Here is a 53,958-nt window from a genome sequence, read left to right on the forward strand (position 1 = left end):
TCCGACGTCGCCACCCCGGTGGCGAAGGCCGAGATCCTCGAGCAGCACGAGGAGCGCGCGCTCAAGGTCCAGCAGCAGTACGACCGCGGTCTGATCACGGACGACGAGCGCCGTCAGGAGCTCATCGAGATCTGGACCCAGGCGACGGACAAGGTCGCGTCGGTCATGCGCGAGAACCTCGAGGCGAACGACCGCAACACCGTGTACCGGATGGTCGGCTCGGGTGCCCGTGGTAACTGGATGCAGGTCCGTCAGATCGCCGGTATGCGCGGTCTCGTGGCGAACCCGAAGGGCGAGATCATCCCGCGCCCGATCAAGTCCAACTACCGCGAGGGCCTGTCCGTCCTCGAGTACTTCATCGCGACGCACGGCGCCCGCAAGGGTCTGGCGGACACCGCTCTGCGGACCGCCGACTCGGGCTACCTCACGCGTCGTCTCGTGGACGTGTCCCAGGACGTCATCGTCCGCGAGGAGGACTGCGGCACCGAGCGCGGCCTGACCCTGCCGATCGCCGAGGAGCTCGCGGGCAAGCTCGTGCGTCACCCGAAGGTGGAGACGAGCGTCTACTCGCGTACCCTCGCGGCCGACCTGGTCGACCCCGACGGCAACGTCGTGGGCAAGGCGGGCGACGACGCGGGCGACGTCCTCATCGACGCCGCGGTGGCCGCCGGCGTGCGCGAGGCCAAGGTGCGCTCGGTCCTCACGTGCGAGTCGCGCGTCGGCACGTGCGCCAAGTGCTACGGGCGCTCGCTCGCCACGGGCAAGCTCGTCGACATCGGCGAGGCGGTCGGCATCATCGCCGCCCAGTCGATCGGCGAGCCGGGCACGCAGCTGACGATGCGTACCTTCCACACCGGTGGTGTGGCGTCCGCGGACGACATCACGCAGGGTCTGCCGCGTGTCACGGAGCTCTTCGAGGCCCGCACCCCCAAGGGTGAGGCGCCCATCGCGGAGTTCTCCGGCCGCATCACGATCGACGACGCGGAGCGCTCGCGCCGTCTGGTCCTCACGCCGGACGACGGCTCGGAGGAGATCGCGTACCCCGTGACCAAGCGCGCCCGCCTGCTCGTGCAGGACGGCGACCACGTCACGGTCGGCACGCAGCTCGTCCAGGGTGCGGTGGACCCGAAGAAGGTCCTGCGCATCCTCGGCCCGCGCGCCACGCAGAAGCACCTGGTGGACGAGGTCCAGGAGGTCTACCGCTCGCAGGGCGTGGACATCCACGACAAGCACATCGAGGTCATCGTGCGCCAGATGCTGCGCCGCGTGACCGTGCTCGACTCGGGCGACTCGCACCTCCTGCCGGGCGAGCTCGCCGAGCGCGGCCGCTTCGAGGACGCGAACCGTCGCGCGGTGGCGGAGGGTGGCCAGCCGGCCTCCGGCCGTCCCGAGCTGATGGGCATCACGAAGGCGTCGCTCGCGACGGACTCGTGGCTGTCGGCCGCCTCCTTCCAGGAGACGACGCGCGTGCTCACCGAGGCCTCGATGAGCGGTCGTCGCGACCCGCTCCTCGGCCTCAAGGAGAACGTCATCATCGGTAAGCTCATCCCGGCCGGTACCGGTCTTCCCCGGTACACCAAGGTCCAGGTCGAGCCGACCGAGCAGGCCAAGACGGAGCTCTACCCGAGCTTCGGCTACGACGAGATCGACTTCCCGGCGCTCGGCATGGGCTCCGGCGAGGCGATCCCGCTGGAGGACCTGGACTTCGGCGACTACCGCTGACGTCTCGCGACGGGTGCCCGCCGCCGTCCGCACCTCGTGTGCGGGGGCCGGCGGGCACCCGTCGTCGTCCCTCCTGCGGGACGACGACGGACCGCCTGCGGGACGACGACGCGGGCCTGGGGGAGCGGCCGGCGTCGCGACCTGCTCCTTTGACTCCTTGCCGGGTGGCAGGTAACCTGGTAAACCGTGCCCGCGCCGTCGGGCCCTCCGTGATGTCCCTGGCGGGGCGGTGTCAGCGAGCGATCGCTCCCACCTCCGCGTGGCGGTCTCCGGACGGGCCGATGTGAGTGCCCGGGCATTCCGGATCCCGGTTCAGACGGCGCCCCGCGCCCGCGGCCGGGCGACGGACCATCGAGCCGGTGGTAGGTGGCTGCTGCAGCGTGTCTCGCGCTGCGGGTGCCTCGTGCGATCGGCTCCAGCAGCCAGCACGACCACCATCGGGGATAGCCCCGGTAGCTCGAGAAGACACGGAGACGTAGTGCCTACGATCCAGCAGCTCGTCCGCAAGGGGCGGACCTCGAAGGTGGGGAAGTCCAAGACTCCCGCCCTCAAGGGCTCCCCGCAGCGGCGCGGTGTGTGCACGCGCGTGTACACCACCACCCCGAAGAAGCCGAACTCCGCGCTGCGCAAGGTCGCTCGCGTGAAGCTCTCCTCCCAGGTCGAGGTCACGGCCTACATCCCCGGCGTCGGCCACAACCTCCAGGAGCACTCCATCGTGCTCGTGCGCGGCGGTCGTGTGAAGGACCTCCCGGGTGTGCGCTACAAGATCGTGCGCGGCGCGCTCGACACGCAGGGCGTGAAGAACCGCAAGCAGGCCCGCAGCCGCTACGGCGCCAAGAAGGAGAAGAGCTGATGCCTCGCAAGGGCCCGGCCCCGAAGCGGCCGCTCATCGTCGACCCCGTCTACGGGTCGCCCGTCGTCACGCAGCTCATCAACAAGGTGCTGCTCGACGGCAAGAAGTCCACCGCTGAGTCGATCGTCTACGGCGCCCTCGAGGGCGTCCGTGCGAAGACCGACGGCGACCCGGTCGTCGTCCTCAAGCGCGCGCTCGAGAACGTGCGCCCCGCGCTCGAGGTCCGCTCGCGCCGCGTCGGCGGTGCGACCTACCAGGTCCCCGTCGAGGTGCGTCCCGCGCGTGCCACGACCCTCGCGCTGCGCTGGCTCACGGACTACTCGCGCGCCCGTCGCGAGAAGACCATGACCGAGCGCCTCATGAACGAGATCCTCGACGCCAGCAACGGCCTCGGTGCCGCGGTGAAGCGTCGCGAGGACATGCACAAGATGGCGGAGTCCAACAAGGCCTTCGCCCACTACCGCTGGTAGTCCGCCCGACCGGCCTCGGGGACCTCCTGGTCCCCGGGGCCGTCGGCGGGTCTCCGGCCGGCCACCCCGGTCCGAGCAGCGCCCCCGACTCAACCCACCTAGCGAGGGAAACAGACCGTGGCACTTGACGTGCTGACCGACCTGAACAAGGTCCGCAACATCGGCATCATGGCCCACATCGATGCCGGGAAGACCACGACCACCGAGCGCATCCTGTTCTACACGGGTGTGAACTACAAGATCGGTGAGACGCACGACGGCGCGTCGACGATGGACTGGATGGAGCAGGAGCAGGAGCGCGGCATCACGATCACGTCGGCCGCGACGACCTGCTACTGGAAGAACAACCAGATCAACATCATCGACACGCCCGGCCACGTCGACTTCACGGTCGAGGTCGAGCGCTCCCTGCGCGTGCTCGACGGCGCCGTCGCCGTCTTCGACGGCAAGGAGGGCGTGGAGCCGCAGTCGGAGACGGTGTGGCGCCAGGCGGACAAGTACAACGTCCCGCGCATCTGCTTCGTCAACAAGATGGACAAGCTCGGCGCGGACTTCTACTTCACCGTCGACACCATCATCAACCGCCTCAAGGCGAAGCCGCTGGTCATCCAGCTGCCGATCGGTGCCGAGAACGACTTCATCGGCGTCGTCGACCTCATCGAGCAGAAGGCTCTGGTGTGGCACGGCGAGACCAAGCTCGGCGAGGCGTACGACACCGAGGAGATCCCGGCCGACCTCGTCGAGAAGGCCGAGCAGTACCGCAACGAGCTCATCGAGGCCGTCGCGGAGGCTGACGAGGAGCTGCTCGAGAAGTACCTCGGGGGCGAGGAGCTGACGGTCGCGGAGATCAAGTCCGGGATCCGCAAGCTCGTCATCGCGGGCGAGGCGTTCCCGGTCCTGTGTGGCTCCGCGTTCAAGAACAAGGGCGTCCAGCCCATGCTCGACGCGGTCATCGACTACCTGCCGTCGCCGCTCGACGTGCCGGCCATCGAGGGCCACGACCCGAAGGACGAGGAGAAGACGGTCGAGCGTCACCCCGACGCCACCGAGCCGTTCTCCGCGCTCGCCTTCAAGGTCGCCGCGCACCCGTTCTTCGGCAAGCTCACCTACGTCCGCGTGTACTCCGGCCGTGTCGAGCAGGGCGCCCAGGTGCTCAACTCGACCAAGGGCAAGAAGGAGCGCATCGGGAAGCTCTTCCAGATGCACTCCAACAAGGAGAACCCGGTCCAGGAGGCGTCGGCCGGTCACATCTACGCGTTCATCGGGCTCAAGGACGTCACCACGGGTGACACCCTGACCGCGATCGACGCGCCGGTGATCCTCGAGTCGATGACCTTCCCGGAGCCCGTCATCGACGTGGCGATCGAGCCGAAGACGAAGGCCGACCAGGAGAAGCTCTCGACGGCGATCCAGAAGCTCGCCGAGGAGGACCCGACCTTCCGCGTCAAGCTGGACGAGGAGACCGGCCAGACCGTCATCGGCGGCATGGGCGAGCTCCACCTCGACATCCTCGTCGACCGCATGCGTCGCGAGTTCAAGGTCGAGGCGAACGTCGGCAAGCCGCAGGTCGCGTACCGCGAGACGATCCGCCGCAAGGCCGAGAAGATCGAGTACACGCACAAGAAGCAGACCGGTGGCTCCGGGCAGTTCGCGAAGGTCCAGGTGACCTTCGAGCCGCTCGACACGGCCGAGGGCGAGCTCTACGAGTTCGACAACGCCGTGACCGGTGGTCGCATCCCGCGCGAGTACATCCCCAGCGTCGACGCCGGTATCCAGTCCGCGATGGAGCTCGGCGTGCTCGCCGGCTTCCCGCTGGTCGGGGTCAAGGCGACCCTGCTCGACGGCGCCTACCACGAGGTCGACTCCTCGGAGATGGCGTTCAAGATCGCCGGCTCGATGGTCCTCAAGGAGGGCGTCAAGCGGGCGGACCCGGTTCTGCTGGAGCCGGTGATGGCGGTCGAGGTGCGTACGCCCGAGGAGTACATGGGCGACGTCATCGGTGACCTGAACTCACGTCGTGGAATGATCCAGTCCATGGAGGACGCGACGGGTGTGAAGGTCGTCCGGGCCCACGTACCGTTGTCAGAGATGTTCGGGTACATCGGTGACCTCCGGTCCAAGACCCAGGGTCGCGCCGTGTACTCGATGCAGTTCGACAGCTACGCCGAGGTTCCTCGGAACGTTGCCGAAGAGATCATCAAGAAGACCCGGGGCGAGTGAGTCCCCACAGGTCGAAGACCCGCACAACCATCAACCTGTAGGAAACCGCAACGCCCCGCGGATGTAGGATCTCTCGGTCGACATTCGCAACGTTCGGCACATCTACCCAAGTCCCAGGAGGACCCCAGTGGCTAAGGCCAAGTTCGAGCGGACCAAGCCGCACGTCAACATCGGCACCATCGGTCACGTCGACCACGGTAAGACGACGCTGACGGCGGCGATCTCGAAGACGCTCGCGGACACGTACCCGGACCTGCCGGCGAACGTCCAGCGCAACTTCGACGAGATCGACGCGGCTCCCGAGGAGAAGCAGCGCGGTATCACGATCAACATCGCGCACATCGAGTACGAGACGCCGAAGCGCCACTACGCGCACGTCGACGCCCCGGGTCACGCCGACTACATCAAGAACATGATCACCGGTGCCGCCCAGATGGACGGCGCGATCCTGGTGGTCGCCGCGACCGACGGTCCGATGGCCCAGACGCGTGAGCACGTCCTGCTCGCCCGCCAGGTCGGCGTGCCGTACCTGCTCGTCGCGCTGAACAAGTCCGACATGGTCGACGACGAGGAGATCCTCGAGCTCGTCGAGATGGAGGTGCGCGAGCTCCTCTCCTCGCAGGAGTTCGACGGCGACAACGCGCCGGTCGTGCGCGTGTCGGGTCTCAAGGCGCTCGAGGGCGACCCCGAGTGGACCGCGAAGATCATCGAGCTCATGGAGGCCGTGGACGAGAACGTCCCGGAGCCCGTCCGCGAGCTGGACAAGCCGTTCCTCATGCCTGTCGAGGACGTCTTCACGATCACCGGTCGTGGCACCGTCGTCACCGGCAAGGTGGAGCGTGGCACGCTCGACCTCAACTCGGACGTCGAGATCGTCGGCATCCGCGCGCCCCAGAAGACCACGGTCACGGGCATCGAGACGTTCCACAAGCAGATGGACCAGGCTCAGGCCGGCGACAACACCGGTCTGCTCCTGCGCGGCATCAAGCGTGAGGACGTCGAGCGCGGCCAGGTCGTCGTGAAGCCGGGTTCGATCACCCCGCACACGCAGTTCGAGGCGCAGGTCTACATCCTGGGCAAGGACGAGGGCGGCCGTCACAACCCGTTCTACTCGAACTACCGTCCGCAGTTCTACTTCCGCACGACGGACGTCACCGGCGTCATCACGCTGCCCGAGGGCACCGAGATGGTCATGCCCGGCGACAACACCGAGATGACGGTCGAGCTCATCCAGCCGATCGCCATGGAGGAGGGCCTCGGCTTCGCCATCCGTGAGGGTGGCCGCACCGTGGGCTCGGGCCGCGTCACCAAGATCCTCAAGTGATCTGACGCTGCTCTCGCAGCACTCGTCGAAGGCCCGGTCCCGTCCGCGGGGCCGGGCCTTCGGCCTGCGGTCACCGTCACAGCCGCCCGTCCCGGTCTCGACTTGGACGGGGCGGGGTTCGTGTGGCAGACTGTTCAGGTTGCCTGTTACGGGTGCGCTCTTTCACGTGTCGAACAGTGTGTTGAACCGGTCCTCCTCCGCGAGGACCAGGACCCCGGGATCCGCTCCCGGGTCTGCGGGTTGAGCTCTCTGTCGTCATGGATCGAGTACCCCGCGGAACACACAGTTCCGACAGGCTCGCACAAACGTTGTGGTCCGGTCGCCGGCCCGTGCGTCAGCACGGGGCGGGCGGAGGATCACATATCCAACGGCCCTGCGCCTCACGGCGTGTGCGCCCAGGTGCGTCGCGACTACGCGACACGCCCGAGCGCGGGGGTCGGACAGCTAGCGGTTCGAGAGAGAGAGTCAGACGACGCCATGGCGGGACAGAAGATCCGCATCCGGCTCAAGTCCTACGACCACGAGGTCATCGACAGCTCGGCGCGCAAGATCGTCGACACGGTGACGCGCGCTGGTGCAACGGTCGTGGGTCCGGTGCCGCTGCCGACGGAGAAGAACGTCTTCTGCGTCATCCGGTCGCCTCACAAGTACAAGGACAGCCGCGAGCACTTCGAGATGCGCACGCACAAGCGGCTGATCGACATCATCGATCCCACGCCGAAGGCCGTCGACTCGCTCATGCGTCTCGACCTGCCTGCCGACGTGAACATCGAGATCAAGCTCTGAGGCTGGAGGACATCATGACTACCCCCCAGCAGAACGCGCGTCCGGTCACCGCGGTGCTCGGCACGAAGCTCGGGATGACGCAGCTCTGGGACGAGGCCGGTCGCCTCGTGCCCGTGACGGTCGTCGCCGTCGGCACGAACGTCGTGACGCAGGTGCGCACGGCGGACGCCGACGGGTACGCGGCCGTGCAGCTCGCCTACGGCCAGATCGACCCGCGCAAGGTCACCAAGCCGCTGAAGGGCCACTTCGAGAAGGCCGGCGTCACGCCGCGCCGCCACGTCGCCGAGGTCCGCACCTCCGACGCCGCCGAGTACGCGCTCGGCCAGGAGATCACCGCGGAGGCCTTCGAGGCCGGCGCCGTGGTCGACGTCGTGGGCACGACCAAGGGCAAGGGCACCGCCGGTGTCATGAAGCGTCACGGCTTCTCCGGCGTCGGCGCCTCGCACGGTGCGCACCGCAACCACCGCAAGCCGGGCTCGATCGGTGGGGCCTCGACCCCGTCGCGCGTGTTCAAGGGCCTGCGCATGGCCGGTCGCATGGGCAACGCCCGCCAGACCACCCAGAACCTGACCGTCCACGCGGTCGACGCCGAGAAGGGTCTGCTGCTCGTCAAGGGCGCGGTTCCCGGCCCCAAGGGCGGCGTCGTCCTCGTGCGCAGCGCCGCGAAGGGAGCGTGAGCACCATGACCGCTCTGACCGTTGACGTGCTGGACCCCAAGGGCAAGAAGGCCGGCACCGCCGAGCTCCCCGCCGAGGTGTTCGACGTCGAGCTCAACGTCCCGCTGATCCACCAGGTCGTCGTCGCCCAGCGTGCTGCCGCGCGCCAGGGCACCCACGACACCAAGACCCGCGGCGAGGTCCGCGGTGGTGGTCGCAAGCCGTACAAGCAGAAGGGCACCGGCCGCGCCCGCCAGGGTTCGACCCGTGCGCCGCAGTTCGCCGGCGGTGGCACCGTCCACGGCCCGACGCCGCGCTCGTACGACCAGCGGACGCCCAAGAAGATGAAGGCCGCCGCGCTCCGCGGTGCCCTCTCGGACCGCGCCCGCAACGGCCGCGTCCACGTCGTGACCGGCTTCGGCGTCGACGGCCTGCCGTCGACCAAGACCGCCCTCGCGACGCTCGCCAAGCTCTCCGAGCGCAAGCACGTCCTCGTCGTCACCGAGCGTGGTGACGAGCTGACGATCAAGTCGCTGCGGAACGTCGAGCAGGTCCACCTCCTGGTGGCCGACCAGCTCAACACCTACGACGTGCTCGTCTCCGACGACGTCGTCTTCACGCAGGGCGCGCTCGACGCGTTCCTGGCGGGCCCGGCCACGGGTCGCTCCGCGAAGGCCGTCGCCACCTCGACCGAGGCGGACGAGACTGCTGCCGAGGAGGCCGCGAAGTGACCACCGTGACCAAGGACCCCCGTGACGTGATCCTCGCGCCGGTCGTCTCCGAGAAGAGCTACGGCCTGCTCGACGAGGGCAAGTACACGTTCGTCGTCGACCCGCAGGCCAACAAGACCGAGATCAAGATCGCCGTCGAGCAGATCTTCTCGGTCAAGGTCGCCTCGGTGAACACGATCAACCGCAAGGGCAAGACGCGTCGCACGCGTTTCGGCCTGGGCAAGCGCAAGGACACCAAGCGTGCGATCGTCACCCTCCGCGAGGGCACGATCGACATCTTCGGCTGAGCCGACGAGAGCAGATTGAGGACAGATCCCCATGGGAATCCGTAAGTACAAGCCGACGACGCCCGGCCGCCGCGGCTCGAGCGTCGCCGACTTCGCCGAGATCACGCGCTCGCAGCCGGAGAAGTCTCTGGTCCGCCCGCTCTCCAAGAGCGGCGGCCGCAACAGCTCCGGCCGGATCACCACCCGTCACAAGGGTGGTGGCCACAAGCGTGCGTACCGCGTGATCGACTTCCGTCGCCACGACAAGGACGGCGTGCCCGCCAAGGTCGCGCACATCGAGTACGACCCGAACCGCACGGCGCGCATCGCGCTCCTGCACTACGCGGACGGCGAGAAGCGCTACATCGTCGCGCCGGCGAAGCTCAAGCAGGGCGACGTCGTCGAGAACGGTGCGGGCGCGGACATCAAGCCCGGCAACAACCTGCCGCTGCGCAACATCCCGACCGGTACGGTCATCCACGCCATCGAGCTCAAGCCCGGTGGCGGCGCGAAGATCGCCCGCTCGGCCGGTGCGTCGGTGCAGCTCGTCGCCAAGGACGGCCCGTACGCGCAGCTGCGCATGCCCTCCGGCGAGATCCGCAACGTCGACCTGCGCTGCCGCGCCACGGTCGGCGAGGTCGGCAACGCCGAGCAGTCGAACATCAACTGGGGCAAGGCCGGCCGCATGCGCTGGAAGGGCAAGCGCCCGACCGTCCGCGGTGTCGCCATGAACCCGATCGACCACCCGCACGGTGGTGGTGAGGGCAAGACCTCCGGTGGTCGCCACCCGGTGAGCCCCTGGGGCCAGCCGGAGGGTCGTACCCGCCGTCCGAACAAGCCGAGCGACAAGCTGATCGTGCGTCGTCGCCGTACCGGCAAGAAGCGCTGATAGGAGCCTGGAGACATGCCTCGTAGCCTGAAGAAGGGCCCCTTCGTCGACGACCACCTGCAGAAGAAGGTGGACGCTCAGAACGAGAAGGGGACCAAGAACGTCATCAAGACCTGGTCCCGTCGGTCGGTCATCACGCCCGACTTCCTCGGTCACACGTTCGCCGTGCACGACGGTCGCAAGCACACGCCGGTGTTCGTCACCGAGTCGATGGTCGGCCACAAGCTCGGCGAGTTCGCTCCCACGCGGACCTTCCGCGGCCACGTGAAGGACGACAAGAAGGGTCGTCGCCGCTGACCCCCGGGTCAGTCTGGTGACGACCTGGACGGTCAAGAGACAAGAAGGCAGGACAGCAATGGAAGCCAAGGCGCAGGCGCGGTTCGTCCGTGTCACGCCCCAGAAGGCCCGGCGCGTCGTGGACCTCATCCGTGGCAAGCAGGCCTCCGAGGCCGTCGCGGTGCTGAAGTTCGCACCGCAGGCGGCGAGCGAGCCCGTCCGCAAGGTCGTGGAGAGCGCCATCGCCAACGCCCGGGTGAAGGCAGACCGCGCGAGCGAGGCGTTCGAGGAGCAGGAGCTCGTCGTGCGTGAGGCGTTCGTCGACGAGGGTCCGACCCTCAAGCGTTTCCGCCCGCGCGCCCAGGGCCGTGCGAACCGCATCCTCAAGCGCACCAGCCACATCACCGTGGTCGTCGCTCCGCGTGAGAACACGAAGGGAAGTGCCCGATAGTGGGACAGAAGGTTCACCCGCACGGGTACCGCCTCGGCATCACCACCGACCACCGGTCGCGCTGGTTCGCCGACAGCACCAAGCCCGGCCAGCGGTACCGCGACTACGTCCGTGAGGACGTCCAGATCCGCAAGCTCATGAGCACCGGTCTCGAGCGCGCGGGCATCTCCAAGGTCGAGATCGAGCGCACCCGCGACCGCGTCCGCGTGGACATCCACACGGCGCGCCCGGGCATCGTCATCGGCCGCCGTGGCGCCGAGGCCGACCGCATCCGCGGCGAGCTCGAGAAGCTCACGGGCAAGCAGGTGCAGCTCAACATCCTCGAGGTGAAGAACGCCGAGACGGACGCGCAGCTCGTCGCGCAGGGCATCGCCGAGCAGCTCGCGAGCCGCGTCTCGTTCCGTCGCGCCATGCGCAAGGGCATCCAGTCCGCGCAGCGCGCCGGTGCCAAGGGCATCCGCGTGCAGGTCTCCGGCCGCCTCGGCGGCGCGGAGATGAGCCGGTCGGAGTTCTACCGCGAGGGTCGTGTGCCGCTGCACACGCTGCGCGCGTACATCGACTACGGCTTCTTCGAGGCCCGCACGACCTTCGGCCGCATCGGCGTGAAGGTGTGGATCTACAAGGGCGACGTCACCGAGAAGGAGTTCGCCGCGCAGCAGGCCACGGCCGCTCCGCGCCAGGGCCGTGGCGGCCCGCGCGGTGAGCGTGGCGGCGACCGTCGCGGTGGCCGTCGTCCCGAGCGTTCGGCCGAGCGGACCCCCGCGTCCGAGTCGCCGGCGGCGCCCGAGCAGGCTGCTCCCGCCGCGGAGGCGAAGGCCCCTGAGACCGGAACGGAGGCCTGAGTCATGCTGATCCCGCGCAGGCTCAAGCACCGCAAGCAGCACCACCCGTCGCGCTCCGGCGCGGCGAAGGGTGGCACGCAGATCGCGTTCGGCGAGTACGGCATCCAGGCTCTCGAGCCGGCGTACGTGACGAACCGCCAGATCGAGGCTGCTCGTATCGCGATGACCCGTCACATCAAGCGTGGCGGAAAGGTCTGGATCAACATCTACCCGGACCGCCCGCTGACCAAGAAGCCCGCCGAGACCCGCATGGGTTCCGGTAAGGGCTCGCCCGAGTGGTGGGTCGCCAATGTCAAGCCCGGCCGCATCGTCTTCGAGCTGGCTGGTGTCCCGGAGCCCCTGGCGCGCGAAGCCATGCGTCGCGCGATCCACAAGCTCCCGATGAAGTGCCGTTTCGTGGTGCGCGAGGGTGGTGGCAACTGATGGCAATCGGAACGAAGGGGCTCGCCCCCGTCGACCTCGACGCCAAGGACGACGAGTCGCTCGTCGCCGAGCTCAAGAAGGCCAAGGAGGAGCTCTTCAACCTCCGTTTCCAGTCGGCCACCGGCCAGCTGGAGAGCCACGGGCGCCTCAAGGCCGTCCGCCGCGACATCGCGCGGATCTACACGATCCTGCGTGAGCGCGAGCTCGGCATCCGTACCGCGCCGAGCGCCGAGTGAGTGAGGCTGGAATGAGCGAGAACGCAACGAACGCGCCCGAGGTCGCCGAGGCGACCGAGCAGCGCGCGTACCGCAAGACGCGCCGCGGCTACGTCGTGAGCGACAAGATGGACAAGACCGTGGTGGTCGAGGTCGAGGACCGGGTCAAGCACCCGCTCTACGGCAAGGTCATCCGCCGCACGAGCAAGGTCAAGGCGCACGACGAGCAGAACTCTGCCGGCGTGGGCGACCTCGTGCTCATCATGGAGACCCGCCCGCTGTCCGCGACCAAGCGGTGGCGCCTGGTGGAGATCCTCGAGAAGGCCAAGTGATCCACCGGTCGTGACGGGCGGGCTTCCCCGCTCGCCCGTCACGACCGCTCTCGTGCCGCACCGCGGTGCGGCAACCAGTGAGGACAGGTCGGGCGGGACCGCCGCCCGGTCCTGGCCGGTTCACCCGCGAGGGACCCGGCACTGACAGCTATCCGTTCGGCAAGGCTCGCGTCCCGCGAGAACCGGCTCGACGACAGGAGTTCATTACATGATCCAGCAGGAGTCGCGACTTCGTGTCGCCGACAACACGGGTGCCAAGGAGATCCTCTGCATCCGTGTTCTCGGTGGCTCGGGCCGTCGCTACGCCGGAATCGGCGACGTCATCGTCGCAACCGTCAAGGACGCGATCCCGGGCGGCAACGTGAAGAAGGGTGACGTGGTCAAGGCCGTCGTCGTCCGCACCGCCAAGGAGCGCCGTCGTCCGGACGGTTCCTACATCAAGTTCGACGAGAACGCCGCCGTCATCCTCAAGAACGACGGCGAGCCGCGCGGTACGCGCATCTTCGGCCCGGTCGGGCGCGAGCTGCGCGACAAGCGGTTCATGAAGATCATCTCGCTGGCTCCGGAGGTGCTCTGACCATGGCCAAGATCAAGAAGGGCGACCTCGTCGTCGTCATCGCCGGCAAGGACAAGGGCAAGCAGGGCCGCGTCCTCGAGGTGCTCACCGACCGTGACCGCGTCATCGTCGAGGGCGTCCAGCGCGTCACCAAGCACACCAAGGTCGGCCAGTCGCAGCGCGGCTCGCGGACCGGTGGGATCGAGACCGTCGAGGCCCCGATCCACATCAGCAACGTGATGGTCGTCGACCCGGAGACCAAGAAGGGCACCCGCGTCGGGTACCGCACCGAAGAGGTCGAGCGTGACGGCCGCAAGCGCACCGTTCGCGTGCGCGTCGCCAAGCGCTCCGGGAAGGACATCTGATGAGCACCGAGATCGTTGCCCCTGAGGTGCCCCGCCTGAAGCAGCGCTACCGCGACGAGATCGTCGCCGGTCTGCGCGAGGAGTTCGGGCACGACAACGTCAACCAGGTCGCCCGCGTCACGAAGATCGTCGTGAACATGGGTGTCGGTGACGCCGCGAAGGACTCGAAGCTCATCGAGGGCGCCATCCGCGACCTGTCCGCGATCACCGGCCAGAAGCCGCAGGTGACCAAGGCCCGCAAGTCCATCGCGCAGTTCAAGCTGCGCGAGGGCATGCCGATCGGCGCGCACGTCACGCTGCGCGGCGACCGCATGTGGGAGTTCCTGGACCGCCTGCTGTCGATCGCCCTGCCGCGCATCCGCGACTTCCGCGGCCTGTCGCCCAAGCAGTTCGACGGGCACGGCAACTACACGTTCGGCCTCACGGAGCAGTCGATGTTCCACGAGATCGACCAGGACAAGATCGACCGTGTCCGCGGTATGGACATCACGATCGTGACCACGGCGACGACCGATGACGAGGGCCGCTCCCTGCTGCGCCGTCTCGGCTTCCCCTTCAAGGAGAACTGACATGGCGAAGAAGGCCCTGATCAACAAGGCGGCCGCCAAGCCGAAGTTCGCGGTCCGCGCCTACACCCGGTGCCAGAAGTGCGGTCGCCCGCACTCGGTGTACCGCAAGTTCGGCCTGTGCCGCATCTGCGTGCGCGAGATGGCCCACCGTGGTGAGCTTCCGGGCGTCACCAAGAGCAGCTGGTAACAACTACGTCGTAGGTCCTGGCGGAGCGCGTCGCACGACGCGCCTCCGCCCGGATACCACGTCGAGGAAGGGCTAGAGCCCGATGACGATGACCGACCCGATCGCAGACATGCTCACGCGTCTGCGGAACGCGAACTCGGCTTACCACGAGACGGTGACCATGCCGTACTCGAAGCTGAAGTCGCACATTGCCGAGATCCTCCAGGCCGAGGGCTACATCTCCGGCTGGAGCGTCGAGGACGCGAAGGTGGGCAAGAACCTCACCATCCAGCTGAAGTTCGGCCCGAACCGCGAGCGCAGCCTCTCCGGCGTGCGCCGCGTGTCGAAGCCCGGCCTGCGCAAGTACGTCAAGTCCACCGAGCTGCCGAAGGTTCTCGGCGGCCTGGGCGTGGCGATCCTGTCCACGTCCTCCGGTCTGCTCACCGACAAGCAGGCCGCCACGAAGGGCGTGGGCGGCGAAGTCCTCGCCTACGTCTGGTAATCCGGAAAGGAGATACGCCATGTCTCGAATCGGCAAGATCCCCGTTCCGGTGCCCGCCGGAGTGGACGTCACCATCAGCGGTGCGCTCGTGACCGTGAAGGGCCCCAAGGGCTCGCTCGAGCACCACGTGCCCGCCCCCATCCAGGTCGCTCAGGAGGACGGCACCCTCGTGGTGACGCGCCCGAACGACGAGCGCGAGTCCCGCGCGCTGCACGGCCTCACGCGCACCCTGCTGGCGAACATCGTCCAGGGCGTGACGCAGGGCTACGAGAAGAAGCTCGAGATCGTCGGCACCGGTTACCGCGTGACCGCCAAGGGCTCGGACCTCGAGTTCGCCCTCGGCTTCAGCCACCCGGTCGTCGTGACGCCGCCCGCGGGCATCACGTTCGCGGTCGAGAGCCCGACGAAGTTCTCGGTCTCCGGCATCGACAAGCAGCAGGTCGGCGAGGTCGCAGCGAACATCCGCAAGATTCGCAAGCCCGAGCCGTACAAGGGCAAGGGTGTGCGTTACGCCGGCGAGGTCGTCCGCCGCAAGGTCGGAAAGGCTGGTAAGTAACGATGGCTCTGAAGGTTCTCGGCAAGGGCAAGGCCGTCGCGCGTCAGCGCCGCCACCTGCGCCTGCGCAAGAAGATCAAGGGGACCGCCGCTCGTCCGCGCCTCGTGGTGACGCGCTCCTCGCGCCACATCACGGCCCAGGTCGTGGACGACACGATCGGCCAGACGCTCGCGTCGGCCTCGTCGCTCGAGGCGGACCTGCGTGCGCTCGACGGCGACAAGAGCGCCAAGGCCCGCAAGGTCGGCGAGCTCGTCGCCGAGCGTGCGAAGGCCAAGGGCGTCGACGCGGTCGTGTTCGACCGTGGCGGCAACAAGTACCACGGTCGGGTCGCTGCGGTCGCCGACGGCGCCCGCGAGGGCGGTCTGTCCCTGTGACGACGACGACCATCCCCACACGGAAGCAAAGGATTCTCTGATGGCTGCAGGGCAGCGCAGCAACACCGGCGCCCCCACGGGTGCCGCCAACGAGTCGAGCGACCAGAACGCGCGCGGGGGGCGCCGCGACGACCGTCGCGGTGACCGTCGCGACGGTCGCCGTGGCGACGCAGCCGAGAAGAACGCCTTCGTCGAGCGCGTCGTCACCATCAACCGCGTCGCCAAGGTCGTCAAGGGCGGCCGCCGCTTCAGCTTCACCGCGCTCGTCGTGGTGGGCGACGGCGACGGCACCGTCGGCGTCGGCTACGGCAAGGCGAAGGAGGTGCCCGCGGCGATCGCCAAGGGTGTCGAGGAGGCCAAGAAGAACTTCTTCAAGGTCCCGCGCATCCAGGGCACCATCCCGCACCCCATCCAGGGTGAGGCCGCCGCCGGCGTCGTGTTCCTCCGTCCGGCCGCTCCCGGTACCGGTGTGATCGCCGGTGGTCCGGTGCGCGCCGTGCTGGAGTGCGCGGGCATCCACGACGTGCTGAGCAAGTCGCTCGGCTCGTCCAACGCGATCAACATCGTGCACGCGACCGTCGAGGCCCTGCGCAACCTGGAGCAGCCCGAGGCTGTCGCCGCGCGCCGTGGTCTCCCGCTCGAGGACGTGGCCCCGGCCGCGCTCCTGCGTGCCCGTGCTGCGGGGGTGAACGCCTGATGGCCAGGCTCAAGGTGACCCAGACGAAGTCCGCCATCGGCGGCAAGCAGAACCAGCGCGACACGCTGCGCACTCTGGGCCTCAAGCGGATCGGCGACACCGCCGTGAAGGAGGACCGCCCGGAGATCCGCGGCATGGTCGCGACGGTGGCGCACCTCGTCACCGTTGAGGAGGTCGAGTGACCATGGCTGAGAAGGCCACCAAGGAGACCGCTGAGGCTCCGAAGAAGAAGGCCGCTGCGAAGGCCCCCGCGAAGGCGGAGACCGCGCAGACCGAGGGTGCCGGCGGCACGCTCAAGGTCCACCACCTGCGTCCGGCTCCCGGCGCCAAGAAGGCCAAGACCCGCGTGGGTCGTGGTGAGGCGTCGAAGGGTAAGACGGCGGGCCGCGGTACCAAGGGTACGAAGGCTCGTTACCAGGTCCCCGAGCGCTTCGAGGGCGGGCAGATGCCTCTGCACATGCGCCTCCCGAAGCTGCGCGGGTTCAAGAACCCGTTCCGCACCGAGTACCAGGTCGTGAACCTGGACAAGCTCGCGGCGCTGTACCCCGAGGGTGGCCAGGTCACCGTCGAGGACCTCGTCGCGAAGGGCGCGGTCCGCAAGGGCCAGCTCGTCAAGGTGCTCGGCACGGGCGAGATCACCGTCAAGCTCGAGGTCGCGGTCGACGCCCTCTCGGGCTCGGCGCGCGAGAAGATCCTCGCGGCCGGCGGCTCGGTCTCCGAGGACTGACAGCTCCGGACAGGGCCGGTGGCGCGCACGCGCCGTCGGCCCTGTCCGCGTCTGCGGACGTCCGCCCGCACGACCCGTGGTCCGTTCGGCAGCGCACCACGGTTAGACTCTCCGACGGTTGTCTCTCCGCGCCGCGGGGTGACCGCCGTCACTCCAGGTCCACGGTCGGTCCGTCCGGTCGTCGGGACCGACTTGCCGTTCGACGCGACGCTACGGCTAGGGTGCCTCTTGGCGCCCGTGCCGTGCGTCACACCTCGCCGGGCCTCCCGGCGACACGACATCCCGCCTCGGCGGGCCAGGAGGATAGGTGCTCAGCGCATTCGCCCGGGCTTTCCGGACGCCCGACCTGCGGCGCAAGCTGCTGTTCACGATCGCGATCATGGCGATCTTCCGGGTGGGGTCGTTCATCCCCACGCCGGGCGTGGACTACCCCAACGTGCAGCAGTGCATCGCGGAGACCGCCGACGGCAACGACCTGCTCGGCCTCGTCAACCTGTTCAGCGGCGGGGCTCTGCTCCAGCTGTCGATCTTCGCGCTCGGCATCATGCCGTACATCACCGCGAGCATCATCGTCCAGCTGCTGCGCGTCGTGATCCCTCGCTTCGAGGCGCTCCACAAGGAGGGCCAGTCGGGCCAGGCGAAGCTGACGCAGTACACGCGCTACCTGACGATCGCGCTCGCCATCCTCCAGTCGACGACCGTCATCACGACGGCGCGCAACGGCCTGCTCTTCCAGGGCTGCTCGGTCGACGTCATCCCCGACGGCAGCTTCCTGACGATGGCGCTCATGGTCATCACCATGACCGCGGGCACGGGCCTCATCATGTGGCTCGGCGAGCTCATCACGGAGCGCGGCGTCGGCAACGGCATGTCGCTGCTCATCTTCACGTCGATCGCCGCGAGCTTCCCGACCGCCCTGTGGTCGATCGCCGGTGGCGCGAACGGCGCGACGAACTTCATCATCATGATCGCGGTCATCGTGGTCGTCATCGGCCTGGTCGTGTTCGTGGAGCAGTCGCAGCGCCGCGTGCCGGTCCAGTACGCCAAGCGCATGGTGGGGCGCCGCATGTACGGCGGCTCGAGCACGTACATCCCGATCAAGATCAACATGGCCGGCGTCATCCCGGTGATCTTCGCGGCCTCGCTGCTCGCGGTCCCGGGCCTCATCGCGCAGTTCGGCGACCAGAGCGCCGACTGGGTCATCTGGATCAGCACCAACCTCGCCGACCCGGCAGCGCCGCTGCACATCGTGCTCTACGTGCTGATGATCCTGTTCTTCTGCTTCTTCTACACGTCGATCACGTTCAACCCGGACGAGGTCGCGGACAACATGAAGAAGTACGGCGGGTTCATCCCGGGCATCCGCGCCGGTCGCCCCACGGCCGAGTACCTCGACTACGTCATCACCCGCATCACGTCCGCGGGCTCCATCTACCTCGCGCTCGTCGCACTGCTGCCGACGCTGGTCCTCATCGGGCTCGGCGTGAGCACCAACATCCCGTTCGGTGGCTCCTCGATCATCATCGTCGTCGGCGTCGGCCTGGAGACGGTCAAGCAGATCAACTCCCAGCTGCAGCAGCGCCACTACGAAGGGTTCCTCCGTTGAGCAACGCCACCGACGGCCAGTCCGCGTCGCGCCCCGCCCGTCTCGTCATCATGGGCCCCCAGGGCGCGGGCAAGGGCACGCAGGCCGCCCGGCTCGCCGAGCAGCTGTCCATCCCCGCGATCTCGACCGGCGACATCTTCCGGGCGAACATCAAGGGCGGCACGGAGCTCGGTCGGCTCGCGCAGGAGTACACCGCGAAGGGCGAGCTCGTCCCGGACTCGGTGACCAACGCGATGGTGCGCGACCGCCTCGCGCAGGACGACGCCGCGCAGGGGTTCATCCTCGACGGCTACCCGCGCAACGCGGCCCAGGTCGTCGAGCTCGACGCGATCCTCGCCGACCTCGGCGTCGCGCTGGACGGCGTCGTCGAGCTCACCGCGGACCGTGACGAGCTCCTCGCGCGCCTCGCGAAGCGTGCCGAGATCGAGGGCCGCGAGGACGACACCGAGGAGGCGATCGCGCGCCGTCTCGACATCTACGCCGAGCAGACGGCGCCGCTCACGTCCGCCTACGACGAGCGCGGGCTGCTGGTCCGCGTCGACGGCATCGGCGACATCGACGAGGTCACCGGGCGCATCGTCTCGGCGCTGACCGCTCTCGTCGGCTGAGCCGGCGACGGTCGTCCCGCACGGTCCTCCGGGGAGCAGCACGATGTTCGGTCGCGAGCGCATCGAGTACAAGACGCACGACCAGGTCCGGTCGATGCGCAGCGCCGGCCTCGTCGTCGCGCGCGCGCTCGAGACCGTCCGGGACGCGGTGCGGCCGGGCATGACGACGGCCGACCTGGACGCGCTGGCCGCGGCGGTCATCGCTGACGCGGGGGCGACGCCCTCGTTCCTCGGTTACGAGGGCTACCCGGCGTCGCTGTGCGTGTCCGTGAACGACGAGGTCGTGCACGGCATCCCGGGCCCCCGCGAGCTGCGCCCGGGCGACGTCGTCTCCGTGGACTGCGGCGCGATCGTCGACGGCTGGCACGGGGACTCCGCCGTGTCGTTCGTGCTCGGCGACGGCGACCCGCGCGACGAGGCCCTCGTCGAGGCCACGCGCCGCGCGATGTGGGCGGGCATCGCCGCGCTCGCGACGAGCGAGCGCCTGTGCGAGGTCGGGATCGCGATCGAGGAGTCCGTCCGTGCGTCGGGCGAGTCCGACGGCGTGACGTACGGGATCGTCGAGGACTACGTGGGCCACGGGATCGGGTCCGCGATGCACCAGCCGCCGGACGTCCCGAACTACCGCACGCGCGAGAAGGGCCCGCGGCTGAAGCCGGGCATGTGCCTCGCGATCGAGCCGATGGTGACGCTGGGGGACCGGTTCACCGAGGTGTGCGAGGACGACTGGACGGTCGTGACGGACGACGGCGCGCGCGCCGCGCACTGGGAGCACAGCGTCGCGATCCTCGAGGACGGCATCTGGGTGCTGACCGCCGCGGACGGCGGCGCGGCGGAGCTCGCCGAGCGCGGCGTCCGGGTCGCGGCCCTCTCGTCCTGACGCGAGCGACCGGGCGCCGGCCTCGGCGTCCGGCCCGGGGGAGTGACGCGTCGCACCCCGCCTGCCGAGCCCCGAGGTTTCGCGTCCCTTGCCTGATGCCGTAGGATAGTCCGTCGGGTGTAGTCCGTGCACGTCGTTCGACCGGCCCCCGTCCCTCGGGACCCGGGCGACCGACCGCCGCACGCGGCTCCACGCACCTCCCACGATCGGACGACCCGCGGGTCGGGCGCGCGCGGGAGTCCTAGCAGTTCAGACGAGAGTTAGCGGAGGACATGGCAAAGAAGGACGGTGTCATCGAGATCGAGGGCAGCGTGGTCGAGGCCCTGCCGAACGCGATGTTCCGCGTGGAGCTGGCCAACGGTCACAAGGTTCTCGCGCACATCTCGGGCAAGATGCGCCAGCACTACATCCGGATCCTCCCCGAGGACCGGGTCGTGGTCGAGCTGAGCCCGTACGACCTGTCCCGCGGCCGGATCGTCTACCGCTACAAGTAGTCGCCACGCGTCCACCCACTCACCCGCCTCGCCACCCGGTCACCGGGGCCGCACGTCGGTCGCGCCCGGAGCGGGGCACCACTGAGGGAACGAAGATGAAGGTCAAGCCCAGCGTCAAGAAGATCTGCGACAAGTGCAAGGTGATCCGCCGGCACGGTCGCGTCATGGTGATCTGCGACAACCTGCGGCACAAGCAGCGCCAGGGCTGAGCCCGCGCGCCTGCGCCACGGGTGAGGGTCCTTCGGGGCCGTGATCACCGGGCCGCCCGTCACCACGACGGCCGGCCACCAGCGCACCACCACGAACCTGCTCGGCACCCCGGACGCGAGTCCGGGCGGAGAACGCCACAGGCAGGGGAACCCCCGGCTCGGAGGCCGGGGCCCGCGGAGCTCCCCGTGGGAGGGCGGTGCGACAGACCTCCGACGAAGAACGAGGAGCCGAAAGGCACATGGCACGTCTCATCGGCGTCGACCTCCCCCGCGACAAGCGGCTCGAGGTCGCGCTCACCTACATCTACGGCGTCGGCCGTACCCGCGCCCAGCAGACGCTGGCCGCGACCGGCATCAGCCCGGACGCGCGCGTGAAGGACCTCGGCGACGCCGAGCTCGTCGCGCTGCGCGACTACCTCGAGGGCAACTACAAGCTCGAGGGTGACCTCCGTCGTGAGGTGGCCGCCGACATCCGCCGCAAGGTCGAGATCGGCACCTACCAGGGCCTGCGTCACCGCCGCGGCCTGCCCGTGCGCGGCCAGCGCACGAAGACCAACGCGCGTACGCGCAAGGGACCGAAGCGCACCGTGGCCGGCAAGAAGAAGGCCCGCTGAGCCAGTCCGCAGGGCGGGCCCTGCTCGCGCGCTGACCCGGACCTCACGGTCCGCGTCGTGCCGGGTGGAGATCCCCGCGGTCAGACCACCTCAGACCAGGAGAGAAGAAGGACATGCCTCCCAAGACTCGCGCCGCCGCTGGGCGCAAGCCTCGCCGCAAGGACAAGAAGAACGTCCCCGCCGGCCAGGCGCACATCAAGAGCACGTTCAACAACACGATCGTGTCGATCACGGACCCGTCGGGCGCCGTGATCGCGTGGGCCTCCGGCGGCGACGTCGGCTTCAAGGGCTCGCGCAAGTCGACCCCCTTCGCCGCCGGCCTCGCGGCCGAGGCCGCTGCGCGCAAGGCGCAGGAGCACGGCATGAAGAAGGTCGACGTCTTCGTGAAGGGCCCGGGCTCGGGTCGCGAGACCGCGATCCGCTCGCTGCAGTCGGCCGGCCTCGAGGTCGGCTCGATCCAGGACGTCACGCCGCAGGCGCACAACGGGTGCCGCCCGCCCAAGCGTCGTCGCGTCTGACCCCTTCGTCGGCGTGCCGTCGACGGGCCGCCCGGTCGTGACCGGCCGAGCCCGTCGACGGCGCCCGTCACGGGGTGACCGCCTCCTGACGGGGCCGACGCCCCTCCCGGTCGGGTGGACAGAGTCCCGACCGGGGCCGCGTGCCGCAGGCGCGCACCTCGCCTTGAACCGTGCAGCGTCATATGGCGGACGCTCACCGAAAGGAAACCACCAGTGCTGATCGCACAGCGCCCCACCTTGACCGAAGAGGTCATCTCGGAGAACCGTTCGCGCTTCTCCATCGAGCCGCTGGAGCCGGGCTTCGGTTACACGCTCGGCAACTCGCTGCGTCGCACGCTGCTGTCGTCCATCCCGGGCGCGGCGGTCACCTCCATCCGCATCGACGGTGTGCTCCACGAGTTCACCACCGTGCCGGGTGTGAAGGAGGACGTCACCGAGATCATCCTCAACATCAAGAACCTCGTCGTCTCCTCGGAGAACGACGAGCCCGTCGTGATGTACCTGCGCAAGCAGGGTGCTGGTGCGGTCACCGCGGCGGACATCGTGCCGCCCGCGGGTGTCGAGGTCCACAACCCCGACCTCCACATCGCCACGCTCAACGACAAGGGCAAGCTCGAGATCGAGCTGACCGTCGAGCGCGGCCGTGGGTACGTCTCGGCGTCGCAGAACAAGTCGTTCGACGCCGAGATCGGCCGGATCCCGGTCGACTCGATCTACTCGCCCGTCCTCAAGGTGACCTACAAGGTCGAGGCGACGCGTGTCGAGCAGCGGACGGACTTCGACAAGCTGGTCGTGGACGTCGAGACGAAGCCGGCGATCTCGCCGCGCGACGCGCTCGCGTCGGCCGGCAAGACGCTCGTCGAGCTCTTCGGGCTGGCCCGTGAGCTCAACGTCGAGGCGGAGGGCATCGAGATCGGCCCGTCGCCGACGGACGCGGCTCTCGCCGCGGACCTGGCGCTGCCGATCGAGGAGCTCAACCTCACGATCCGCTCGTACAACTGCCTCAAGCGCGAGGGCATCCACCAGGTGGGCGAGCTCGTCGCACGCAGCGAGGCGGACCTGCTGGACATCCGCAACTTCGGTGCGAAGTCCATCAACGAGGTGAAGGAGAAGCTCGCCGAGCTCGGCCTGTCCCTCAAGGACTCGCCGCTCGACTTCGACCCGTCGGCCGCCGCGTACTACGAGGGCGACGACGACGAGGCGACGTTCTCGGACACCGAGCAGCAGTACTGAGCCTGCGGCTCTAGACACCTCAGCGCGTCCGGGTCCGCACCTGCGGCGCGACAACTTCCCAAGGAGCACATCCCATGCCTACCCCCGCCAAGGGCCCCCGGCTCGGCAGTGGTCCGGCTCACGAGCGCCTGATGCTCGCGAACCTGTCCACCCAGCTCTTCGAGCACGGCCGGATCACGACCACCGAGACCAAGGCGAAGCGCCTGCGTCCGGTCGCCGAGCGCCTCATCACGTTCGCCAAGCGTGGCGACCTGCACGCCCGTCGTCGCGTCCTGCGCGTCGTGCGCGACAAGTCCGTGGTGCACACGCTGTTCACCGAGATCGCCCCGCAGATGGCGGAGCGTGAGGGTGGCTACACGCGCATCACGAAGGTCGGCACGCGCAAGGGCGACAACGCGCCCCTCGCGGTCATCGAGCTCGTGACCGAGCCCGTCAGCCCGAAGCAGGCCGTAGTCCGCGAGGCGGAGAAGGCTGCGGAGAAGGCGAGCAAGAAGGCCGACAAGCCGGCCGCGAAGGCGGACACGGTCGAGGACGCGCCCGTCGAGGACGCTCCCGCCGCCGTCGAGGACGCTCCCGCCGAGGACGTCCAGGACGCGCCCGTCGAGGACGCCGCGGAGGAGAAGAAGGAGGCCTGAGCCTCCTCCTCGCCGCGCGAGCACCGCTCGTGACGCAGGGCCCGGGACCGCACGGTCCCGGGCCCTGTGTCGTCCGCAGGCTCCAGCCCGCCCATCATGTGGTTACCGCCCGTCCGGTCGCTCCGACGGGCGGCAACCGCATGCTCGGCGGGTGGGGGTGAGCCGTCGCGCGCGGGGGAGCGGCGCGTCCTAGGGTCGTGCCGTGACCTCTCCCGAGATCGGGCGGCCCGGGTGGCCGCCCGTGGTCCTGGTGCACGGCTCGCGCACGTCGCGCTCGATGTGGCGGGCACAGCTCGACGCGCTGCGACGCGCGGGGGTCGACGCCCTCGCCGTCGACCTGCCCGGTCACGGCGCCCGGCGCGGCGAGGCGTTCACGCTCGACGGCGCGGTCGAGGCGGTCGTGGACGGTGTCGACGCGGTGGGCGGACGCGCGCTCGTCGTCGGTCTCTCGCTCGGGGGGTACGTCGCGATCGAGACGCGCGCGCGGCACCCGGAGCGCGTCGTCGGGCTCGTCGCGGCCGCGTGCTCGACGCCGCCCGCGACGCGCCTGCGCGGCGGCTGGCTCCTCCTGGCCCGGGGCATCGAGCGGCTGCCCGACGGCGGCGCGGGCCTCAACCAGGCGCTCGTCGACCGGGCGCTGACGCCGCAGGCCGCGGCGGACCTCGCCGCGGGCGGCTTCGCGCTCGACGTCATGAGCGCGATCCTGCGCGAGGTCGGCGCGGTCGACCCGGTCGTGGCCCTGGGGGCCGCGGCGACGCCCGTGTGGCTCGTGAACGGCCGGTGGGACCACTTCCGTCTCGGGGAGCGCGCCTTCGCCGAGGCGTCTCGCCGTGGGGGCGCTCCCGTGCGGCTCGTGGTCGTCCCGGGGGCGCGGCACCTCGTGAGCCTCGACGCCCCGGTGGCGTTCAACCGCGTGCTGCTCGACGCGCACCGCACGGTCGCGCAGGCCGCACCGCCCGCGCCGGACGGCGGCACGGCACCTCCGGCGCGCGCGGGCCTCCCCGTGGGCGGCTGAGCGCGGTCACGCGGGCGGCAGGTCCCATGCGCGCGCCCCGCCGACGAGCGCCGCGGAGTTCGGCACGACGACGACGTCGTCACCGAGGCGGTCGAGGACGCTCGGCGTGATCCGCCGCGAGTTCCCGCCCCCGAGGTAGAGCCGGTCCCACCAGAACACGGGTCGCAGGCCCTCGACGACGGCGAGCACGCGCCGTGACCACAGGCCGTCGCCCAGGCGGCGACGCTCCGGCTCGCCGACGTACTGGTCGTACGTGGTGCCGCGGCGCACCGGGGCGTGGGACCACTCGAGGTGCGGGGCGAGCCGCCCGCCGTGGAACAGCGCGGAGCCGAGCCCCGTGCCGAGGGTGAGCACGAGCTCGAGACCGGACGCGGCGACGACCCCCGCACCGTGCACCTCCGCGTCGTTGAGGACGAGCGCGGGCACCCCGAGCCGGCGCGAGACGGCCGCCTGCACGTCGAAGCTCGTCCACGCCGCGAGGAGCGCCGGGTCGACGCGCGAGCGCGGGCCGCTGCGTGTCACGTAGTGGGGCGTGTGGACGACGACGCCGCGCCGCAGCATGCCCGGCATGCCGACGGTGACGCGGTCCGCCGGGGGCAGCGACGCGGCGATGTCGGCGATCGTCTCGACGAGGAGCTCGGGGGGCAGCGGGTAGGGCGTGGGGACCCGCACCGCCGTCGCGTGCGCCGTGCCCGAGGCGTCGAGGACGTTCGCCTTGATCCCGCTGCCGCCGCAGTCGACGGCGAGCGTGCGGACGTCTGCGTGGTCGCCGGTCATGGGCGGCAGCGTAGGCACGACGGCGCGCGGACCGCACGACCGGGCGACTACGGTGAACTCCCGTGAGCGACGCCCCGACCCCCGACGCAGCGCGGCCCGACGCACCCTCCGGCGCACCGGACGTCGCGGCATCCGGCCCCACGCCGCCCGGGCGACCGGACGCCCGGCCGAGCACCCGACCGGACGGGGAGGGCGACGACGTCGTGCGCGTCCGGCTGGACCTCGCCTACCAGGGCACGGCGTTCGCCGGGTGGGCGCGGCAGCCGGGCCTGCGGACGGTGCAGGGGGCGGTCGAGGACGGGCTCGCGACGCTCCTGCGCGGTCCCGCGCCGCGCCTCACCGTCGCCGGGCGCACGGACGCGGGTGTGCACGCGCGGGGCCAGGTCGCGCACGTCGACCTGGAGCGGGCGCAGTGGGAGGCGCTGCCGGGCCGCTCGGACCGCGCGCCGGGGGACGCGCTCGTCGCGCGGCTGGGGGGCGTGCTGCCGGGCGACGTCGTCGTACGGCGGGCCGCGCCGGCCCCGGACGGCTTCGACGCGCGCTTCTCGGCGCTGCACCGCGCGTACACGTACCGGATCGCGGACGACCCGGTCCTGCGCGACCCGCTGCGCCGCGAGTGGGTGCTGTGGACGCGCCGCCCGCTCGACGTCGCGGCGATGGACGCTGCGGTGCGTCCGCTGCTCGGGGTGCGCGACTTCGCCGCGTTCTGCAAGCCGCGTCCCGGCGCGACGACGATCCGCGAGCTGCAGCACCTGTCGTGGTCGCGGCCCGCGGACGGGCCGGACGCGGGGCTCGTCGTGGCGCACGTCCGCGCGGACGCGTTCTGCCACAACATGGTGCGCGCGCTCGTCGGCGCGTCGCTCGCGGTCGGGGAGGGGCGGCGCGACGTCGACTGGCCGGCGGACCTGCTCGCGAGCCGGAGGCGGGACGCCGGGGCGGGCGTCGTGCCCGCGCACGGGCTCGTGCTCGAGGAGGTCACCTACCCGCCGGACGCCGAGCTCGCCGCGCGGGCCGACCGCGTCCGCGCCGTGCGCAACGAGGAGGACGTCTGGGACGACCGGACCGGACCCGGCGCGGGCTGAGGCCGGTCCGGGCGGCGCGGCCGCCCGGACCGGCGGCGGCTCAGGGCTCCTCGACGACGTGGACCGCGGCCTCCTCGGCCCCGGCCGCGCCCCCGGAGATGCCCTCGTCGTCGGCGTACGTGTCGTTCTGGCGCCCGTCGAGCGCGTCGGGGTCCGCGACGAGCCGACCGGCCCGGTTCGGGTCGGTGCGCTCGGTGCCCTCGCGCTCCCACTCGTCGGGCTCCTCCTCGGCGAGGCGCTGGTCGAGCGTCTCGCCGTGCACCTCCTCCCACGGGGTCTCGCCGAAGTGGTTCGTGCGCGGCCGGTCGGGCGGGGAGTAGCCCTCGTCGAGCACGTCGTCCACCCCGCGGTCCAGGAGCGTGTCCTCCGCCTGGAGCTGGTCGTTGTCGCCCTCGGCGCCTGTCTCCGGGTCCGGGCTCGTGCCGGTCGTGTCTTCGCTCATGCGTCCACGGTCGCACCTCGCGCCGACCGACGCAGCATGTGCGGCATGACCTGCACGGACGTGCCGCGAGCGCTACCGTGGGAGGGGTCGTGCCGCCGTCGTTCGGCCGGACGAGCCCGGGCCCGCCGCTCGCGCGGGACCCTCCAGACCGCGCCCGGTCGCCGGGCGCGCCCGACGACGAGGACGACCATGGCCGGCATCGACGACATCATCTCCAGCATCCCGCTCGACCAGCTCGCCGGGCGGCTCGGCGTCGACGAGGCGACGGCGCAGCAGGCCGTGGGGGCGGCGCTCCCCGCGCTGCTCGGGGGCCTGCAGGCGAACGCGCAGGACCCGGCCGGTGCGGCGTCGCTCGGCGAGGCGATCACGCAGCACGACCCGTCGCTCGTCGAGGGCGGCGTCGACCTCGACGCGGTCGACACCGCGGACGGCGAGAAGATCGTGCGCCACGTCTTCGGGTCGAACGAGGAGGCCGTCGTCGCGCAGCTCGCGGACTCCACGGGCGCAGGGCAGAACCTGATGCAGAAGGTCCTGCCCGCGCTCGCGCCGATCGCGCTGGCGTTCCTCGCGAAGCAGCTCGGCGGCAAGGAGCAGACGTCGGCCACGGCCCCGCAGGGCGGCGGGGGCCCGGGCGACGTGCTCGGTGGCCTGCTGGGCGGCGGCTCCGGCGGCGGTATCGGGGACCTCCTGGGCGGTCTGGGCGGCCTCCTCGGGGGCGGCCGGCGCTGACCCGGCCCGGCGCGTGAGGGGTCGCCCCGGTCGCGGGCGCGGCCGGGGGTGCGCGCAAACCGCGTGACCGGGGCGGCTCGCGCGGGGGACCATGTGCCTCGTGGGACACCTCGACCTCAGCGACGTCACGTATCACCTGCCCGACGGGCGCACCCTGCTCGACGGCGTGAGCATGCGCGTCGCCGACGGCGCGCGGGTCGCGCTCGTCGGGCCGAACGGCGTGGGCAAGTCGACGCTCCTGCGCATCGTCACGGGAGACGTCGCTCCGCACGGCGGCTCCGTCGCGCGCAGCGGCGGCCTGGGCGTCATGCGGCAGGACGTCGGGCGCATCGACGACGACCGCACGGTGCGCGACCTGCTCGTCGAGCTCGCACCGACGGCCGTGCGCGAGGCCGCGCTCGAGCTCGCGGCGGCGGAGCACGACATCATGACGGTCGACGACGAGCCGGCCCAGCTGCGGTACGCGCAGGCGCTCGTTGACTGGGCCGACGTGGGCGGGTACGACGCCGAGGCCGGGTGGGACGAGGTCACCCACGAGGTGCTGTCGGTCCCGTTCGAGAAGGCGCAGTGGCGCGACGTGCGCACGCTGTCCGGCGGCGAGCAGAAGCGCCTCGCGCTCACCGCGCTGCTGCGCGGGCCGGAGGAGGTGCTGCTGCTCGACGAGCCGGACAACCACCTCGACGTGCCGACCAAGCGCTGGCTCGAGGAGCGCCTCGTCGCGTCGCCCAAGACGGTCCTGTTCGTCTCCCACGACCGCGAGCTCCTCGCGCGCACGGCGACGCAGGTCGCGACGCTCGAGCCGACGCCGGGCGGCGGCACGGTGTGGGTGCACGGCGGCGGCTTCGCGACCTACGCGCAGGCGCGTGCCGACCGTCGCGACCGGCTCGCGGAGCTCGCGCGCCGCTGGGACGAGGAGCACGCGAAGCTCACCGAGCTCGTGCGCACGCTCAAGACGAAGGCCGCGTTCAACGACGGCCTCGCGAGCCGCTACCAGGCAGCCCGCACGCGCCTGCGCAAGTTCGAGGAGGCGGGCCGGCCCGAGGTGGTCGCGCGCGACCAGAACGTGACCGTGCGGCTCACGGGCGGGCGGACGGCCAAGCGCGCGGTGACGTGCGAGCGGCTCGAGCTCACGGGGCTCATGAAGCCGTTCGACGTCGAGGTGTTCTTCGGCGAGCGCGTCGCGGTGCTCGGCTCGAACGGCTCGGGCAAGTCGCACTTCCTGCGCCTGCTGGCCGCGGGCGGGAGCGACCCGGAGCCCGGCACCGTGCACGACGGCGCGGCGCCGGACCCGGTGGCGCACACGGGCCGCGCGGTGCTCGGCTCGCGCGTGCGCCCGGGCTGGTTCGCGCAGAACCACGACCACCCCGAGCTGCGGGGGCGCACGCTCCTGGAGATCCTCCACCGCGGCGAGGGCCACCGGGCGGGCAGGGGGCGCGAGGACGCGAGCCGCGCGCTCGACCGGTACGAGCTCGTGGGGCAGGCGGAGCAGCGCTTCGAGACGCTCTCGGGCGGGCAGCAGGCGCGCTTCCAGATCCTCCTGCTCGAGCTCGACGGCGCGACGCTGCTGCTCCTCGACGAGCCGACGGACAACCTCGACCTGCACTCGGCCGAGGCGCTCGAGGCGGGTCTCGCGGCCTTCCAGGGCACGGTGCTCGCCGTGACCCACGACCGGTGGTTCGCGCGCGGGTTCGACCGCTTCCTCGTGTTCGGTGCGGACGGCGAGGTCGTCGAGGCGCCCGAGCCCGTGTGGGAGGTCGAGCGCGTCCGCCGCGCACGGTAGCCGTCCCTATCCTGGTGGGCATGGCCGTCCACAAGATCGTGCTCTTCTACGCCTTCACGCCCCTGCCGGACCCGCGCGCGGTCCAGCTGTGGCAGCAGGCGCTGGGGGAGCGCTGGAACCTCACGGGCCGCGTGATCGTGTCCGAGCACGGCATCAACGCGACGCTCGGCGGGACGGTCGAGGACCTCAAGCAGTACGTGAAGACGACGCGGCGGTACCCGGGGTTCGAGGGGGTCGACGTGAAGTGGTCGGACGGCACGGGTCGCGACTTCCCGCGCCTGTCCGTCAAGGTGCGGCCCGAGCTCGTGGCGTTCGGCGTCCCGGACGAGATCGCGGTCGACGAGCACGGTGTGGTCGGCGGCGGGGAGCGGCTGAGCCCGCAGGCGCTGCACGACCTCGTCGACGAGCGCGGCGACGACGTCGTGATGTTCGACGGGCGCAACGCGTTCGAGGCGGCGATCGGCCGCTTCCGGGGCGCGGTGGTGCCGGACGTCGCGACGACGCGGGACTTCGTCGCCGAGTCGACTCGGGGCGGTACGACGACCTCAAGCAGCGCCCGGTCGTCACGTACTGCACGGGCGGCGTGCGGTGCGAGGTGCTCTCCGCGCTGCTGCGCGCCCGCGGGTTCGAGGAGGTGTACCAGCTCGACGGCGGCGTCGTGCGGTACGGCGAGGTGTTCGGCTCGCAGGGGCTGTGGGAGGGCTCGCTCTACGTGTTCGACGAGCGCATGCACGTCGAGCTGGGCCCGGGGTCGACCCCGCTCGGCGCGTGCACCCGGTGCGGCGCCGCGACCGCGAAGTACGAGAACTGCGCCGACCCGAGCTGTCGGACGCTGCGGCTGTACTGCCCGGACTGCGTCCACGTCGCGCGGTCGACGCGCTGCGAGCAGTGCGTGCGCGAGCGCCCGGCCGCTTTGACCGGTGGCCTGCCTCGCGGGTAGTCTGTTGAGTCGTTGTGCTCACCTCACGACACCCGTGTCGCTAGCGCGCCCACTCGCTGCCGGCCAAGGAGCGGGTGCCGAACGAGCCCGCCGCGCAACGACCTGCCCTCTCGGCCGCCTGCTTCAGCGGTCGAAGAAGACATCCTGAGACAGAAACGAAGGCTACGACCGTGCGTACGTACACCCCGAAGCCCGGCGACGTCCAGCGCGACTGGTACGTCATCGACGCGACCGACGTCGTCCTGGGCCGCCTGGCCAGCCACGTGGCCACCCTGCTGCGCGGCAAGCACAAGCCGACCTTCGCTCCGCACGTCGACGGCGGTGACTTCGTCATCGTCATCAACGCCGGCAAGGTCGCCCTGAGCGGCAACAAGCGCGAGCAGAAGATGGCCTACAACCACTCCGGGTACCCGGGTGGTCTGCGTGCCGTCCCCTACGGCGACCTGCTCGAGAAGCACCCCGAGCGTGCTGTGGAGCGGGCCGTGCGCGGCATGCTCCCCAAGACCACCCTCGGTCGCGCCCAGTTCGGCAAGCTCAAGGTCTACGCGGGTGCCGAGCACCCGCACGCCGCGCAGCAGCCGAAGCCGTTCGAGATCACCCAGGTCGCGCAGTAATCGCCGCCCAGGCGTAGCGCACAGAGAGACGCGAGGACACCACCCGTGGCCGAGACCACCGTCGACACCGACACCCTGGGCGACGAGACGCCCAGCACCTACACCTCCGAGTCCGCCGCCCCCACGGGCCGCGGCCAGAGCATCACCGCCCCCGGCCAGGCCCTGGGCCGCCGCAAGGAGGCCGTGGCGCGCGTGCGCCTCGTCCCCGGGACGGGGCAGTGGAAGATCAACGGGCGCGAGCTCGAGGAGTACTTCCCGAACAAGGTTCACCAGCAGCTCGTGAACTCCCCGCTCAAGCTGGTCGACGTCGAGGGTCGCTTCGACGTCATCGCCCGCATCAGCGGCGGCGGCACGTCCGGCCAGGCCGGCGCGCTGCGCCTCGGCATCGCTCGCGCGCTCAACGCGATCGACGCCGAGAACAACCGCCCCGCGCTGAAGAAGGCCGGCTTCCTCACTCGCGACGCCCGCGTCGTCGAGCGCAAGAAGGCCGGTCTCAAGAAGGCCCGCAAGGCACCGCAGTACTCCAAGCGCTGATCCGCGCTGTGCGATCGTCGGCCCCGGTGGACCTCGTCCGCCGGGGCCGACGGCGTTTGTGAGGAGCGGTGACCAACGCCCGTCAGGAGCGGGCGACGGCAGGCGGTCGTACGGTCGGCACACGGCCGGATCGAGGGGAAGGACTTCCATGGGACGGCTTTTCGGCACCGACGGGGTGCGCGGTCTCGCGAACGGCAACGTGACGGGCGAGCTCGCGCTCGACCTCGGTGTCGCGGCGGCGCGCGTGCTCGCGAGCGGGCAGGAGGAGGGGCACCGGCCGCGCGCGGTCGTCGGCCGGGACACGCGCGTGTCCGGCGAGTTCCTCGGTGCGGCGCTCAACGCCGGCCTCGCGAGCGCTGGCGTCGACGTCAAGGACGTGGGAGTCCTGCCGACGCCGGCGGTCGCCTACCTGACGAGCACCATGGACGTCGACTTCGGCGTCGTGATCTCGGCGTCCCACAACCCGATGCAGGACAACGGGATCAAGTTCCTCGCGCGCGGCGGCGTCAAGCTCGACGACGCGGTCGAGGACCGCATCGAGAGTCTGCTCGGGCAGGAGTGGGAGCGCCCGACGCACGGCACCGTCGGGCGGATCTCGTCCGACTCGGGGCGCGCCGGCGGCGCGTACGTCGAGCACCTCATGGCGAGCATCGGGGCGGACGAGGACCACAAGCCGCTCGCGGGCCTGCGGATCGCGGTCGACTGCGCCAACGGCGCCGCGAGCGACGTCGGCCCCGTGGCGCTGCGCGCGGCCGGCGCGGACGTCGTCGTCATCAACGCCAGCCCCGACGGCCGCAACATCAACGCGGCGTGCGGCTCGAACCACCCCGAGCAGCTCCAGGCCGTCGTCGTCGCGTCGGAGGCCGACTTCGGCGTCGCGTTCGACGGCGACGCCGACCGCTGCATCGCCGTCGACCACGGCGGGACCGTCGTGGACGGCGACCAGATCATGGGCGTCCTCGCCCTCGCGCTCAAGGACGAGGGCGCGCTCCCGCACGACACGCTCGTCGTGACGGTCATGAGCAACCTCGGCCTCCTGCTCGCGATGCGCGACGCGGGCATCACCACCGTCCAGACGGCCGTCGGCGACCGGTACGTGCTCGAGGAGATGCGCGCCCACGGGTACGGGCTCGGCGGCGAGCAGTCGGGGCACATCGTCATGTCGCGCTACGCGACGACGGGCGACGGCGTGCTCACCGCTCTCCAGCTCGCGTCGCGCGTGCGCGTCACGGGCCAGAAGCTCGCCGACCTCGCGGGCGTCGTGCAGCGTCTCCCGCAGACGCTCGTCAACGTCCCCGGCGTGGACAAGACGCGCGCGTCCACCGACGAGGCGCTCCTCGCGGCGGTCGCCGCGGCGGAGCGGACCCTCGGCGAGACGGGCCGCGTGCTGCTGCGCCCGTCCGGCACCGAGCCGCTCGTGCGCGTCATGGTCGAGGCGGCCACCCAGCAGCAGGCGGACGCGGTCGCGGGCGAGCTCGCGGGCGTCGTGCGCGACCGGCTCGCGCTGTGAGCGCGGCCGGTCGGACGACGGGTCGGGAGGCCGGCGCGGGCGTGCGCCAGGGCGTCGACGAGGGCCTGCGCGACCACGTGCGCGCGCTCCTGGACACCTACGACGACGGCGTGCTGCCCATCGTGCAGGCCGGGCACCCGGTGCTGCGCACGCCCGCGGTCCCGTACGCGGGCCAGCTCGGCGACGTGCTGCCCCGCTTCCTGGAGGCGATGCGCGCGACCATGCACGCGGCGCCGGGCGTGGGCCTCGCCGCGCCGCAGGTCGGGATCGGCCTGGCGCTCGCCGTCGTCGAGGACCCGGGGTCCCCGGACGCCGACGACGAGCGCGAGCGACCCCCGCTCGCGTACCGGGTGCTCGTCAACCCCCGCTACGAGGCCGTCGGCGACGAGACGCGGACCTTCTTCGAGGGCTGCCTGTCCGTGCACGGCTGGCAGGCGGAGCGCACGCGCGCCCGCAGCGTGCGGCTCACGGGCCAGGACGAGGCGGGCCGGCCGTTCGACGACGTGCTGACCGGCTGGCCGGCGCGCATCGTGCAGCACGAGACGGACCACCTGCGCGGTGAGCTCTACGTCGACGCCGCCGACCTGCGGACCCTCGCGTCGACGCTCGGCGTGGCACGTCTGCCCGGCGACGTGCGGTAGGTGCCCGGGCGGTTGCGCAGCGCTGGTCCTGACGACGTACCCCCCGGAGGAAAGTCGTCCGTCCGGATGACGACGCCGCACCGGCTGCGGGAGAAGACTCGTCGTCGTGCGCGGCGCTGCCGGGCGGGAATCCCCGGGGGTGAACCGGGGGTTTCCCTGATGGTCGACGTCGTCGCGCTCCGTAGGCTTGTCGTGGTGCAGGACGCCCGACCTGCCGCCGCCGCCCGCCTGGCCTCCCCGCCAGCCGACGAACGAGGACGCCGTTGCCCGACGCCGTGTCGACCTTCCTGGAGAACCTGGAGACCTGGGTCCTCGCCCTCGCGGCGTCCGCGTGGATCTATCCCGCGCTGTTCGGCTTCGCGACGATCGACGGGTTCTTCCCGCCGATCCCCAGCGAGTCCGTGGTCATCACGCTCGCCGTGTCCGCGCACGCCACGGGTGAGCCGAACCTCCTCCTCGTGCTGCTCGTCGCGGCGCTCGGGGCGTGGACCGGCGACCAGATCGCGTTCGCGATCGGTCGGGCGATCGGCACGGATCGGGTCCGCCTCCTCCGCACGGCCCGGGGTCGCAAGGCCGTCGCGTGGGCGGAACGCGCCCTCGCGCACCGCGGCGCGTCGTTCATCCTCGCCGCGCGCTACATCCCGGTGGGGCGCGTCGCGGTGAACATGACCGCCGGGGCGGTCGGCTACCCGCGGCGCCGCTTCATGGCGTTCTCCGGCATCGCGGCCGTGACGTGGTCGCTGTACTCGGTGCTCATCGGCCTCGTCGCCGCGCAGTGGCTGGGCCACGAGCCGCTCCTCGCGATGGTCGTGGGCGTCGTGCTCGGCATCGCGACCGGCTTCGTCATCGACCGGGTCCTCATCATGCGCGCGCGCCGGCGCGGCGAGCTCCCCGTGGACGTCCCCGCGGCCCCCGCGGCGGGCGACGACGCCGTCGTGCGTGACGAGCCCGGCACGTCCGGCCCCCAGGGCGCGTCCCCGGCGTCCGCCGACCCCGCCCGGGCCGACGACGACGCGCCGGCCGGGGCGTCGACGCCCGGCGCGTCGCCGTCGAGCAGCACGGGCGCGGCGCCGCGCGCGTCCTGACCGCGGCCTCAGAGCTTGCGCAGGCGCACGCGCTGGACCGAGTGGTCCGGGCCCTTCGTGAGGACGAGCGTCGCGCGGCCGCGCGTCGGCAGGATGTTCTGCTCGAGGTTCGGCGCGTTGATCGCGTCCCAGATCGACCGCGCGCGCTCGACCGCCTGCTCGTCCGTGAGGTCCGCGTAGCGGCGGAAGTAGGACTCGGGGCGCGCGAACGCGGTGCGGCGCAGCGCGAGGAACCGGTCGACGTACCACTGCCGGATGTTGCGCGTGCGCGCGTCGACGTAGATGGAGAAGTCGAAGAAGTCGCTGACGGCGACGGTCGTCTCGTCGTGCGCGCTGGGCCGGGCGGGCTGCAGCACGTTGAGCCCCTCGACGACGAGGACGTCGGGCTTGCGGACCACGGCCTCCGCGCCCGGCACGATGTCGTAGGTGAGGTGGTCGTAGACGGGTGCGCGGACCTCGGCGTGGCCCGCCTTGACCTTGGACAGGAAGCGGATGAGCGCGCGCCGGTCGTACGACTCGGGGAAGCCCTTGCGCTCCATGAGGCCGCGGCGCGCGAGCTCGGCGTTGGGGTAGAGGAAGCCGTCGGTCGTGATGAGCTCGACGTGCGGCGTCTCGGGCCAGCGCGCGAGCATCTCGCGCAGCACGCGCGCCGTCGTGGACTTGCCCACCGCGACCGAGCCCGCGACCCCGATGACGTAGGGCGTGTTGCCCGTGTCCTCGCGCAGGAACGTCGACGTCGCCTCGTGCAGGCCGGACGTCGCGGTCACGTAGAGGTTGAGCAGCCGCGACAGCGGCCGGTACACGGCGTCGACCTCCGCGAGGTCGATCGGGTCGCCGAGGCCGCGCAGCCGGGCGACGTCCTCGTCGGTCAGGGGCAGCGGCGTCGACTCCGACAGCCGGCTCCACGCCGCGCGGTCGAGGTCCACGTACGGGGAGGAGGACGGTGCCGCGAGGTGGGCCGGGAGCAGGTCGGACGGGTCGTCGGCGGGGGAGGACACCCGCCTGATTCTGCCGGATGCGTGCGGGTGGACGTGCACGCGCGCCACCCCGGGCTCCGCCGCGCGGTCGAGCGCGCGGTCCGGCACGCTCATCCGCGCCCGCCCCGCGCCGTCGTCGTGCGCCGCGCGGGCCGGGGCTCGGGGGTGGGGCCGAGGCCCGGGATCGCGACGTCGGCCAGTCGCGCCATGAGCGCGAGCGCGTCCTCGGGGGCGTGCGCGTCGACGTCGTTGTCGAGGTAGACCTCGACGTCGTGCCCGGCGTCGTGCCACGACCGCACGCGCTCGGCCCACGAGTCGAGCACGTGCGGCCGATACCCGCTCGTGTAGAGCTCCTGGTCGCCGTGGAGGCGCACGTACACGAGCGGGCTCGTCACGGCGTCGACGAGTGGCCAGCTCCCCGCGCCGTCGGAGATCGCGAACGCGACCCCGTGCGCGCGCAGGAGGCCGAGCGCCGCGTCGTCGGCGAACGACGCGTGCCGCGGCTCGAGCGCGTGGACGAGCGAGCGGTCGTCGTCGACCTCGGTCCACGCCGGCGCGCGCAGGCGGTCGTCGTGCTCCGTCGCGAGGCGCGCCGCCTGGCCGGTCGTGCGCGGCAGGAGCGCGAGGAAGTCGTCGAGCGTCGCGGCGTCGAACGCCGTGCGCGCCGGGAGCTGCCACAGCACCGGACCGAGCCGGTCGCCGAGGGCGAGGACCCCGCTCGCGAAGAAGTTGGCCAGCGGTGTGCGCACGTCCCGCAGCCGCTTCATGTGGGTGACGAAGCGCGGGCCCTTGACCGCGAACGTGAACCCCTCGGGCGTCTGCTCGCGCCACGCGACGAACGACGACGGCCGCTGCATCGAGTAGAAGGTGCCGTTGAGCTCGACGGCCGGGAACAGCGACGCGACGTGCTCGAGCTCGCGACGCTGCGGCAGGCCGCGGGGGTAGAAGCGGCCGCGCCAGTCGGCGTAGCGCCACCCCGAGAGGCCGATCCGGACGCTGGGCATGGGACCCACCCTCGCCGCCGCGCGAGCCGCTCGCGCGCCGAGCGTCGGTTAGGCAGCGAACCGTACGAAAAACCGCGGGATCGTGCCGCTCCGAAGGGTGCCGGGTCCGGGGCTAGACTCGATCACCATGTGCGGAATCGTGGGCTACGTGGGCCCTGGAACCATGGTCGGAGAGGCCTCGGGGCGACCCCTCGACGTCGCTCTCGAAGGACTCGGACGGCTCGAGTACCGCGGCTACGACTCGGCCGGCGTCGCGCTCGTCGCGCCGGGGGTCGACGCCGTCGCGTTCGCGAAGAAGTCGGGCAAGCTCGCGAACCTCGTGGAGGAGATCGACCTCCACCCCCTGCCCGCAGCCACCGCGTCGATCGGGCACACCCGGTGGGCGACGCACGGTGGTCCGACGGACACCAACGCCCACCCCCACCTCGCGGACGACGACCGCCTCGCGGTGATCCACAACGGGATCGTCGAGAACTTCGCGACCCTCAAGAGCGAGCTGCTCGCCGAGGGCGTGCAGTTCCGGTCCGAGACGGACACCGAGGTCGCGGCGCAGCTCCTGGCGCGCGCGTACCGCGAGACGAAGGACCTCACGCTCGCGATGGGCCAGGTCGCGCGCCGGCTCGAGGGCACCTTCACGCTCCTCGCCGTGCACGCCGACGCACCGGACACGGTCGTGGGCGCGCGGCACGACTCGCCGCTCGTCGTCGGGCTCGGCGAGGGCGAGAACTTCCTCGGCTCCGACGTCGCGGCGTTCATCTCCCACACCAAGGAGGCGCTCGAGCTCGGCCAGGACCAGATCGTCACGATCACGCCGACGTCCGTCGAGGTGACGGACTTCGACGGCAACCCCGCCGAGGCCAAGCGTTACACGGTCGACTGGGACGCGGCCGCCGCGGAGAAGGGCGGCTTCTCGTCCTTCATGGACAAGGAGATCCACGACCAGCCGCACGCGGTGGCCGACACGCTGCTCGGCCGCACGGACCCGTCCGGCAAGCTCGTGCTCGACGACCTGCGCATCGACGAGGCCGTGCTGCGGTCGGTCGACAAGATCATCGTCGTGGCGTGCGGCACGGCCGCCTACTCGGGCCACGTCGCGAAGTACGCGATCGAGCACTGGTGCCGCATCCCGGTCGAGGTCGAGCTCGCGCACGAGTTCCGCTACCGCGACCCGATCGTCGACGAGAAGACGCTCGTCGTCGCCGTGACGCAGTCCGGCGAGACGATGGACACGCTCATGGCCGTGCGCCACGCGCGCGAGCAGGGCGCCAAGGTCATCTCGATCGTCAACACGCACGGGTCGACGATCCCGCGCGAGTCGGACGCCGTGCTCTACACGCACGCCGGCCCGGAGATCGCGGTCGCCTCGACCAAGGCGTTCCTCTCGCAGATCACGGCTGCCTACCTCCTGGGCCTCTACCTCGCGCAGCTGCGCGGGAACAAGTTCCCCGACGAGATCTCGGCCATCCTCGAGGACCTGCGCGACATGCCGCGCAAGATCCAGACGGTCATCGAGCGCGGCGAGTACGTGCGCGCGACCGCCCGGTCGATGAAGGACGCGACGTCGGTGCTGTTCCTCGGGCGCCACGTCGGGTTCCCCGTCGCGCTGGAGGGCGCGCTCAAGCTCAAGGAGCTCGCGTACATCCACGCGGAGGGCTTCGCGGCGGGCGAGCTCAAGCACGGGCCGATCGCGCTCATCGACGAGGGCCAGCCGGTGTTCGTCGTCGTGCCGTCGCCGAAGGGCCGCGAGGGCCTGCACTCCAAGGTCATCTCGAACATCCAGGAGATCCGGGCGCGCGGCGCCCGCACGCTCGTCATCGCGGAGGACGGGGACGACGCCGTGCGCCCCTACGCGGACGAGATCTTCTGGGTCCCGGAGTCGCCGACGCTGCTCTCGCCGCTGCTGGCGGTCGTGCCGCTGCAGATCTTCGCGATGGCGCTCGCGACCGCGAAGGGCCTCGACGTCGACCAGCCGCGCAACCTCGCGAAGTCGGTCACGGTCGAGTAACCCCTCACCGCCGAGCATGTGCTCGTGGCCCGTCCGGACGTCCGGACGGGCCACAACCACATGCTCGGCGGTCCGCCGTAGGGTGGGCGCATGATCAAGGGCGTGGGGATCGACGTCGTGGACGTCGCGCGGTTCATGGAGACCCTGGAGCGCACGCCCCGGCTCCGGGAGAAGCTCTTCACCCCCGCCGAGCGCGACCTGCCGCCCGCGTCCCTCGCCGCGCGGTTCGCCGCGAAGGAGGCGATCGCCAAGGCGCTCGGTGCGCCCGCGGGCATGCGGTGGCACGACGCGACGGTGCACCGCGTCGTCGGCGGGCCCCCGCAGGTCGAGATCACCGGCACCGTCGCGGCCCGGGCCGACGCGCTCGGCATCACGTCCTGGCACCTGAGCATCTCGCACGACGCCGGCATCGCCTCGGCCATGGTCGTCGCCGAGGGCTGACGCACCACCCGCCGAGCATGCGGTCGTCGCCTGTCGGAACGGCTGGACGGGCGGTAGGCGTATGGTGGGCGAAGCGATAGTCGGTCGTCCACAGGCCGGTCGTCCCGGTCACCCTCCACAGCGCGCCTCCCCGGCCCGACGGCGAGCGCTCCTCGTGCGGTGGGGTGGCACCCGTGCGTCGTGCCCAGCTTCCCCCGACCCTCCTCGCCGTCGCGGCGGGCCAGGGTGGCGTTGTCTCCGTCGCGCAGGCCCGCGACCACGGCCTGAGCGACAAGGACGTCGCCGGCCTGGTACGCCGTGGGACCGTCGTGCGCGTGACGCGCGGCGTCTACGACGTCGGCGCCGTCCCGCTCGCCGGGCGGTCGTGGGACGAGCGTCGGCTCCGCGCCGCACCGAGAAGCTCGCCGCCGAGGTGCGCGAGCTCGGCGTCAAGGCGCTCGTCGTCGGCGCGGACCTGACCGACCCGGGCTCGGTCTCGGCGATGATCGACGCGGTCAAGGAGGAGTTCGGGTCGCTCGACGTGCTCGTGCTCAACGCCTCGGGCGGCATGGAGACGGGCGTCGGCGAGGACTACGCGCTCCGACTCAACCGCGATGCCCAGGTGAACGTCCTCGAGACCGCGCTGCCGATCATCCCCGCGGGCGGACGCGTCGTGTTCGTCACGAGCCACCAGGCGCACTTCATCCGCACGACGCCCACGATGGACGCGTACGAGCCCGTGGCCCTGTCGAAGCGCGCGGGCGAGGACGCGCTGCGCGAGCGCATCCCCGCCCTCACCGAGAAGGGCGTCGACTTCGTCGTGGTCTCGGGCGACATGATCGAGGGCACGATCACCGCGACGCTCCTGGAGCGCGTGAACCCCGGCGCGATCGCGGCGCGGCGCGAGGAGGCGGGTCGCCTCTACAACGTCTCGGAGTTCGCCGCCGAGATCGCGCAGGCGATCGTCGACCCGATCCCCGCGGACAACGAGCGCATCGTCGGCGACATCAGCGGGTTCCGCGGCACGGAGTGACCGACAGCGCGCGGGGGCTCTCGCCTGCCTGGTGGGTCGCCATCGGGTTCGCGAGCGCCGCTCTCGCGGCCGTCAGCGCGCCGTTCGAGGCCGCCGTGCACGGCGTCCCGCCGGGCTGGGCGCTCGCACTCGCCCTCCTGCAGGTCGGCGCGATCGCGGTGGCGCCGGTCGCGCCCTGGCCGGCCATCGCCGCTTCGAGGCGCGGCACGCGCGCTCGGGTGCGGAGTCGGTCACCGAGCAGGCAGGGCGCGCGGCCCTCGCGACTCTCACGGGGGTGGCCGCGGTGGCCGCGGTGCTCGCGCTCGGGCTCGGCCCCGCGACGGCCGTCCTCTCCGCGCTCCTCGCCGCGCTCGCCGTGCGACTGTCGGCGGCCGGCCCGATCCTGCCCCGCGGGCTCACTCCGGCCGGCGCGCGCGGAGGTCGGCGATCTCCTCTTCGAGTGCCTCGACGCGGCGCCGGAGGGCGAGCACCTTCCGCACGCCGGGCAGGGTGACACCCTCCTCCGTCAGCGTCGCCACCTCGCGCAGTCGATCGACCTCGTTCCGCGAGTACCGGCGCTGGCCGCCCTCGGAGCGCTCGGGCGAGACGATCTCCTGGTCGTCGAGGCGACGCAGCGCAGCCTGCGGCATCCCGAGCAGCGACGAGACCTGCCCGATCGTGTAGAACGGCGCGGTCTGGTCGTCCAGGGGCGACGCGGGCTCGCCGTCGCTCGTCTCGGCGTCGTCGCTCATGTCCCCATCCCTTCAGGCAGTCCGGAGACCTCGGCGCGGGCCTCATCTGCGCGGAGGTCGAGGCGCCACGGCCCGACCGGCAGGCCGGTGATCTCGACGCGGCCGATCGCGGGCGGCACCGATCGGATGTCGAGGCGGCCTTCGGGAACGTCGGCATCCAGCCCGAGGCAGATCCGGAGGATCTCGAACGGCGTCGCGGCGGCCCACGCCTGCGGGGAGCACGACGTCGGGTAGGGGATCGGCAGGGGCTTGTCGTCGCGCGCGAAGCCGCAGAAGAGCTCGGGGAGACGCCCGTCGAACGCCTCGATCGCATCGAGGAGACCGGTCGCGACCTCGACCGCGGCATCCCGGCGCCCGTACCGGGCCATGCCTGCGGCCGCGAGCACAGAGTCATGCGGCCAGACCGACCCGTTGTGGTAGCTCGCGGGGTTGAATCGCCGCGACCGCGACGAGAGGGTCCGGATGCCGAAGCCGGTGAAGAGATCGGGCTGCAGCAGGCGGTCGATCACCCGGTCGGCGACCTCGTCGGGCACGATGCGGGTCCAGAGGCAGTGCCCGACGTTCGAGGAGAGCACGCGCACCGGCTCCTTGCGCGCGTCGAGCGCGAGCGCGTAGAAGCCCTCGTCGGGCAGCCAGAACGCCTCGTGGAAGCGCGCCTGCAGGTCAGCGGCCCGCGAGCGCTGCTCGGCCGCGTACGCCGCCTCGCCCAGCGTCTCCGCGATCTCGGCGGCCGCGAGCCGCGCCGCGTAGCAGTAGCCCTGGACCTCGGCGAGCGCGATGGGCGCCTGCGCGTCGGTGCCGTCGCGGTGGGCGATGGCATCCGAGCTGTCCTTCCATCCCTGGTTCGCGAGTCCGCGGTCGGTGCTGCGCTGGTACTCGACGAACCCGTCGCCGTCGCGGTCGCCGAAGTGGTCGATCCACGCCATGGCGCGTCGGACATGCGGCCACAGCTCCTCGATGGCCTCGCGGGGAGCTCCCCAGCGCCGCGCCTGGCCGACGAGCATCGCGAAGAGCGGGGTCGAGTCGATCGATCCGTAGTAGACCCGATCGCCGCCGAGGGCGAGCGACAGGTCCGCTCCCAGCCGCACCTCATGGAGGACGCGCCCGGGCTGCTCCTCCGTCATCGCCGACTCGCGCGCGCCCTGCAGCCGAGCGAGGGCGCGCAGGGTCCCGAGTGCGAGACTCGGCGCGAAGGGCATCATCATCGCGCTGGTGAGCAGAGAGTCCCGGCCGAAGAGGGCCATGAACCACGGCGCTCCCGCCGCGACGACCTCGTCCTCGGGATGGGACGGGTCGACGATGCGGAGCGCACCGAGGTCGCGCTCGCTTGTCGCGAGTGCGGCCGCCAGCACCGTGTTCGCCACCGAGATCGAGGGTGTCGCGTCGTGCCACCCGCGCATGCGCAGCGCCGGCTGCGTGCCCTCCACCGGGTCGCCGAGCGGGAAGGACGCGGCCAGCTCGCTGCCGTCCACGGCCGGTCGAACCTCGATGCTGCCTCGCCACGTGCCGCCCGGCTCGACGACGATGCGGAAGGCGAGCGCTCCCGAGGCGGCCTGCGCTCCGGGCGCCGACACGCGCACGCCCCGCTGGGCCGTCCCCTCGCCCTCCAGGCGGAAGTGGAGTCCGTCCCGGTCGAACCCGCCCGTCACGCCCGCCGGCCGCTCGGCCCGGCCCTCCTTGACCTGGAAGAGGTCGGCGAAGTCCGCGTCGACGTGGAGGACGACGTTGAGACCCGCCGGCTCGCTCCCGTAGTTCGAGATCGCGAGGTCCTCGCGCATGCCGCTGCCGACGAGCCGGCGCCGCTCGACGATGATCGTCGGCTCGATGTTGCCGGGGCGGGCCGGAACGCGGCCGATGAAGCGCGTCTCGAAGGGCTCTGCCGGGATGATCCCGAGAGGCTCGACCGAATGGCCGTCGATGCGCAGCTCCCACTGAGACAGCACGCGGGTGTCCTGCACGAAGAGGCCATCGGCCTGACGAGGGACGATGTCGCCATCGGGGCGGGAGACGCAGAACGACGATCCCTCGACGAGGGTCACGGATGCCTGAGGCTGCGGCACGGTGCCGAGTCCTCGGGGCCGGGTGCGATCGTCGTCGATGGGCGGCCGGGAGGTCCGCGGCTCCACGTCGTCTGCGGTCTCGACGGGGGTCGACACGATGTCGGTCACGGTGCTCCTCTCTGACGGGCGCTCTGAAAACCTTCACTTGCAATCGTAGGTTTCCTCTTCGTAACCTGACAAGCGACGGCTCAACGTCGAGCTCTTCACCCCACCTTGCGATAGCGCCGATGGAGGAGGTACGCGCATGTCGCTGATCGTCGAACGAGAGGGCACACCGGAGGACGAGGTGGCCACGCGCCCGCTGCGGATCGGGATGATCGCGCCGCCGTGGTTCGAGCTCCCGCCGCGTGGCTACGGGGGAACCGAGGCCGTCGTCGCGGCCCTCGTCGACCAGCTCGTCGCCCGCGGACACGAGGTGACCCTCGTCGCCTCGGGGGAGCGCCGCACACGCGCGCAGCGCCACGTGCGGGTGTACGACGAGCCGCCCTCGCACCTGCTGGGGTCGAGCGTCATGCCCGAGGTCGTGCTCGCGGCCGAGGCGGCGCGCTCGCTCGACGAGCGCGAGCTCGACATCGTCCACGACAACTCCGCGGCGGGGCCCCTGCTCGCCCGCTCGCGCGCCATCCCGACGCTCGTGACGATGCATGGGCCGGTGACGGGTGACAACGGCGACTACTACCGCCGGCTCGGGTCGAGCGTCGACCTCGTCGCGATCTCCGACGCCCAGCGTCGTCAGGCTCCTGACCTGAACTGGGTCGGGACGGTGCACAACGCGATCGATGTGCCGAGCTTTCCGTTCCGCCCGGACAAGGAGGATCACGTGCTCTGGATCGGGCGCTTCAGCCCCGACAAGGGGGCGCATCTCGCCATCGAGGCCGCACGGCGTGCGGGGCGTCGCATCGTGCTCGCCGGCAAGCTCAACGAGACCGCCGAGCGCGAGTACTTCGCCGACGCCGTGCGCCCCCTGCTGGGCCGAGACGCCGACTACGTGGGCGAGGCGGACGCGAGCGTGAAGCGCGAGCTGTTCGCGAGCGCCGCCTGCCTCGTCTTCCCGATCCAGTGGGAGGAGCCGTTCGGCATGGTGATGGCCGAAGCGCTCGCCTGCGGCACGCCCGTCGTCGCGACGCCGCGCGGCAGCGTGCCCGAGATCGTCCGGCACGGCGAGACCGGGTTCGTCGTCGACGGCCTCGACGCCCTCGCGCAGGCGATCCAGCGCGCGGGCGATCTCGATCCCGCGGTCTGCCGCCGCGATGCGGAGACGCGGTTCGATCTGCCGGTGATGGCCGAGGGGTACGAGCGGGTCTACCGCGTCCTCGCCGAGGGGAGCGAGACCATCCGCTCTCTCACGGCCGCCGCTGCCTGAGCCGAGCCCGTCCGGGACGGCCGCGCATCGCTCGCGCGGCCGTCCCGGACTGACACGAGTCATCCTCCAGGGGGATGGGAACGCACCCACGGGGTGACAACGCGCCGCACGCCCCTCCGTAGCGTCGTAAGCGACCCGGAGGGATCCCCATGACCGCGTTCTTCGACCTCGTCGCCACGGTGCTGCTCGACACCGCGACCTCGCCCTGGATCTACCTCGTCGCGTTCGCCGTGTGCGCGGTCGACGGGCTGTTCCCGCCCGTCCCGAGCGAGACGGTGATCGTGTCGGCTGCGGCGATCGTCGCAGCGACGGGGGAGCCGGTGCCCTGGCTCATCGCGCTCCTCGCGGCGTGCGGCGCCTTCGTCGGCGACGGGCTCACCTACCTCCTGGGGCGCGCGATCGGGACCGAGCGCTTCGGATGAACGCGGATCGGGCGCGTGCGGCGGACGATCGAGTGGGCGCAGGCGGGCCTCGATCGGCGCGGCGCCTCGCTCATCCTCATCGCGCGCTACATCCCCGTGGGGCGCGTCGCCGTGAACCTGACCGCCGGCGCGACGCGCTATCCGCCCCGCCGCTTCGTGCCGCTCGCGCTCGTCGCGGCGGCCGCCTGGGCGGCGTACTCCGTCGGCATCGGCCTCATCGCCGGCACCTGGCTCCGCGAGCAGCCGCTCCTGGGCGCCGCGATCGGCGCAGGCATCGCGATCGTGCTCGGGATCGCGATCGATCGCGTGATCGCCCTGCGTCAGCGCTCGCTCAGCCCAGAAGCAGAGCGCACGCGAACAGAGCCGGCAGGCATCCCAGCGTCGTGAGGAACACGGTGTCGCGGGCGACCACCTCGCCGACCTCGTAGCGCTGCGCGTAGTTGAAGACGTTCTGCGCGCTGGGGAGCGCGGCGAGCACGACCACCGCGAGCAGCGCGTGGTCGTCGAGCTCCGCGTTCGGTGACGACGCGGTCGCGGTCGGGTCGTGCGCGCTCGTGCTCCACGGCGTGCGGGGGCTCCCGGCGACGGTGCGACCGGAGGCCGCGGTCCCCCGAGGACGGAACCGGCGGGACCGCGACGGGATCGCGCTGCGCCAGTTCGACGCGGGCATGACGACCACGGAGCTCGCGGGCCGGCGCGTCGCGACGCTCGACTGGGCGCTCGCGCAGGCCGTCCCGGAGCTTCCACGGGCGAACGCCCTGGCCGTGCTCGACTCGGCTCTCCACCAGGGCCTCGCGGACGCGGACGGCCTGCGGCGTGCGCACGACCACGCGCGCGGGAGGCGTGGCGTCGCGCGTCGTCACGTCGTGTGGGGGCTCGCCGACGCCCGGTCCGAGTCGCCGCTCGAGTCGTTCGCCCGCCTCGACTGCGTCGACGAGGGGGTGCCGCCGCACACGCTGCAGCTCCCCGTGCACGACCACGGGGGTCGGGTCGTGGCGCGCGGGGACATGGCCTGGCGCTACCGCGACGGTCGGTGGCTCGTCGCGGAGCTCGACGGGCGGGACGTCCACGACACCCCGGACGCGGTGTTCGCCGACCGGGCGCGGCAGAACCGGCTCGTCGCGACGGGGCGGATCGACGTCCTGCGGTTCACCGGTCGGGACGTCGGCACGATCGGCCGCACGGTCCGTGCTGCGCTGCACCGGTGACGACCATGCGCTTGCCTCCCGCCGAGCATGCGGTTGTCGCTCGTCAGGAGGTCTCGACGAGCGACAACCGCATGTTCGGCGCTGGGCGTGGGGCGGCGGGTCAGGCCTGGAGGGCCGGGATCACCTGGCGCTGGAAGAGCTCGAGCTGGTCGCGGTCGGTCGCGGCGAACGGGAAGTAGCCGATCGCGTAGCCGAGGCCCTCGTCGCGCAGGCCCGTGAGCGTCTCGACGATCTGCTCCGGCGTCCCGACGAGCGGGCCGCTGCGCCACGACGCGATGTTGTCGTCCGCCTTCTCGGGGAACCAGCGGCGCGCGTGCTCCTCGATCCGGGCCAGGCGGTCCGCGACGTCGCGCTCGGTCTCGCCGATGACGACGTTGTAGTTCGCCGACCGCGTGATCTCGCCGACGTCGCGGCCCAGGTCGCGGCAGTGCTGCTCGAGCACGGCGGACTTGTGGGCGAAGCCGTCGGGCGATCCGTCGAAGTTCGTGTACTGGGCGTGCTGCGCCGCGATGCGCAGCGTCTTCTTCTCGCCGCCGCCCGCGATCCACAGGGGGATGCTCGGCACGGCGCCCTCGCCGTCCACGACGACCCGCTGCAGGGGCTGCGGGTAGCAGAGCGCGCCGTCCACCTGGTAGCGCCGGCCCTCGAACGTGCCCGACGAGCCCGTGCGCCACATGCGCGCCATGATCTGCACGCCCTCGTCGAGCGCGCGCAGGCGCTCGCCCGCGCCGGGGAACCCGTACCCGTAGGCGCGCCACTCGTGCTCGTACCAGCCCGCGCCGATGCCCATCTCGAGGCGGCCGCCCGAGACGTGGTCGACCGTCGCGGCGACCTTCGCGAGGTAGGTCGGCTCGCGGTACGCCATGCACGTGCACATCTGGCCGAGGCGCACGCGCTGCGACGCCGCGGCGAACGCCGCCATGAGCGTCCACGCCTCGTGCGTCGCCTCGGCGCTCGGGGTGGGGGTGGTGTGGAAGTGGTCGTAGACCCACACGCCGTCCCACGCGAACTCGCCGCCCGGCAGGGGCTCGCCCGCCGCGGCGTTGTCGGCGTAGTGCAGCAGGGAGAGCATCGTCTTCCAGTGGTCCTCGGGCGCGACGTCGACGAGGTCGTAGCGCCAGCCCTGCGGGATGAAGAGTCCGAATCGCATGCTCGTCACCCTATGCGGGTCCGCGCGGCCCGCAGCGCGCCCGCGGGAACCGTCTCAGCCCTCGGCGGTCGGGCGCCCGGGCCCGTGGGACGCCGCGCGCAGGCGACCTCGGCGCCCGGTGGGCAGGATGAGGTCATGATCGAAGCCTGGTCCGTCGCCGACGTGCGCGCCGCGGAGGAGCCGCTGCTCGCCGCGGGGGTCCCGCTCATGGAGCGCGCGTCGTTCGCGCTCGCGACCGTCGTCGCGCGCGACCTCGCCCGACGGCGGTCGGTCGCCCTGCCCGACGGCGGCCGCCGGGACGGGCGCGTCACGGGCGCCCGGGCGGTGCTGCTCGTGGGGTCGGGCAACAACGGCGGGGACACGTTGCACGCGGGCGCGTACCTCGCGCGGCGCGGGGTGGACGTGCTGGCCGTGCTGACGGGGGAGCACGCGCACGTCGGCGGCCTCCAGGCGCTGCGGGCGGCGGGCGGGCGCGTCGAGGTGCTCGTCGGCAGCCCCGACGACGCGTCGCGCACGGAACGGTCGCACGACCATCTCGACCCGCACGTCGCCGACCGCGTCGCCGCGCAGGTCGCGCGCGCCGACGTCGTGCTCGACGGACTCGTGGGCATCGGGGCGCGCGGGGCGCTGCGGGGCGTCGCGGCGGACCTCGTGCGACGCCTGAGCACGGTGCTCGACGACGGTGCCGGCCCGGGCGAGCCCGGCCGCCCGTGGGTGGTCGCGGTGGACGCGCCGAGCGGCATCGGCGTGGACGACGGCACGGTGCCCGGACCGGTGCTGCGGGCGGACCGCACGGTGACGTTCGGTGCGGCCAAGCCGGGGCTGCTCCTGCCGCCCGCGACGCACCTCGCGGGGCACGGCGCCGTCGTCGACATCGGGCTGCGGCTCGGCGCACCCGCCCAGGACCGCGCACCCCGGGACGCACGCGCCGGCGCACCCGGGGAGAACGGCGCACGCGCCGGCGCGGCCGCGGGGAACGGCGCACCCGCCCGGGCCGACGCGTCCGCGACGCCGGTCGTGCGCCGGCTCGAGCGCGCGGACGTCGCCGCCCTGTGGTCCGTGCCGGGGGCGACGGACCACAAGTACACGCGCGGCGTCGTCGGGGTCGTGGCGGGGACCCCGACGTTCCCGGGCGCGGCGGTGCTCACCGCGACCGCCGCGGTGCGCACGGGGCCGGGCATGGTGCGCTACCGGGGGCCCGACGACGTGACGCGCGCGGTCCTCGCGGCCCGCCCCGAGGTGGTGCCCGCCGCGGGCCGGGTGCAGTCCTGGGTGCTGGGGCCGGGCGTCCCGCCGGTCCCCGGCCCGGACGACGACCCGGTCGACGACGGCGGCCAGCACGAGCGCGTCCGGTACGCGCTCGCGGCCGCGACGGGCGAGCCCTCGGCCGGCGTCGTGGGCGGGCGCGTGCCGGTGGTCGTCGACGCGGGCGCGCTGTCGCTCGTGCCGGACCGGTGCCCTCCGTGGGTCGTGCTCACGCCGCACGCCGGGGAGCTCGCGACGCTCCTGCGGGAGCGCGGCGACGACGTGACGCGGACCGACGTCGAGGCCGAGCCGCTGCGCTGGGCACGCCGCGCGCACGAGGCCACCGGCGCGACGGTGCTGCTCAAGGGGTCGGCGACGGTCGTCGTCGGGCCCGACGGCGCGTGGTCCCAGGCGGACGCTCCCGCGTGGCTCGCGACGGCGGGCGCGGGCGACGTCCTCGCCGGCATCCTCGGCACGGTGCTCGCGGCGCACGCGGAGCGGGTCGTGCACGAGCCGGGGCACACGGCGCGGCTCGCCGCTGCGGCCGCCGTCGTGCACGGGCTCGCGGCCGAGCGCGCGAACCCGGGCGGTCCCGTCGCGGCGCTCGACGTCGCGGACGCGGTCCCCGCGGTGGTCGCCGCGCTGCTCGCCGCGCGCTGACCGCCGCCCACCATGCGGTGACCGCCCGTCCGGCCGCTCCGACGGGCGGCATCCGCATGTTCGGCGGGTCGGGGCGGCGCCGCCGGTACCGTGGAGGCGTGGTCCCCCTCCCCGTGCGCGACGGCCTCAACCCGACGCGCCTCGTGCTCCCGCACGACGCCGAGAGCGTCGCGCGGTTCGCGCGCACGCTCGATTACGTGCGCCACCGCTTCCCGGACGACGCCGTACGTCTCGCCGAGAAGGTCGCGGCGGGCGAGGTGGTCGACGGCCGCGGGCGACCCGTGGACGCGCGCACGCCCTACGAGCCGCGCGGGTTCGTGTTCCTCTACCGCGACCCGCCGGTCGAGCCGGACGTGCCGTTCGAGGTCCGGGTGCTGCACCGCGACCGGGACCTGCTGGTGGTCGACAAGCCGCACTTCCTCGCGACGATCCCGCGTGGGTCGTACGTGGCGCGGTCGGTGCTCGTGCGGTTGCGCCGCGACCTCGACCTGCCCGACCTGAGCCCCGCGCACCGGCTCGACCGGGTGACCGCCGGCGTCCTGCTGCTCACGCTGCGACCGCAGGTGCGCGGCGCGTACCAGGAGCTCTTCGCGCGGCGCGAGGTGCGCAAGACGTACGAGGCGGTCGCGCCGTGGGACCCCGCGCTCGACCTCCCGACGACGGTGCGCAGCCGCATCGTCAAGCACCGCGGCGTCATGCGCGCGGAGGAGGTCGACGGCGAGCCCAACGCGCAGAGCCGCGTCGACGTCGTCGAGGCCGACCCGGCCCGCGGCCTCGCGCGCTACCGGCTGGAGCCGCACAGCGGCAAGACGCACCAGCTCCGGCTGCACATGGCGCGGCTCGGCGTGCCGATCGTGCACGACAACTTCTACCCCGAGCCGTACGACGTCGCGCCGGACGACTACTCGCGACCGCTCCAGCTCGTGTCGCGCTCGCTCGCGTTTACCGACCCGCTCACCGGGCGCGAGCGGCGGTTCGAGACGGACCGCGTGCTCGACGCCTGGTGAGCGGGGGCGTCACAGGTCGAGGGCGACCCCGGGCGTCGGGACGCGCAGGAGCCCCGCCAGGCCGGCGGCGGCGAGGGCGCGCTCGACGTCGGCGACCGACTCGCTGAAGTGCGCCCACCCCTCGGCGTGCACGGGCACGACGAGGCGGGGCCGCAGCAGCCGCGCGACCTCGGCGACCCCGGCGCCGTCGAGCGTGAGCGCCGCGCCGTCGAGGATCACGGGGACGCGTGCGGCGCCCGCGTGGACGATCGCGACGTCGACGGGACCGAGCCGGTCGGGGACGTCGGCGACGAGCTCCGGCGCCGCGTTGTCGCCCGACAGGTAGACGCGGGGGAGCCCGGCGCCGTCGAGCACGAACCCGGTGACGTCGCCGAGCACGCGCTCGGCGCCCCGGGGGCCGTGGCGCGCGGGGACGCCCGTGACGCGCAGCGTGCCGCCGTCCGGCCGCGGCACGTCGACGCTCTGCCACGGCGCGAGCCCGACGACGCCCGGGACCTCGGGCGCCAGACGCTCGGCCCCCGCGCGTGTGGTGAGCACGTGCGGGACGCCCGGCAGGAGGGCGCGACCGCTGAGGTCGAGGTTGTCGACGTGCTGGTCGTGCGAGACGAGCGCGACGTCGAGCGGCCCGAGCGCGTCGGGGGCGACGGCGGGCCCGCGCAGGCGCGTGCTCGTGCCGCCGCCGGGGCGCGGGTAGTCGCGGGGCGCGTCGAACCCGGGGTCGGAGACGATCGTCAGCCCGCCGAGGCGGAGCAGGAGCGCCGGTCCGCCCACGTGGAGCAGGGTCGGCCCGCCGTGCGCGGGGTCGGTCGTCCCGGGAGCGCCCGAGGTCCCGGGCCGGGGTGCGGGGTGCGGTGCGGTGGTCATGGGTCGAGCCTCGCGCTCCGTCCGGCCCGCGACCAGTGACCCGGAGGTCGATGATCGGTAGGATCGGGCCATGACCACGACCGCCCCCGCCGCCACCCGGCCGCGCCCGGAGCGGGTCGCCGTCGTGGCGTTCGACGGCATCAGCCCGTTCCACCTCGCCGTCCCCAGCCTCGTCCTCGGGTCCGAGGCGGTCGTCGCCGGCCCGGAGCACGCGCCCGGGTACGACGTCGTGGTGTGCGCGCCGACGCCGGGCCGCCTCGCGACGTCCGCGGGGTTCGCGCTGCACGTCGACCAGGGGCTCGAGGCCCTCGGCGACGCGGGGACCGTCGTGCTCCCGAGCTGGCACCCCGACGTCGCGCCGCCCCGAGCGCTCCTCGACGCGGTCCGGGCCGCGCACGAGCGGGGCGCGCGCGTCGTCGGCCTGTGCCTGGGCGCCTTCCTCGTCGCGGCGAGCGGCGTGGCGGACGGGCGCGAGGTCGCGACGCACTGGCACGCCGCGGACCGGCTCGCCCGGGACCAGCCCGGCGTCACCGTCCGCAGCGACGTGCTGTGGGTCGACCACGGCGACGTCGTCACGTCCGCCGGGACCGCGGCCGCGCTCGACTGCTGCCTGCACCTCGTGCGCCGCGACCACGGCGCGCGCGTCGCGGCCCGGGTCGCCCGCGCGCTCGTGCTCGCGCCGCACCGCACCGGCGGGCAGGCCCAGTTCGTCCCCGCGCCGGTGCCCCCGCAGGACGCGGCCGACCCGGTCGAGGTCGCGATGGTCTGGGCCCGCGCGCACCTCGACGAGCCGGTGTCGCTGGACGCCTGGGCGCGCGCGGCCGGGACGTCGCGGCGCACGTTCACGCGGCGGTTCGCGGCGCGCACCGGGCTCAGCCCCGTGCAGTGGCTCCTCGACCAGCGGGTCGACCGCGCGCGCGAGCTCCTCGAGACGACGGACCTGCCGGTCGAGCGCGTCGCGCAGGCGGCCGGGCTCGGGTCGGCGGAGTCGCTGCGCCACCACTTCCGCACCCGGCTGGGTACCAGCCCCTCGCGCTACCGCGTCGAGTTCGGCGGCGTCCGGTGAGCGGCCCGGGCGCCGGGCGGCGACGGTGAGAGAATCGACGACCGTGAGCGACACCCGGCGCACGACCTCGCGCGGCACACCCGCCGGCGCACCCCGTACCGACCCGCCCGGCGAGCACGACCCGGACGGGCCGGACCCCCGCACGTACCCGGCGCGCGCCGTCGTCGACCTCGAGGCGGTCCGCGACAACGTGCGCGCCCTGGCCGGGGCGGCGCCGTCGGCCGCGGTGATGGCCGTCGTCAAGGCCGACGCGTACGGGCACGGGCTCGTCCCGAGCGCGCTCGGGGCGCTCGCGGGCGGGGCGACGTGGCTCGGCACGGCCCAGCCCGGCGAGGCCCTCGCCCTGCGCGCCGCGGGCATCGGCCCGGACCGGGCACGGATCCTCACGTGGCTGTACGCGCCGGGCGCGGCGCTGCGCGACCTCGTCGAGGCGGACGTCGACGTGTCGGTCGCCGCGCGCTGGGCGGTCGACGAGGTCGTCGCCGCGGCGCGCGCCGCGGGCCGGACCGCCCGCGTGCACCTGGCCGTCGACACGGGCCTCGGCCGCAACGGGATCATGCCCGCCGACCTGCCCGACGTGCTCGACGCCGTCGCGCGCGCCCGGGCCGAGGGCGCCGTCCAGGTCGTCGGCATGTGGTCGCACCTCGCGTTCGCCGACGAGCCCGGCCACCCGACCGTCGCGGCGCAGGCCGACGTGCTCGACGACGCCGTCCGGCGCGCCGAGCGCGCGGGCGTCGGGCCCGAGCTGCGCCACCTCGCGAACTCCGCCGCGACGCTCACCGCACCGCGCACGCACTACGACCTCGTGCGCCCGGGGCTCGCGGTCTGGGGCCTGACGCCCGTCCCGCAGCAGGGCCCGCCGTCCCGGCACGGGCTGCGCCCCGCGATGACGCTCGAGGCGCGCCTCGCGACCGTCAAGCGCGTGCCGGGCGGGCACGGGGTCTCCTACTCGCACCACTACACGACGCCGCGCGACACGACGCTCGGCGTCGTCCCGCTCGGGTACGGCGACGGCATCCCGCGCCACGCGTCAGGCGGCGGCCCGGCCGGGACACCGGGCGGTCCCGTGCTCGTCGGCGCGCGCCCCGGGGCGCCCGGCGGGCGGGTCCTGCGCGTCGCGGGCCGCGTCTGCATGGACCAGCTCGTGCTCGACCTCGGCCCCGGCGCGACCGAGCGCGCAGGCGACGTCGTCACGCTGTTCGGCGCGGGCGACGGCGTCGAGCACGACGGCGTCCCCACCGCCGAGGACTGGGCGCAGGTCGCCGGCACCATCAGCTACGAGATCACGACGCGCCTCGGCGGGCGCGTGCCGCGCGAGCACGTGGGCGTCCACGTGCTCGACGACGGCGCGCGCGCGATCCTGGCGGGCCACCGGAGCACGGAAAGGACGGTCCGCGCATGAGCGACGACCCGACCCCCACGACCCGCCCGGACGGCGTCGTCGTCCTCGCCGACGCGGACGCGACCCGCGCGTTCGGCCGTGCGCTCGCCGCGGTGCTGCGCGCAGGCGACCTCGTGATCCTCACGGGCGACCTCGGGGCCGGCAAGACGACGCTCACGCAGGGGATCGGGGCCGGGCTCGGCGTGCGGGGCCAGGTCGCGTCGCCGACGTTCATCGTCGCGCGCGAGCACCCGTCGCTCGTCGGCGGGCCCGCCCTCGTGCACGTGGACGCCTACCGGCTCGGGTCGCTCGACGAGGTCGACGCGCTCGACCTCGACTCGAGCCTCGAGGAGTCGGTGACCGTGGTCGAGTGGGGCAGCGGGCTCGTCGAGGCGCTCGCGGGCGACCGGCTCGAGATCGTCCTCGAGCGCCCGCGCGGCGCCGACGA

The 53,958-nt window shown here is 72.4% G+C and carries 66 protein-coding genes and 1 pseudogene (2 of these 67 running past the window's edge); 58 read left to right on the forward strand and 9 right to left on the reverse strand.

The window, feature by feature from the left end:
* From GJV82_RS04160 to GJV82_RS04335, 36 genes are all read left to right on the forward strand, one after another.
* A protein-coding gene (locus GJV82_RS04160; RefSeq protein ID WP_155098356.1) for a DNA-directed RNA polymerase subunit beta' crosses the window boundary here: on the forward strand, positions 1-1,722 show its 3' portion. 2,160 nt of this gene lie to the left of the window's left edge; the window shows 1,722 of its 3,882 coding nt (coding positions 2,161-3,882); its start codon lies off the left edge, out of view; it ends in the stop codon at positions 1,720-1,722.
* 478 nt (positions 1,723-2,200) lie between these two features.
* Positions 2,201-2,575, forward strand: coding sequence for a 30S ribosomal protein S12 (rpsL, locus tag GJV82_RS04165; protein ID WP_021479869.1), 375 nt, complete (start codon positions 2,201-2,203; stop codon positions 2,573-2,575).
* The gene (gene rpsG, locus GJV82_RS04170; RefSeq protein WP_021479870.1) at positions 2,575-3,045 is read left to right on the forward strand and encodes a 30S ribosomal protein S7; all 471 of its coding nucleotides are present in this window, start codon (positions 2,575-2,577) and stop codon (positions 3,043-3,045) included. Before rpsL ends, rpsG begins: the two co-directional genes overlap by 1 nt.
* Before the next feature lie 117 nt (positions 3,046-3,162).
* Complete coding sequence (gene fusA / locus GJV82_RS04175; protein WP_115942067.1) at positions 3,163-5,265, forward strand: elongation factor G; 2,103 nt, start codon at positions 3,163-3,165, stop codon at positions 5,263-5,265.
* 127 nt (positions 5,266-5,392) lie between these two features.
* Positions 5,393-6,589 (forward strand): elongation factor Tu, encoded by a 1,197-nt coding sequence (tuf, locus tag GJV82_RS04180; RefSeq protein WP_024840309.1) that lies wholly within the window; start codon positions 5,393-5,395, stop codon positions 6,587-6,589.
* Positions 6,590-7,066: 477 nt separating this feature from the next.
* Positions 7,067-7,375 (forward strand): 30S ribosomal protein S10, encoded by a 309-nt coding sequence (gene rpsJ / locus GJV82_RS04185; protein WP_012867945.1) that lies wholly within the window; start codon positions 7,067-7,069, stop codon positions 7,373-7,375.
* Between the two features lie 14 nt (positions 7,376-7,389).
* On the forward strand, positions 7,390-8,052 hold the full coding sequence (rplC, locus tag GJV82_RS04190; RefSeq protein WP_024840310.1) for a 50S ribosomal protein L3: 663 nt from the start codon (positions 7,390-7,392) through the stop codon (positions 8,050-8,052).
* Between the two features lie 5 nt (positions 8,053-8,057).
* Complete coding sequence (gene rplD / locus GJV82_RS04195; protein WP_024840311.1) at positions 8,058-8,762, forward strand: 50S ribosomal protein L4; 705 nt, start codon at positions 8,058-8,060, stop codon at positions 8,760-8,762.
* Positions 8,759-9,049 carry a 50S ribosomal protein L23 gene (rplW, locus tag GJV82_RS04200; protein ID WP_034604100.1) on the forward strand — a complete coding sequence of 97 codons (291 nt, stop codon included), beginning with the start codon at positions 8,759-8,761 and terminating at the stop codon, positions 9,047-9,049. Before rplD ends, rplW begins: the two co-directional genes overlap by 4 nt.
* A 31-nt stretch (positions 9,050-9,080) precedes the next feature.
* Positions 9,081-9,917: a 50S ribosomal protein L2 gene (gene rplB, locus GJV82_RS04205; RefSeq protein WP_024840312.1), complete on the forward strand. Its 837-nt coding sequence runs from the start codon at positions 9,081-9,083 to the stop codon at positions 9,915-9,917.
* A gap of 15 nt (positions 9,918-9,932) precedes the next feature.
* Positions 9,933-10,214 (forward strand): 30S ribosomal protein S19, encoded by a 282-nt coding sequence (gene rpsS / locus GJV82_RS04210; RefSeq protein ID WP_021479878.1) that lies wholly within the window; start codon positions 9,933-9,935, stop codon positions 10,212-10,214.
* 58 nt (positions 10,215-10,272) lie between these two features.
* Entirely contained in the window at positions 10,273-10,644 is a 372-nt protein-coding gene (gene rplV / locus GJV82_RS04215; protein ID WP_021479879.1) for a 50S ribosomal protein L22, read from the forward strand.
* On the forward strand, positions 10,644-11,486 hold the full coding sequence (rpsC, locus tag GJV82_RS04220; RefSeq protein ID WP_024840313.1) for a 30S ribosomal protein S3: 843 nt from the start codon (positions 10,644-10,646) through the stop codon (positions 11,484-11,486). Before rplV ends, rpsC begins: the two co-directional genes overlap by 1 nt.
* A gap of 3 nt (positions 11,487-11,489) precedes the next feature.
* Positions 11,490-11,909, forward strand: a complete 420-nt coding sequence (rplP, locus tag GJV82_RS04225; RefSeq protein ID WP_024840314.1) for a 50S ribosomal protein L16 — start codon at positions 11,490-11,492, stop codon at positions 11,907-11,909.
* Positions 11,909-12,145 carry a 50S ribosomal protein L29 gene (gene rpmC, locus GJV82_RS04230; protein ID WP_024840315.1) on the forward strand — a complete coding sequence of 79 codons (237 nt, stop codon included), beginning with the start codon at positions 11,909-11,911 and terminating at the stop codon, positions 12,143-12,145. Before rplP ends, rpmC begins: the two co-directional genes overlap by 1 nt.
* Before the next feature lie 11 nt (positions 12,146-12,156).
* On the forward strand, positions 12,157-12,456 hold the full coding sequence (rpsQ, locus tag GJV82_RS04235; RefSeq protein WP_024840316.1) for a 30S ribosomal protein S17: 300 nt from the start codon (positions 12,157-12,159) through the stop codon (positions 12,454-12,456).
* A 208-nt stretch (positions 12,457-12,664) separates the two neighbouring features.
* Entirely contained in the window at positions 12,665-13,033 is a 369-nt protein-coding gene (gene rplN / locus GJV82_RS04240; RefSeq protein WP_021480431.1) for a 50S ribosomal protein L14, read from the forward strand.
* Between the two features lie 2 nt (positions 13,034-13,035).
* Positions 13,036-13,377, forward strand: a complete 342-nt coding sequence (gene rplX, locus GJV82_RS04245; protein WP_024840317.1) for a 50S ribosomal protein L24 — start codon at positions 13,036-13,038, stop codon at positions 13,375-13,377.
* Positions 13,377-13,946, forward strand: coding sequence for a 50S ribosomal protein L5 (gene rplE, locus GJV82_RS04250; protein WP_024840318.1), 570 nt, complete (start codon positions 13,377-13,379; stop codon positions 13,944-13,946). Before rplX ends, rplE begins: the two co-directional genes overlap by 1 nt.
* Position 13,947: 1 nt before the next feature.
* Positions 13,948-14,133: a type Z 30S ribosomal protein S14 gene (locus tag GJV82_RS04255; RefSeq protein WP_021480434.1), complete on the forward strand. Its 186-nt coding sequence runs from the start codon at positions 13,948-13,950 to the stop codon at positions 14,131-14,133.
* Positions 14,134-14,215: 82 nt separating this feature from the next.
* The gene (gene rpsH / locus GJV82_RS04260) at positions 14,216-14,614 is read left to right on the forward strand and encodes a 30S ribosomal protein S8 (RefSeq protein WP_024840319.1); all 399 of its coding nucleotides are present in this window, start codon (positions 14,216-14,218) and stop codon (positions 14,612-14,614) included.
* Between the two features lie 19 nt (positions 14,615-14,633).
* Entirely contained in the window at positions 14,634-15,170 is a 537-nt protein-coding gene (rplF, locus tag GJV82_RS04265; protein WP_024840320.1) for a 50S ribosomal protein L6, read from the forward strand.
* A 2-nt stretch (positions 15,171-15,172) separates the two neighbouring features.
* Positions 15,173-15,544, forward strand: coding sequence for a 50S ribosomal protein L18 (gene rplR, locus GJV82_RS04270; RefSeq protein ID WP_024840321.1), 372 nt, complete (start codon positions 15,173-15,175; stop codon positions 15,542-15,544).
* Between the two features lie 40 nt (positions 15,545-15,584).
* Entirely contained in the window at positions 15,585-16,241 is a 657-nt protein-coding gene (gene rpsE / locus GJV82_RS04275; protein ID WP_024840322.1) for a 30S ribosomal protein S5, read from the forward strand.
* Positions 16,241-16,423, forward strand: a complete 183-nt coding sequence (rpmD, locus tag GJV82_RS04280) for a 50S ribosomal protein L30 (protein ID WP_021480439.1) — start codon at positions 16,241-16,243, stop codon at positions 16,421-16,423. Before rpsE ends, rpmD begins: the two co-directional genes overlap by 1 nt.
* A gap of 2 nt (positions 16,424-16,425) precedes the next feature.
* Positions 16,426-16,968, forward strand: a complete 543-nt coding sequence (gene rplO / locus GJV82_RS04285; RefSeq protein WP_081772291.1) for a 50S ribosomal protein L15 — start codon at positions 16,426-16,428, stop codon at positions 16,966-16,968.
* 307 nt (positions 16,969-17,275) lie between these two features.
* The gene (secY, locus tag GJV82_RS04290; RefSeq protein ID WP_024840324.1) at positions 17,276-18,574 is read left to right on the forward strand and encodes a preprotein translocase subunit SecY; all 1,299 of its coding nucleotides are present in this window, start codon (positions 17,276-17,278) and stop codon (positions 18,572-18,574) included.
* On the forward strand, positions 18,571-19,182 hold the full coding sequence (locus GJV82_RS04295; RefSeq protein ID WP_263971382.1) for an adenylate kinase: 612 nt from the start codon (positions 18,571-18,573) through the stop codon (positions 19,180-19,182). The genes secY and GJV82_RS04295 overlap by 4 nt, the downstream gene beginning before the upstream one ends.
* A 43-nt stretch (positions 19,183-19,225) precedes the next feature.
* Positions 19,226-20,062, forward strand: coding sequence for a type I methionyl aminopeptidase (gene map, locus GJV82_RS04300; protein WP_024840326.1), 837 nt, complete (start codon positions 19,226-19,228; stop codon positions 20,060-20,062).
* A gap of 272 nt (positions 20,063-20,334) precedes the next feature.
* Positions 20,335-20,556: a translation initiation factor IF-1 gene (gene infA, locus GJV82_RS04305; protein ID WP_012867920.1), complete on the forward strand. Its 222-nt coding sequence runs from the start codon at positions 20,335-20,337 to the stop codon at positions 20,554-20,556.
* A gap of 95 nt (positions 20,557-20,651) precedes the next feature.
* Positions 20,652-20,765, forward strand: coding sequence for a 50S ribosomal protein L36 (gene rpmJ, locus GJV82_RS04310; protein ID WP_003956441.1), 114 nt, complete (start codon positions 20,652-20,654; stop codon positions 20,763-20,765).
* A gap of 239 nt (positions 20,766-21,004) precedes the next feature.
* Positions 21,005-21,379, forward strand: a complete 375-nt coding sequence (rpsM, locus tag GJV82_RS04315; protein ID WP_021479758.1) for a 30S ribosomal protein S13 — start codon at positions 21,005-21,007, stop codon at positions 21,377-21,379.
* A 113-nt stretch (positions 21,380-21,492) separates the two neighbouring features.
* Complete coding sequence (gene rpsK / locus GJV82_RS04320; RefSeq protein ID WP_021479759.1) at positions 21,493-21,897, forward strand: 30S ribosomal protein S11; 405 nt, start codon at positions 21,493-21,495, stop codon at positions 21,895-21,897.
* A gap of 213 nt (positions 21,898-22,110) precedes the next feature.
* Positions 22,111-23,130 (forward strand): DNA-directed RNA polymerase subunit alpha, encoded by a 1,020-nt coding sequence (locus GJV82_RS04325; protein WP_024840327.1) that lies wholly within the window; start codon positions 22,111-22,113, stop codon positions 23,128-23,130.
* A gap of 74 nt (positions 23,131-23,204) precedes the next feature.
* Positions 23,205-23,765 (forward strand): 50S ribosomal protein L17, encoded by a 561-nt coding sequence (rplQ, locus tag GJV82_RS04330; protein WP_024840328.1) that lies wholly within the window; start codon positions 23,205-23,207, stop codon positions 23,763-23,765.
* Between the two features lie 202 nt (positions 23,766-23,967).
* Positions 23,968-24,780 (forward strand): alpha/beta fold hydrolase, encoded by an 813-nt coding sequence (locus GJV82_RS04335; protein ID WP_231492826.1) that lies wholly within the window; start codon positions 23,968-23,970, stop codon positions 24,778-24,780.
* Between the two features lie 6 nt (positions 24,781-24,786).
* On the opposite strand, the gene GJV82_RS04340 is transcribed toward GJV82_RS04335, so the two are convergent.
* Entirely contained in the window at positions 24,787-25,557 is a 771-nt protein-coding gene (locus GJV82_RS04340) for an ROK family protein (RefSeq protein WP_155098357.1), read from the reverse strand.
* A 203-nt stretch (positions 25,558-25,760) separates the two neighbouring features.
* Between GJV82_RS04340 and truA the strand changes: the two genes are divergently transcribed.
* Positions 25,761-26,639, forward strand: a complete 879-nt coding sequence (gene truA, locus GJV82_RS04345) for a tRNA pseudouridine(38-40) synthase TruA (RefSeq protein WP_318657278.1) — start codon at positions 25,761-25,763, stop codon at positions 26,637-26,639.
* A 40-nt stretch (positions 26,640-26,679) separates the two neighbouring features.
* Here the strand turns inward: truA and GJV82_RS04350 are convergent, their stop codons facing one another.
* Positions 26,680-27,081: a DUF5709 domain-containing protein gene (locus GJV82_RS04350; protein ID WP_115942071.1), complete on the reverse strand. Its 402-nt coding sequence runs from the start codon at positions 27,079-27,081 to the stop codon at positions 26,680-26,682.
* Positions 27,082-27,270: 189 nt separating this feature from the next.
* Here GJV82_RS04350 and GJV82_RS04355 point away from each other — a divergent pair, with 189 nt between their 5' ends.
* The 8 genes and pseudogenes from GJV82_RS04355 to GJV82_RS04390 all read left to right on the forward strand — a co-directional run bounded on the left by GJV82_RS04355 (position 27,271) and on the right by GJV82_RS04390 (position 34,914).
* Positions 27,271-27,810, forward strand: coding sequence for a DUF937 domain-containing protein (locus GJV82_RS04355; protein ID WP_155098358.1), 540 nt, complete (start codon positions 27,271-27,273; stop codon positions 27,808-27,810).
* Between the two features lie 100 nt (positions 27,811-27,910).
* Complete coding sequence (locus GJV82_RS04360; RefSeq protein WP_318657258.1) at positions 27,911-29,590, forward strand: ABC-F family ATP-binding cassette domain-containing protein; 1,680 nt, start codon at positions 27,911-27,913, stop codon at positions 29,588-29,590.
* A 20-nt stretch (positions 29,591-29,610) separates the two neighbouring features.
* Positions 29,611-30,530, forward strand: a pseudogene (gene trhO / locus GJV82_RS04365) (oxygen-dependent tRNA uridine(34) hydroxylase TrhO).
* 170 nt (positions 30,531-30,700) lie between these two features.
* Entirely contained in the window at positions 30,701-31,144 is a 444-nt protein-coding gene (rplM, locus tag GJV82_RS04370) for a 50S ribosomal protein L13 (RefSeq protein ID WP_318657259.1), read from the forward strand.
* Between the two features lie 45 nt (positions 31,145-31,189).
* Complete coding sequence (gene rpsI / locus GJV82_RS04375) at positions 31,190-31,678, forward strand: 30S ribosomal protein S9 (RefSeq protein ID WP_162289855.1); 489 nt, start codon at positions 31,190-31,192, stop codon at positions 31,676-31,678.
* A 148-nt stretch (positions 31,679-31,826) separates the two neighbouring features.
* Positions 31,827-33,188, forward strand: a complete 1,362-nt coding sequence (gene glmM / locus GJV82_RS04380; RefSeq protein ID WP_155098361.1) for a phosphoglucosamine mutase — start codon at positions 31,827-31,829, stop codon at positions 33,186-33,188.
* Entirely contained in the window at positions 33,185-33,829 is a 645-nt protein-coding gene (locus tag GJV82_RS04385) for a peptide deformylase (RefSeq protein ID WP_404812920.1), read from the forward strand. Before glmM ends, GJV82_RS04385 begins: the two co-directional genes overlap by 4 nt.
* Before the next feature lie 263 nt (positions 33,830-34,092).
* On the forward strand, positions 34,093-34,914 hold the full coding sequence (locus tag GJV82_RS04390; protein WP_155098362.1) for a DedA family protein: 822 nt from the start codon (positions 34,093-34,095) through the stop codon (positions 34,912-34,914).
* An 8-nt stretch (positions 34,915-34,922) separates the two neighbouring features.
* On the opposite strand, the gene coaA is transcribed toward GJV82_RS04390, so the two are convergent.
* Positions 34,923-35,912, reverse strand: coding sequence for a type I pantothenate kinase (coaA, locus tag GJV82_RS04395; protein ID WP_312028711.1), 990 nt, complete (start codon positions 35,910-35,912; stop codon positions 34,923-34,925).
* An 89-nt stretch (positions 35,913-36,001) separates the two neighbouring features.
* Positions 36,002-36,895, reverse strand: a complete 894-nt coding sequence (locus GJV82_RS04400) for a DUF72 domain-containing protein (protein WP_155098364.1) — start codon at positions 36,893-36,895, stop codon at positions 36,002-36,004.
* A gap of 127 nt (positions 36,896-37,022) precedes the next feature.
* On the opposite strand from GJV82_RS04400, the gene glmS reads away from it, so the two are divergent.
* From glmS to GJV82_RS04420, 4 genes are all read left to right on the forward strand, one after another.
* Entirely contained in the window at positions 37,023-38,900 is a 1,878-nt protein-coding gene (gene glmS / locus GJV82_RS04405; protein ID WP_155098365.1) for a glutamine--fructose-6-phosphate transaminase (isomerizing), read from the forward strand.
* 90 nt (positions 38,901-38,990) lie between these two features.
* The gene (locus GJV82_RS04410; protein ID WP_155098366.1) at positions 38,991-39,341 is read left to right on the forward strand and encodes a holo-ACP synthase; all 351 of its coding nucleotides are present in this window, start codon (positions 38,991-38,993) and stop codon (positions 39,339-39,341) included.
* Between the two features lie 173 nt (positions 39,342-39,514).
* Entirely contained in the window at positions 39,515-39,799 is a 285-nt protein-coding gene (locus GJV82_RS20860) for a type IV toxin-antitoxin system AbiEi family antitoxin domain-containing protein (protein ID WP_155098367.1), read from the forward strand.
* A complete protein-coding gene (locus tag GJV82_RS04420; RefSeq protein ID WP_318657260.1) occupies positions 39,706-40,353 on the forward strand; it encodes an SDR family oxidoreductase in 648 nt (215 codons plus the stop codon). Before GJV82_RS20860 ends, GJV82_RS04420 begins: the two co-directional genes overlap by 94 nt.
* A 395-nt stretch (positions 40,354-40,748) precedes the next feature.
* Here GJV82_RS04420 and GJV82_RS04425 read toward each other — a convergent pair whose 3' ends face one another.
* Positions 40,749-41,084: a MerR family transcriptional regulator gene (locus tag GJV82_RS04425; protein WP_155098368.1), complete on the reverse strand. Its 336-nt coding sequence runs from the start codon at positions 41,082-41,084 to the stop codon at positions 40,749-40,751.
* Entirely contained in the window at positions 41,081-43,252 is a 2,172-nt protein-coding gene (locus GJV82_RS20645) for an amylo-alpha-1,6-glucosidase (protein WP_318657261.1), read from the reverse strand. Before GJV82_RS20645 ends, GJV82_RS04425 begins: the two co-directional genes overlap by 4 nt.
* A gap of 136 nt (positions 43,253-43,388) precedes the next feature.
* Between GJV82_RS20645 and GJV82_RS04435 the strand changes: the two genes are divergently transcribed.
* The 3 genes from GJV82_RS04435 (at position 43,389) to GJV82_RS19900 (ending at position 45,316) form a co-directional block, all read left to right on the forward strand.
* Positions 43,389-44,507: a glycosyltransferase family 4 protein gene (locus GJV82_RS04435; protein WP_225873076.1), complete on the forward strand. Its 1,119-nt coding sequence runs from the start codon at positions 43,389-43,391 to the stop codon at positions 44,505-44,507.
* A gap of 149 nt (positions 44,508-44,656) precedes the next feature.
* Complete coding sequence (locus GJV82_RS19895) at positions 44,657-44,929, forward strand: DedA family protein (protein WP_225873077.1); 273 nt, start codon at positions 44,657-44,659, stop codon at positions 44,927-44,929.
* 15 nt (positions 44,930-44,944) lie between these two features.
* On the forward strand, positions 44,945-45,316 hold the full coding sequence (locus tag GJV82_RS19900; protein WP_318657262.1) for a DedA family protein: 372 nt from the start codon (positions 44,945-44,947) through the stop codon (positions 45,314-45,316).
* Here GJV82_RS19900 and GJV82_RS19905 read toward each other — a convergent pair.
* Positions 45,261-45,599 (reverse strand): hypothetical protein, encoded by a 339-nt coding sequence (locus tag GJV82_RS19905; RefSeq protein ID WP_225873078.1) that lies wholly within the window; start codon positions 45,597-45,599, stop codon positions 45,261-45,263. The two genes, GJV82_RS19900 and GJV82_RS19905, sit on opposite strands and share 56 nt — an antisense overlap.
* Here GJV82_RS19905 and GJV82_RS04450 point away from each other — a divergent pair.
* The gene (locus tag GJV82_RS04450) at positions 45,598-46,137 is read left to right on the forward strand and encodes a hypothetical protein (RefSeq protein WP_155098369.1); all 540 of its coding nucleotides are present in this window, start codon (positions 45,598-45,600) and stop codon (positions 46,135-46,137) included. The genes GJV82_RS19905 and GJV82_RS04450 overlap by 2 nt on opposite strands.
* 100 nt (positions 46,138-46,237) lie before the next feature.
* Here the strand turns inward: GJV82_RS04450 and GJV82_RS04455 are convergent, their stop codons facing one another.
* Positions 46,238-47,287: a TIGR03560 family F420-dependent LLM class oxidoreductase gene (locus tag GJV82_RS04455; protein WP_155098370.1), complete on the reverse strand. Its 1,050-nt coding sequence runs from the start codon at positions 47,285-47,287 to the stop codon at positions 46,238-46,240.
* Between the two features lie 135 nt (positions 47,288-47,422).
* On the opposite strand from GJV82_RS04455, the gene GJV82_RS04460 reads away from it, so the two are divergent.
* Together GJV82_RS04460 and GJV82_RS04465 are read left to right on the forward strand one after the other, a co-directional pair.
* Positions 47,423-49,192, forward strand: a complete 1,770-nt coding sequence (locus GJV82_RS04460) for a bifunctional ADP-dependent NAD(P)H-hydrate dehydratase/NAD(P)H-hydrate epimerase (protein ID WP_155098371.1) — start codon at positions 47,423-47,425, stop codon at positions 49,190-49,192.
* 56 nt (positions 49,193-49,248) lie between these two features.
* Complete coding sequence (locus GJV82_RS04465) at positions 49,249-50,199, forward strand: pseudouridine synthase (RefSeq protein ID WP_155098418.1); 951 nt, start codon at positions 49,249-49,251, stop codon at positions 50,197-50,199.
* A gap of 9 nt (positions 50,200-50,208) precedes the next feature.
* Here the strand turns inward: GJV82_RS04465 and GJV82_RS04470 are convergent, their stop codons facing one another.
* Entirely contained in the window at positions 50,209-51,063 is an 855-nt protein-coding gene (locus GJV82_RS04470; RefSeq protein ID WP_155098372.1) for an MBL fold metallo-hydrolase, read from the reverse strand.
* Between the two features lie 70 nt (positions 51,064-51,133).
* On the opposite strand from GJV82_RS04470, the gene GJV82_RS04475 reads away from it, so the two are divergent.
* From GJV82_RS04475 to tsaE, 3 genes are all read left to right on the forward strand, one after another.
* On the forward strand, positions 51,134-52,129 hold the full coding sequence (locus GJV82_RS04475; protein WP_155098373.1) for a GlxA family transcriptional regulator: 996 nt from the start codon (positions 51,134-51,136) through the stop codon (positions 52,127-52,129).
* 190 nt (positions 52,130-52,319) lie between these two features.
* The gene (gene alr, locus GJV82_RS04480) at positions 52,320-53,531 is read left to right on the forward strand and encodes an alanine racemase (RefSeq protein ID WP_318657279.1); all 1,212 of its coding nucleotides are present in this window, start codon (positions 52,320-52,322) and stop codon (positions 53,529-53,531) included.
* A protein-coding gene (gene tsaE / locus GJV82_RS04485; RefSeq protein ID WP_155098374.1) for a tRNA (adenosine(37)-N6)-threonylcarbamoyltransferase complex ATPase subunit type 1 TsaE crosses the window boundary here: on the forward strand, positions 53,528-53,958 show its 5' portion. The gene runs 112 nt beyond the window's last position; 431 of the gene's 543 nt are visible here — the first part of the coding sequence; it begins with the start codon at positions 53,528-53,530; its stop codon lies off the right edge, out of view. The genes alr and tsaE overlap by 4 nt, the downstream gene beginning before the upstream one ends.

It is taken from the genome of Cellulosimicrobium composti (genome assembly GCF_009711085.1).
GTDB classification, from domain to species: Bacteria; Actinomycetota; Actinomycetes; order Actinomycetales; family Cellulomonadaceae; genus Cellulosimicrobium; species Cellulosimicrobium composti.

Bases quoted from the DNA above. Each gene is read 5' to 3' on its own strand.
- rpsG (WP_021479870.1), top strand. From the start codon at position 2,575: ATGCCTCGCAAGGGCCCGGCCCCGAAGCGGCCGCTCATCGTCGACCCC.
- rpsJ (WP_012867945.1), top strand. From the start codon at position 7,067: ATGGCGGGACAGAAGATCCGCATCCGGCTCAAGTCCTACGACCACGAG.
- rplC (WP_024840310.1), top strand. From the start codon at position 7,390: ATGACTACCCCCCAGCAGAACGCGCGTCCGGTCACCGCGGTGCTCGGC.
- rplD (WP_024840311.1), top strand. From the start codon at position 8,058: ATGACCGCTCTGACCGTTGACGTGCTGGACCCCAAGGGCAAGAAGGCC.
- rplB (WP_024840312.1), top strand. From the start codon at position 9,081: ATGGGAATCCGTAAGTACAAGCCGACGACGCCCGGCCGCCGCGGCTCG.
- rpsS (WP_021479878.1), top strand. From the start codon at position 9,933: ATGCCTCGTAGCCTGAAGAAGGGCCCCTTCGTCGACGACCACCTGCAG.
- rplV (WP_021479879.1), top strand. From the start codon at position 10,273: ATGGAAGCCAAGGCGCAGGCGCGGTTCGTCCGTGTCACGCCCCAGAAG.
- rplP (WP_024840314.1), top strand. From the start codon at position 11,490: ATGCTGATCCCGCGCAGGCTCAAGCACCGCAAGCAGCACCACCCGTCG.
- rpmC (WP_024840315.1), top strand. From the start codon at position 11,909: ATGGCAATCGGAACGAAGGGGCTCGCCCCCGTCGACCTCGACGCCAAG.
- rpsQ (WP_024840316.1), top strand. From the start codon at position 12,157: ATGAGCGAGAACGCAACGAACGCGCCCGAGGTCGCCGAGGCGACCGAG.
- rplN (WP_021480431.1), top strand. From the start codon at position 12,665: ATGATCCAGCAGGAGTCGCGACTTCGTGTCGCCGACAACACGGGTGCC.
- rplX (WP_024840317.1), top strand. From the start codon at position 13,036: ATGGCCAAGATCAAGAAGGGCGACCTCGTCGTCGTCATCGCCGGCAAG.
- rplE (WP_024840318.1), top strand. From the start codon at position 13,377: ATGAGCACCGAGATCGTTGCCCCTGAGGTGCCCCGCCTGAAGCAGCGC.
- GJV82_RS04255 (WP_021480434.1), top strand. From the start codon at position 13,948: ATGGCGAAGAAGGCCCTGATCAACAAGGCGGCCGCCAAGCCGAAGTTC.
- rpsH (WP_024840319.1), top strand. From the start codon at position 14,216: ATGACGATGACCGACCCGATCGCAGACATGCTCACGCGTCTGCGGAAC.
- rplF (WP_024840320.1), top strand. From the start codon at position 14,634: ATGTCTCGAATCGGCAAGATCCCCGTTCCGGTGCCCGCCGGAGTGGAC.
- rplR (WP_024840321.1), top strand. From the start codon at position 15,173: ATGGCTCTGAAGGTTCTCGGCAAGGGCAAGGCCGTCGCGCGTCAGCGC.
- rpsE (WP_024840322.1), top strand. From the start codon at position 15,585: ATGGCTGCAGGGCAGCGCAGCAACACCGGCGCCCCCACGGGTGCCGCC.
- rpmD (WP_021480439.1), top strand. From the start codon at position 16,241: ATGGCCAGGCTCAAGGTGACCCAGACGAAGTCCGCCATCGGCGGCAAG.
- rplO (WP_081772291.1), top strand. From the start codon at position 16,426: ATGGCTGAGAAGGCCACCAAGGAGACCGCTGAGGCTCCGAAGAAGAAG.
- map (WP_024840326.1), top strand. From the start codon at position 19,226: ATGTTCGGTCGCGAGCGCATCGAGTACAAGACGCACGACCAGGTCCGG.
- infA (WP_012867920.1), top strand. From the start codon at position 20,335: ATGGCAAAGAAGGACGGTGTCATCGAGATCGAGGGCAGCGTGGTCGAG.
- rpmJ (WP_003956441.1), top strand. From the start codon at position 20,652: ATGAAGGTCAAGCCCAGCGTCAAGAAGATCTGCGACAAGTGCAAGGTG.
- rpsM (WP_021479758.1), top strand. From the start codon at position 21,005: ATGGCACGTCTCATCGGCGTCGACCTCCCCCGCGACAAGCGGCTCGAG.
- rpsK (WP_021479759.1), top strand. From the start codon at position 21,493: ATGCCTCCCAAGACTCGCGCCGCCGCTGGGCGCAAGCCTCGCCGCAAG.
- rplQ (WP_024840328.1), top strand. From the start codon at position 23,205: ATGCCTACCCCCGCCAAGGGCCCCCGGCTCGGCAGTGGTCCGGCTCAC.
- GJV82_RS04340 (WP_155098357.1), bottom strand. From the start codon at position 25,557: ATGACCGGCGACCACGCAGACGTCCGCACGCTCGCCGTCGACTGCGGC.
- GJV82_RS04350 (WP_115942071.1), bottom strand. From the start codon at position 27,081: ATGAGCGAAGACACGACCGGCACGAGCCCGGACCCGGAGACAGGCGCC.
- GJV82_RS04355 (WP_155098358.1), top strand. From the start codon at position 27,271: ATGGCCGGCATCGACGACATCATCTCCAGCATCCCGCTCGACCAGCTC.
- glmM (WP_155098361.1), top strand. From the start codon at position 31,827: ATGGGACGGCTTTTCGGCACCGACGGGGTGCGCGGTCTCGCGAACGGC.
- GJV82_RS04400 (WP_155098364.1), bottom strand. From the start codon at position 36,895: ATGCCCAGCGTCCGGATCGGCCTCTCGGGGTGGCGCTACGCCGACTGG.
- glmS (WP_155098365.1), top strand. From the start codon at position 37,023: ATGTGCGGAATCGTGGGCTACGTGGGCCCTGGAACCATGGTCGGAGAG.
- GJV82_RS04410 (WP_155098366.1), top strand. From the start codon at position 38,991: ATGATCAAGGGCGTGGGGATCGACGTCGTGGACGTCGCGCGGTTCATG.
- GJV82_RS04425 (WP_155098368.1), bottom strand. From the start codon at position 41,084: ATGAGCGACGACGCCGAGACGAGCGACGGCGAGCCCGCGTCGCCCCTG.
- GJV82_RS04435 (WP_225873076.1), top strand. From the start codon at position 43,389: ATGTCGCTGATCGTCGAACGAGAGGGCACACCGGAGGACGAGGTGGCC.
- GJV82_RS19895 (WP_225873077.1), top strand. From the start codon at position 44,657: ATGACCGCGTTCTTCGACCTCGTCGCCACGGTGCTGCTCGACACCGCG.
- GJV82_RS04450 (WP_155098369.1), top strand. From the start codon at position 45,598: ATGACGACCACGGAGCTCGCGGGCCGGCGCGTCGCGACGCTCGACTGG.
- GJV82_RS19905 (WP_225873078.1), bottom strand. From the start codon at position 45,599: ATGCCCGCGTCGAACTGGCGCAGCGCGATCCCGTCGCGGTCCCGCCGG.
- GJV82_RS04455 (WP_155098370.1), bottom strand. From the start codon at position 47,287: ATGCGATTCGGACTCTTCATCCCGCAGGGCTGGCGCTACGACCTCGTC.
- GJV82_RS04460 (WP_155098371.1), top strand. From the start codon at position 47,423: ATGATCGAAGCCTGGTCCGTCGCCGACGTGCGCGCCGCGGAGGAGCCG.
- GJV82_RS04465 (WP_155098418.1), top strand. From the start codon at position 49,249: ATGTTCGGCGGGTCGGGGCGGCGCCGCCGGTACCGTGGAGGCGTGGTC.
- GJV82_RS04470 (WP_155098372.1), bottom strand. From the start codon at position 51,063: ATGACCACCGCACCGCACCCCGCACCCCGGCCCGGGACCTCGGGCGCT.
- GJV82_RS04475 (WP_155098373.1), top strand. From the start codon at position 51,134: ATGACCACGACCGCCCCCGCCGCCACCCGGCCGCGCCCGGAGCGGGTC.